The sequence below is a fragment of the Stenotrophomonas koreensis genome, from assembly GCF_001431525.1.
GTDB lineage: Bacteria > Pseudomonadota > Gammaproteobacteria > Xanthomonadales > Xanthomonadaceae > Stenotrophomonas > Stenotrophomonas koreensis.
Genome location: NZ_LDJH01000003.1, coordinates 1 through 57545, shown reverse-complemented (window position 1 = coordinate 57545; position 57545 = coordinate 1). Strand labels below are relative to the sequence as shown.

Below are 57545 nucleotides of genomic sequence, written 5' to 3'. Positions count from 1 at the left end.
CATCTGGGTACCCATCTGGCGGGTGATGCGTTCATCGTGATGGTTGGCAACCACATGGACGATTTCATGGGCCAGTACCGCGGCCAGCTGGTCCTGGTTGGTCGCCACCTTGAAGATCCCGGTGTTGACACCGACCTTCCCGCCCGGCAACGCAAAGGCATTGGCACTGTCGTCCTGGAACAGGGCCACTTCCCAGGCAATACCACGTTGCTGGGCCGGCAGCTGTGCCACCAGCGCATTGACCACGCAGCGCACATAGGCATTGGCTCTGGCGTCAGTGGAAAGCTTCTGCTTGGCCTTGGCCTCGGCAAAGGCCTGCGCCCCCATCTGGTTCAGCTGCGCCTGGGATACCGCACCGGTAGCCTGCCGCCGCCCGGTGGGCGAGGTGGTGGTGGCGCAGCCAGCCAGGACAACCGCCGTAGTTAGCAAAAGGGTCAAGCGTTTCATCGCAGATCATCCCAATTCGACCGACACAGTGTGACCCAGGCAGCGGACGCGCTGTCACCCATTCAGCGGCAGATTCAGCCCGAACTTAAGCCCAGCATCAGCATGATCAACGCCGCGCCATTGTTGACCGCATGGGCCAGGATCGGCGCCAGCAAGGTTCCGGTGCGCTGGTACAACCAGGCAAAGACAGCACCCATCCCACCATAGATCAGCCATAGCTGCAGCATGCCCGGCCAGCTGTTGGCGCTCAGTCCAGGAATTTCATGCACCACGGCAAACAGCAGGCTGCTCAGGACTATCCCCGGCAGCACCAGCCCGGCGGCCGCCAGGCGCCCGAACAGCACGCGCCGGAACAGCAGCTCCTCGTACAACGGTGCCAGCCCCACCGCAAAGACCACCAGCAACACCGGGTACTGCTCACGCGCCTGCTGCATCAGTGCGTTGTTGCTGGGTGCCGGCAAGGCGCTGAGCCTTGAAAACAGCCAGGAAACCACCAGGCTGCCCACAAACACGGCCGCCCCCGCCAGCACGCTGGTCACCCAGGTACGGCGGCGATGGATGGCCTGCAACGAAGCGGCCTTTTCTGCCGCCGTGGCGCGCCGGCGCCACAGGTACAGGACCGCTGCCGTCCCTCCGGTGGCGACGATGGCAATCAGCATCTGCGCCAGCACTCCGGGCGCTGCCTGGTTCTGTCCGGACGAAACGTTGAACAACGCCAGACAGATACCGGCAAACAGGCTCAGCACCAGCATCAAGCCGATCGCCAGCAGGGTATCGGCAGTGAAGCCCACCCAGGCGGCGGTGCTAGCGGAGGGAGACAGGAACGGCGGCGGTGGTGGTTGTTTCATTACAGGCAATCCATAAGCAACGGGGGCCTTGCAGCCCCCGTTCGATCAGATGTCCAGGTTGGCAACCTTCAGTGCATTGTCTTCAATGAAGTCACGCCGGGGTTCAACCACATCCCCCATCAAGGTGCTGAATATCTGGTCAGCCGCTACCGCATCTTCAATCCGGACCTGGAGCAGACGCCGCGTGTCAGGGTTGACCGTGGTATCCCACAGCTGCTCGGGATTCATTTCACCCAGGCCCTTGAAGCGCTGGATCTGGCGGCCCTTCTTGGCCTCATCCATCAACCAGGCCTGGACCTGCGAAAAACGCTCCACATCGACCGACTTCTGCCCGCGGGTCAGACGCGCGCCGGCACGGATCAAGCCATGCAACAGCTTCTGCGCTTCATGGATCGCCTTCAGCTCACCGTTTTCAAAGGCCGAAAGCGGCAGTTCCTGCTGCTGGACCTCGCCCATATGGCTGCGGTAGATCATGATCGCCGGACCACGCTCGCCCTGTGCCTCAATCAATTCCAGGCGGTAACGCGGCGCACCGAGCGGGCCGGTGTTGAGCGAATCGGCCAGCTGGTCCAGCCCCTGCCCTGCCCCACGCAGGTGCTCGACATCGATCGGCATGTAGTCAACCAGGGCCTGCAACAGGTGACGGTCATAGCGATGGCCGTTGCGCTCGATCGCAGCCTGGGCGTTGCTGTAGGTCAACAACAGCTTTTCCAGCGCCACGCCTTCGATTGCCGGCTCACCGGCAGCGGGAACCAGGCTGGCATTTTCCACCGCACTGGAAGCCAGGTAGGCATCCAGCGCCGGATCATCCTTCAGGTACAGCTCGGTCTTGCCCTGCTTGATCTTGTACAGCGGCGGCAGGCCGATGTAGACGTAACCGCGCTCGATCAGCTCCGGCATCTGCCGGTAGAAGAAGGTCAGCAGCAGGGTCCGGATGTGCGCGCCGTCGACGTCGGCGTCGGTCATGATGATGATCTTGTGGTAACGCAGCTTGTCCGGGTTGTACTCATCGCGGCCGATGCCGGTGCCCAGCGCGGTGATCAGGGTACCGACCTGGTCCGAAGCCAGCATGCGGTCAAAACGGGCGCGTTCCACGTTGAGGATCTTGCCGCGCAACGGCAGCACCGCCTGGTTCTTGCGGTTGCGGCCCTGCTTGGCCGAGCCACCTGCCGAGTCACCCTCGACGATGAACAGCTCCGACAGCGCCGGGTCCTTTTCCTGGCAGTCAGCCAGCTTGCCCGGCAGGCCGGCGATATCCAGAGCACCCTTGCGCCGGGTCAGGTCACGCGCCTTGCGCGCGGCCTCACGGGCACGCGCGGCATCGACGATCTTGCCGGCGATGGCCTTGGCTTCGGTCGGATTCTCCTGCAGGAACTCTTCCAGACGCGCGCCGAAGGCATTCTCCACCGCCGGGCGCACGTCCGAGCTGACCAGCTTTTCCTTGGTCTGGCTGGAGAAGCTGGGGTCAGGCACCTTTACCGACAGCACAGCGATCATGCCCTCGCGCATGTCATCGCCGGTCAGGCTGATCTTGGCCTGCTTGGCAATGCCGTTCTGCTCGATGTAGTTGCTCAGCACCCGGGTCAACGCGCCGCGGAAACCCGCCAGGTGGGTACCACCATCCTTCTGCGGGATGTTGTTGGTGAAGCAGTACATCGTCTCCTGGTAGGAGTCGGTCCACTGGATCGCCACATCCACGGTGATGCCGTTGTGCTCGCCGGTGACCGAAATGACATTCGGGTGCAGCGGGTTTTTCAATGCAGCCAGATGCTCCACGAACGAGCGGATACCCCCCTCGTAATGGAAGTCATCGCGACGACCCTCGCCACGTTCGTCAGCAAGGACGATTTTGACGCCGGAGTTCAGGAACGAAAGCTCGCGCAGGCGCCGCGCCAGGATCTCGTAATGAAAGTCGGTATTGCTGTTGAAAGCGGCCACCGACGGCCAGAAACGCAGGGTCGTCCCGCGCTTGTTGCTTGGCTCCAGCTTGTTCAACGGCGTGCGTGGCACACCGTGGCTGTATTCCTGCTGGTAGTGGAATCCGCCCTGGTAAATGTCCAGCAGCAGCTTTTCCGACAGCGCATTGACCACGCTGACACCGACACCGTGCAGACCACCGGAAACCTTGTAGCTGTTGTCATCGAACTTGCCACCGGCGTGCAGCACGGTCATGACCACTTCGGCAGCAGACACTTCGCGATCGAGCTTTTTGCTCATCTGCTCGTGTTTGCCGACCGGGATACCGCGACCGTTGTCGGAAACCGACACCGAGCCGTCGGCATGGATGTTCACCGTGACGTTGTCTGCATGGCCAGCCAGGGCTTCGTCGATCGAGTTGTCTACAACCTCGAACACCATGTGATGCAGACCGGTGCCGTCATGGACGTCGCCGATATACATGCCGGGACGCTTGCGGACCGCCTCCAAGCCTTCCAGTGCAGTGATGCTGTTGGCATCGTACGTGCCATTGCTCGTCGGGTTGGTGTTCTGTTCTTCGCTCATTGCGCTTGCCACAGGCTCCGCATGATGGGCCGGGGCACATCCAGTGCCCGGTCCAGGAAAGGGGGTTACCGGCCGATTATACCAGTGTGGCCCCCCTGCCCTCGCCTGTCGCTCCGGGCCCGGGTAGGACGCCCCCATCATGTTCCACGTGGAACACACTGACCGGACGGGCAACAAACGCCGGCGGCACTTCGGTGGCGGTCACCAGGACCTGCGCGGAGGTGGTCTGCAGGAAATCCAGGATCCGTCCCTGATGGTGACGGTCCAGCTCCGAGCCCAGGTCGTCCAGACAAAGCACCGGCCAGTAACCCCGTTCGAGTGAAAAATCTGCCGCCTGTGCCAGCAGACAGGTCAACGCAGTCAATTTGGCCTGCCCCCGTGACAGCGCTTCGCGCCCGGCCAGCCCGTCGTACAGCACGGCCCAATCGGCACGGTGCGGTCCAACGGAAGTAAACCCCTGGCTGCGGTCGCGTTCCTGTGCCAACAACAGCGCGTCAGCCAACGGCATCTCATGCCGGCGCCAGCCAGGCTGGAATTCCATGGCCTGTATCTGCAAGGACGGTGCCAACCGGGCGGCCAGGTCCACCACGTGTTCCTGCAACCGTGCGATGTAGTTCATCCGCGCCGCGGTCAAGGGTTCACCGGCCTGCGCCAACTCATGGTCCCAGGCTTCCAGCGCATGCCGGCTGGCGCCTTGCTTGAGCAATGCATTGCGTTGTTTCAACGCACGCGAATAGCGCCGCCACAACGGGGTGAATCCCGGCTGGACATGGAACAATCCCCAATCCAGAAAGCGGCGCCGAGGCTCCCCCCCGCCACTGATCAGGCCGTGGCTGCCCGGTTCAAAGGTCACTACCGCCAGGGCTGCACACAGCTGGCCCAACTGGGCGACATCCTCACCGTCCAGGCGCGCGCTCCAGTCATTGCCGGTATGACGCAGGCCACCTCGATGCTGGCTGCTTGGGTCAGCTGGCATCTGTTGCCACTGGACAAAAACTTCCAGGGCGCCCTGCCCTTGGCGGATGAGTCCATCACGTACCCGGCCACGAAAGCTGCGGCCGTAGGAAATCAGATGCAGGGCTTCCAGGTAGCTGGTCTTGCCAATGCCATTGTCGCCCACCAACAGGTTGATTCCGGCAGCCGGCGACCATTGCCCCTGCTGAAAACGGCGGAATTGTCCAAGGACGACACGCTCGACTTGCATCGCGAAAACAGCACTACGGCCAGGACAAGGGGGCCCACTCTACCACTGCAGCACAGTGAGGTTTTCCACCGCAGCAGCGCTCAAGGGCTGCGCAAAGCGTTTCAACGCACCGGAAAAGCCTGGAGCTGGTCAAAAAAACAGCAAAACCAAGCAAAAGCTCTGCATAAACAGGACATAAGCACAGGATTGGCTGTGGATAAAAGGCAAGCCAATCCCGCAAGGGAAAGTTATCCACAGCTTCATAGGGTACTTCAACGCCACTTCCCCACCGACCTTTCAGTTACATTTATCCATTTAAAATCAATGGATTACCTGTTTTTTTGAAGAAATCCACAGAGCCCATGCTCCACCTGGCTTTAGATTTATAGCTAAATTCAAGCCTGGCCAGCGGCACTGTCCCTCGGCATCAGAAGGCAAGCGGTTGGAATCGCGAAATCTGGCAATCCAGCCGCATCGGTGTCCTCCGGATTTTTCGTCTACGTGCAACAGCGTTCATTGAGAACAGCCATGGCTTGACCGTTTCAATAGCGTCAGCGGGTGAAAGCGCCGCAGATTCTTCAAATCTGTACGTCCACGCGGGCAATGGTCCTGCAGATTTCAAGAAATTGGCCATGTGCAACGCATTTCCCTGTGCCCTGCCATTTGCAGCGCCAGCCAGACTGGCAATCCAACAACACTTCACGTCTGCCGCCTGGCGCCTGGCGTGCCAATGTCCATGGATGCAAAAAGCACTGGTGCAGCAACCCTCTGGCCGCTGAAAACATCACGCAATTCGCTGCCAATACAGCTTTTCCAGCGAAAAGAAACCCGGCCTGAGCCGGGTTTCTTTCACTGTTCCACGTGGAACATGCGGTCACAAGCGCAGTGGCATCACAACATGGCGCGACTTTTCATTCGACGCTTCGCGGACCAGGGCAGAGGAGTTCGAGTCACGCAGTTGGATGACGACTTGCTCATCCCTCAAGGCCGAAAGCGCATCCAGCAGGTAATTGACGTTGAAGCCGATTGCCAGATCACTGACCTGGGTATCCACTTCCACCTCGTCCTGGGCTTCTTCCTGTTCTGGGTTGTGTGCGCTGATCTTGAGCTGGCCCGGCGACACTTCAACCCGGACACCACGGTATTTTTCATTGGAAAGAATCGCTGCACGTTGCAACGAAGCCTTCAACAACTCGCGATCCACCGTAACCAGACGGTCGGCACCAATCGGAATGACCGCCTCGTAATCCGGGAAACGGCCATCAATGAGCTTGGAAGTGAACATCGCATCATCGCGCTTCATGCGGATGTGGCTGCGGCCGATTTCCAGCTCGATTTCCCGGTCACCGCCTTCCAGAAGACGCTGCAGTTCGGTGACACCCTTGCGCGGAACAATGATCTGCCGCTTGTTGCCGGTGCCGGTTTCCAGCGGGGTCTCGCACAGGGCCAAGCGGTGGCCATCAGTGGCGACACAACGCAACAACGTATCGCGCACATCAAACAACAGCCCGTTGAGGTAGTAACGGACGTCCTGCTGCGCCATTGCAAACGACGTCCGCTCGATCAGCTCCTTCAAGGTCGCTTCACTGATCGCAATGCGATCGGTGGCTTCGACTTCATCCACCGAAGGGAAGTCATTGGAGGGCAGGGTGGCCAGGGTGAAGCGGCTGCGTCCGGCAGAAACGGTGACCTTGTCACCGGTCTGGGCAACGGTAATCACGCTGCCATCGGGCAGCGCCCGCACGATATCGAAAAGTTTGCGTGCCGGGATCGTGGTTTCACCATCGTTGGCATTGTCCACGCTGATGCGCGAAACCATTTCCACTTCCAGATCGGTACCGGTCAAGGAAAGTTGACCGTCTTTGACCTGGACCAGGAAATTGGCCAGCACCGGCAAGGTTTGACGTCGTTCAACCACGTTGACCACTTGTGCCAACGGCTTGAGGAAAGCTTCGCGCTGGAGAGAAAAACGCATGTGGTTCGGTGCCCCTATGCTTTAAAAGATGTGGAATAAATCAAAAGCTTGGTGGTGATGGTAGCGCTGGATAACCGTTGTTTTCCGCATAAACGATTGATTTAAAAGCAAAATTTATGTCAAAAAGGCTTTGGATCACTTACCTTGAAGCCGTGGGTGATCTTGTGGATAAGTTTTCTGCGATGAAACCTTGCGCTTTTATCCACAGATTCTCCCGCCCTTGCTACCGCACTGTGCACCAAGTTGTGCGGTGACGTCTGCCTGGCAAGGCGGCATCATTCACTGAGCTTGCGGATCAGCTTGTCCCAGTCTTCCCGCAGCTTGCCGTCGGTTTCCATCAACAGCTTGATCTGCCGGCAGGCGTGCAACACGGTGGTGTGGTCACGGCCGGCAAAGGCATCACCGATTTCCGGCAGGCTGTGCTCGGTCAATTCCTTGGTCAGCGCCATGGCGACCTGGCGTGGCCTGGCCAGCGAACGGGTGCGGCGCTTGGACAGCAAGTCCTTGATCTGCAAGCCGTAGTAATCGGCAACGGTTTTCTGGATGTTGGGGATGGAAATGGCCTGCTGCTGGGCCCGCAACAGGTCACGCAGGGTTTCCTGCGCAAACTCGGTGGTGATCGCCCGGCCGGTGAAGTTGGCGCGGGCGGTCAGCGTATTCAGGGCACCTTCCAGGTCACGCACGTTGGAGCGCATCTTCTTGGCGATCAGGAACGCGACGTCATCGGGTATCTCGGCACCGCGTTCGCGGGCCTTGGCCAGCACGATTGCCGCCCGGGTTTCAAAATCCGGCGGCTCGATGGCCACTGAAAGGCCCCAGGCCAGGCGGGATTTCAGGCGTGCTTCCAGCCCTTCGACTTCGCGCGGATAGCGGTCACAGGTCAGGATGATCTGTTGCTTGCCGTCAAACAGTGCGTTGAAGGTGTGGAAGAACTCTTCCTGGGTACGGTCCTTGCCGGCAAAGAACTGGATGTCATCGATCAGCAGCGCGTCCACCTGCTGGAACTGGCGCTTGAACTGATCCATGGTCTTTTCCTGCAATGCACGGATCATCGCACTGAAGAACTGTTCCGAGCGCAGGTATAGCACGCGGGCGTTCGGGTTGATCTGCCGCATGGCGTTGCCGGCGGCCAGCATCAGGTGGGTCTTGCCCAGGCCGGTACCGCCGTACAGCAGCAGGGGGTTGTGTGCCCGGTCGCCCGGCTTCTGTGCGGCCTGGAAGGCGGCGGCCAGACCGAGCTGGTTGCTGCGGCCTTCAACGAAGTTGGCAAAGGTGTAGTGCGAGTCCAGATTGCCATTGAAAGGCAACGGCGCCGGTGCCGGTGCGGCGGCAAACTGGCTTGGCGGCGGCGGCAGGGCTTCGACCGGCTTGGGCCGCGAACCGATTTCCAGGCCGACATCGGCGTGCCCGGCAAAGTAATGCACCAGCTCACGGATCCGTGGCAGGTAGCGTTCGCGGACCTGTTCAACGATGAAGGCATTCGGCGCATACAGCACCGTTGCGTCGTCGCGCACGTCAGCCTGCAGCGGTTTCAACCAGGTGTGGACATCCTCGGGCGGAAATTCCGCTTCGAGGCGCTCTAGACAACGGGACCAGACATCCATGGGGAATTCATCAAAAGCTCGGCGCGCACAGGCGCCAGGTAGCGCGCCGCACGTCCTGCCAAGTCAAGGGAAACGGGGCCCCAGACTACCACTGGACGCGGGCGGCGTGAATGCTCTGTCCACAGTTATTCACAAAGCCATCCACAAGGTGTGCACAGGCGGATGAATGGAAATGTCAAGTGTTCCTTGACAGATCAAGGCTTTGACCTGTAGATTTGCCGGTTCTATCCGTCCACTTCATACAGAGGCCCCCAATGGCCACCAAGCGTACTTTCCAGCCCAGCAACCTCAAGCGTAAGCGTGATCACGGCTTCCGCGCCCGTATGAAGACCGCCGACGGCCGCAAGATTCTGTCGCGTCGTCGTGCCAAGGGCCGCAAAGTCCTCAGCGCTTGATCGCGCCGCCGCCACTGGCGGCAGCAGCGAACACGACGATGAACGCTACTGACCCGTGCAAGCGATTTCCTCGCTCTGCGCGGGTTCGTTCGCGTTCGGAATACAGTGCGGTCTTCGACGGCGCCCGCAGGGTGTCCGATCCCTTGATGACTGTCCACTGGCTGCGTGGTGAAACACCCGCGCGGCTCGGTCTTGCCGTGTCCAAAAAAGTGGATACGCGGGCCGTGGGTCGTAATCGTATCAAGCGAGTCCTGCGAGACGCTACACGCCATCTGCTCTGGCAGATGGTGGGTGGCGATTTTGTCGTGGTCGCTCGTGCAGCCGCGAAGACGGCCAGCAACGATGAGATCCGTCAGGCATTTGAACGACTGCTCCGCCGTGCCGGCGCATTGCCGCCAGCCGGTGCCGAGGTCACAATCGCCTCGCCAGGGAAAAACGCTTCCCTTCCTATGAACACGCCGGCCTCTACGTCCGGCTGAGTCGAGCCTGCTTGCTGATGAACCAGACCCGTGTATTTCTGATTTTCGCCTGGATGGCGGTGGCCGTGCTGTTGTGGATGGCCTGGAACCGCGAGCAGGTCACGCCCGCTGCCACTCCGGCCACGGCGGCAGCGACGGTACCGTCAGTGGAGGGTGAGGCCTCGGTGCCCGGCGCATTGCCGACCTCGGCGGTACCGCAGGCCACGGTGGAAGGCATGCCGCAGGCGCAGGCCAGCGCGGTGGCATCGACCGCGGCGCCGCGAGTGCGGGTGGTGACCGATGTGCTGGACCTGGAGCTGGATGGCGGCACCATTGATCAGGCCCGCCTGCTGCAGTTCCCACAGAGCAAGGCAGAAGGTGCCGCTCCGGTGGAACTGTTCTCGACGCAGTCGACCCATCCGTACAGCGCGGTGACCGGCTGGGCGAGCGAAAAGGGTTCGGCGGTGCCGGAGGCGGCTGGTTTCCGTGTTGAAGGCGCTACCGATTTCACCCTGGCCGAGGGTGAGCAGTCGCTGGTGGTGCCGTTTGTCTGGACCAGCGCCGATGGCGTGAGCATTCGCCGTACCTACACCTTCACCCGGGGCAGCTATGCCATTGCCGTGCGTGACGAGGTTAGCAACGACAGCGCAGCGCCATGGCAGGGCTATGTCTACCGTCGCCTGCAGCGCGTGCCGCCGGTGATCTCCAAGGGCATGACCAACCCGGATTCGTTCTCGTTCAACGGCGCCACCTGGTATCACAACGCCTATGAGCGGCGTGCCTTTGATGGGGATTACCTTGACGATGGCCGCCTGAACCAGGTGGTGGAAGGCGGCTGGCTGGCGATGCTGCAGCATCACTTCTTCAGCGCCTGGATCCCGCAGCAGGACCAGACCTCGCTGTTCCTGCTCAACCAGAACGGCAACAGCTACAGCATCGAATCGCACGGTCCGGGCTTCAGCGTGGCGCCGGGGCAGAAGGTCAGCACCGAAGGCCGCCTGTGGGTGGGGCCGAAGCTGGTCGACCAGATTGCCGTGGAAGAGGTCAAGGGCCTGGACCGTGTCGTCGATTACAGCCGCTTCGACACCATGGCATTGATTGGCAAGGGCCTGTTCTGGGTGCTGAACAAGGTGCACAACGTGGTGCAGAACTGGGGTTGGGCGATTGTCGGCCTGGTGATCCTGCTGCGCCTGGTGATGTTCCCGCTGTCGGCCGCGCAGTTCCGTTCCGGCGCCAAGATGCGTGCAGTGCAGCCGCGCATCGCCCAGCTCAAGGAGCGCTATGGCGAAGACCGCCAGAAGTTCCAGATGGCGATGATGGACCTGTACAAGAAGGAAAAGATCAATCCGCTGGGTGGCTGCCTGCCGCTGCTGATCCAGATGCCGATCTTCTTCGCGCTGTACTGGGTGCTGGTGGAATCGGTGGAGCTGCGCCAGGCGCCGTGGTTTGCCTGGATCCAGGACCTGACCGCGCGTGACCCGTACTTCATCCTGCCGATCATCAACGTTGCGGTGATGTGGGCTACCCAGCGCCTGACGCCGATGAACGGCATGGACCCGATGCAGCAGAAGGTGATGATGTTCATGCCGCTGATCTTCGGTGTGATGATGGCCTTCATGCCGTCCGGCCTGGTGCTGTACTGGGTGGTCAACGGTGGCCTGGGTCTGCTGCAGCAGTGGCTGATGATCCGCAAGTACCCGGCACCGACCACGGCCGTGGCCAAGTAAGCCGCCAAACCACAAACCCGCCCGCTGGCGGGTTTGTTTTTTTCCACTGTCATCAGACGGGCGGATCGCTTGGCAGCACAGGCCTGCGCGGCGATCATCCCGGTTTTCTCCACCAGGTTATCCACAGATATGTCTAGTGCTTCGCAGACCATCGCTGCCATCGCCACGGCACCGGCCCCGGGCGGGGTCGGCATCGTGCGGGTATCCGGCCCGCAGGCGCTGGCCATTGCCCAGGGGCTGGGTATCACCGCGCTGCAACCCCGTCAGGCCCGCTATGCGCGCTTCCGGGATGCGGCCGGCGAGGTGATTGACGATGGCATTGCGCTGTACTTCCCGGGCCCGGCCAGCTTTACCGGCGAGGATGTGCTCGAGCTGCAGGGCCATGGCAGCCCGGTGCTGCTGGCGGCCCTGCGCAGCCGCTGCTGCGAGCTTGGCGCACGGCTGGCGCGGGCAGGGGAGTTCAGTGAACGCGCGTTCCTGAACGGCAAGCTGGATCTGGTCCAGGCCGAGGCAATTGCCGACCTGATTGCCGCCGGCGACCTGCGTGCGGCACGGGCGGCACGGCGTTCGCTGGACGGGGTGTTCTCCCGGCGCATCGATGCGGCCAGCGAGCAGCTGCTGCACCTGCGCATCCATGTCGAGGCGGCAATCGATTTTGCCGACGAGCCGCTCGATACCCTCGGCGGCAGCCAGGTACGTGCCGGTGTGGCCAGCGTGCGCGAACAGCTGCGCAGCCTGCGCCAGGCGGCCGAGCGCGGGCGCAAGCTGCGCGATGGCCTGCATGTGGTCCTGCTCGGTCCGCCCAATGCCGGCAAGAGCTCCCTGCTCAATGCCCTGGCCGGCAGCGAGCGGGCCATCGTCACCGACATCGCCGGCACCACCCGTGATGTGCTGCGTGAAACCATCCACATCGACGGCCTGGAGCTGACCCTGGTCGACACCGCAGGCCTGCGCGAAGGTGGTGATGTGATTGAACGCGAAGGCATGCGCCGGGCCGAGGCGGAGACCCGCCAGGCCGACCTGGCCCTGGTGGTGGTCGATGCCACCGATCCGCAGGCTGGGCTGGATGCGGTGGCCGGGGCGCTGGCGGGTGTGCCGCAACGTCTGCTCATCCACAACAAGGCCGATCTGCTTGCGGCCTGGCCGGCCCAGGACAGTGCCGACCAGATCTGGGTCTCGGCCCGCAGTGGACAAGGGCTGGAGCAGCTGCACGCCCGCCTGGCCGCGCTGGCAGGGCAGGGCGCGGGCGAGGCGATGGACGGCGAGTTCTCCGCCCGCCAACGCCACGTCGAAGCGATAGCCCAGGCCCAGCAGCACCTGGAAGATGCCGCCGCCGAACTGCAACACGACGTGCTGGAGCTGGCTGCCGAACAGCTGCGCCTGGCCCACGATGCGCTGGGCGAGATCACCGGTCGGATGACCGCCGACGACCTGCTCGGGAAGATTTTCTCCAGTTTCTGCATCGGCAAGTAGGCGTACGGCCGGCACGGCGTGAGTCGCTACAATCGCTGCACATGCAAGGTTGCCAGGGATGGAAACAGATGATGGCCACAACGATGGTCCGCCCGTGGCTGGGTATGGCCGGGCTGCTGCTTGGATTGTTGCTCGCGGCCTGTAGCGACAAGCCGCCACAGGTACCGCAGGCCACCGCCGAGGCGCCTGTCGTGGCCAGTGCCCAGGACCCGGCATTGCTGGCGGCACTGCAGCAGTTGCTGGACAAGCATCGCCGCATCATCGTGCTGCTGGCCGACGAGCAGGACCAGTCGGCCAGCGACCGCGCCACCTCCACCGCGGTTGGCCAGCAGTTGTTCCATCAGGCGCTGGAACAGCGCCGCTCCGTGGCCGACGGGTTTGCTGCATTGCTGGACAGCGGCCGGCCGGAGCGGATGTCGGTGCTGGCGGCCCTGCTGGATTACATCGAATCCGACCCCGGGCTGTATGACGCCGATCGGCTGGCCTTTGTCGAGGTGCTGCGCGACCTGCACCACCGCCTGGCGGCCGATTCCTCGTTGCCGGCGGTCAAGCTGCGCCAGCGCGTGGACGAGGACCTGGCCGCGCTGGCCGAGGTCGAACGGACCTACAACGCTGAACTCACGCACATTTTCAGCCGCTTCCAGCGCACCCGTGCGATCGCGCTGAAGCGGGAGAAATGGCAGGACTACCAGGCCTACCTGCTGACCCGGTACAGCCGCACGGCGATCCTGCGCGACTTCGGTGTGGTCGAGCCCTATCCGATGGCGATGGACGATGGCCAGCGCGAGCTGTTCGGCCGCTCCTTGCCCGAACGCACCGTGGTGCTGAGCTTTGATGACGGCCCGCACCGGGCCCACACCGAAGAAATCATCGCCATCCTCAAGCGCTACGACGTGCCGGCGGTGTTCTTCCAGGTCGGCCGCAACCTGGGCACGGTGGGCGAGGATGGCCAGGCAAGGCTGGGTCCGATGGCGGCCATCAGCCGCCAGCTCAGTGCCGAGGGCTACACCCTGGGCAACCACAGCTTCAGCCACGCCCAGCTCTCGCGCAGCCAGGGCAAGGACCTGCAGCACCAGGTGATGGCCGCCGATACCCTGCTGCGCCAGGTCGACCAGCGCCGTGCGCCGCTGTTCCGCTTCCCGTACGGCGCCCGCAATGCCGAAGGCATGCAGCTGCTGGCCGAAGCCGGGCTGAAATCGATCATGTGGAACATCGATTCGATGGACTGGGCCGACCCGGTGCCTGAATCGATCGTGCAGCGGGTGCTGGAGCAGGTGGAGCGTGAAAAGCGCGGCATCGTGCTGTTCCATGACATCCACGAGCGCACGGTCAAGGCGCTGCCGAAGATCCTGGACCGGCTGATTGCCGATGGTTACCAGTTCGCCGGCTGGAACGGCCGCGAGTTCAGTGTCAGCCGTGCCCGTGCCGCCGCCAGTGCCGAAGCCACCGTCACCACGGCCTATGCCAATTCCTGGGCAATCGTCATCGGCATCAACGACTATGCACACTGGCCAAAGCTCGAACATGCCCGGCATGACGCCCGTGCCGTTGCCAGCACCTTGACCGGCCAGTTCGGCTTCCCGGCCTCGCAGGTGATCGTGCTGGAAGATGGCCAGGCCACCCGCAACAACATCCTGGCCGCCTTCCACGACCGTCTGGCCGATGCCGGTACCGGCCGCGATGACCGGGTGTTCGTGTTCTTCGCCGGCCATGGCGCCACCCGACGGCTGGCCTCTGGGCGTGACCTGGGCTACATCATCCCGGTGGATTCGCGCCCCGCCGACTTTGCCCGCGATGCGATCGCGATGACCGATATCCAGAACATTGCCGAAAGCCTGCGCGCCAAGCATGTGATGTTCGTGATGGATGCCTGCTACAGCGGCCTGGGCCTGACCCGGGCCGGGCCGTCGCCGGCGGCCTTCCTGCGTGACAACGCCCGCCGCAGCGCGCGACAGATGCTCACTGCCGGTGGTGGTGACCAGCAGGTGGCCGATGGCGGACCCAATGGCCATTCGGTATTCACCTGGGTGCTGTTGCAGGCCCTGGCCGGCAAGGGCGACCTCAATGGCGATGGCCTGATCACCGGTACCGAGCTGGCGGCCTATGTCGCACCGGCGGTCGCAGCGGTTGCGCAGCAGACCCCGGCCTTTGGCAGCCTGCCAGGCTCCCAGGGCGGCGAGTTCGTCTTTGAACTGGCCGAAAATCCCGAATTCCTCACCGCTACCACCGATCAGCTCTCGGCCGAGGCGATTGCGCTCAATGGCCGGCTCGAGGCTTCGCAGGAGGGCAGGGTGGCCGGCAGCGCGGCCACCCCGGTGACGGTGGCCGACCTGGAGGGCGGGCGCAACACTCTGGTGCTTCCCGCGGCGGTGACGGTGAGCGACCGCCAGCGTGCGCAGCAGGCCAATGAGCGTGGTCTGCAGCTGTACCGCGAGAAGCGTTATGACGAAGCGGCCGAACAACTGACCGAAGCGCTGAAACTGCGCCCGGATTTCGCCCAGGCCGCCAACAACCTCGGCTTTGTCTATTACCGCCAGCAACGCTACGCCGAGGCGGTGCGCTGGCTGGAGAACACGCTGAAGATCGATCCGTCGCGGGCGGTGGCCTACCTCAACCTCGGCGATGCCTGCTTCCATGCCGGTGACCATGCCCGTGCCCGCCAGGCGTATGCCACCTACCTGGAGCTGCAGCCACAAGGCAGTGGTGCTGCCCATGCCCGCCGCCGCCTGCAACAGCTGTGAGCTCTGCCCGCTGCGGTGGCCGTGCCGGGCTGACGCCGGCAGCCCGCGGCGCTGCCGCAGTTTTCCTGTTCCCGCAGTGGCAAGTAAACTGCGCGCTGCATCATGGTTTCCCCAAGCGGTCATATCGCTCTGGGAAACTGATCCGGGTTTTAGCAGGGAATACCAACGTGGCAGGCAAGTGGTGTGCGGGGCAGGTGGGTCGTGGCATGGTGTTGGCTGGACTGTTGTGCCTGGGAGGTCCCTTGATGGCGCAAGCCTTGCCCGATGCACGGATCTACGCCCACCGTGGCGCCAGTGCGTTGCTGCCCGAGCACACCCTGCCGGCGTATGCCCAGGCCATTGCCGACGGCGCCCATTACATCGAGCTGGACCTGGTGCCCAGCGCCGATGGCGTGCTGGTGGTCAGGCATGAGAACGAACTGTCGGCCAGTACCGATGTGGCCGAGCACCGCCAGTTCCGCGACCGCCGCACGACCAAGGTGATCGACGGGGTATCGGTGCAAGGCTGGTTCACTGAGGACTTCACCTGGGAGGAGCTGCAGCAGCTGCGCGCGCGTGAGCGCCTGCCGGAGCTGCGTGGCACCGCCTTCGATGGCCAGTTCAAGCTGGCCCGCCTGGAAGAGGTGATCGCGCTGGTGGTCAGCCAGGTCGCGCGCAGCGGCCGTGGGGTCGGGCTGGCCCCGGAGCTCAAGCATCCGGCTTATTTCCGCAGCCTGGGGCTGGCGCTGGAGCCGCGGGTGCTGCAGGTGCTGGCCGCTGATCCTTACACCCGGGTGGCACCGATCGTGCTGCAGTCCTTCGAGGCGGACAGCCTGAAACAGCTGCGCCAGCAGGTGCCGCGCGGCGGCAACATCGCCCTGCTGCAGCTGGTGGACAGCGACCAGGGCCAGCTGCTGGGCCCGGCCGGGCTGGCCGGGATTGCCGCCTATGCCGATGTGCTCGGCCCGGAGCGCGGGCATGTGATCGCACGGACCGCCGACGGCCGCCTGGCCGCGCCGGGCGATCTGGTCAGCCGCGCCCATGCCCTAGGGCTGCAGGTGGTGCCGTGGACCTTCCGTCCGGAGCAGCCGTACCTGCCGGCCGGTCTGCCGATCAGCGGGGAGGGGCTGCGCCAGGAAGTGGCGGCGGTGGCCGAAATGCAGGCTTACCTGGCGACCGGCATCGATGGGTTGATGACCGATGACCCGGCCCTGGGCGTGCGCGCCCTGCAGGCCCCGGCGGCGCGCTGACACTCACGCGGGCGGGTGCGGTGGCGGGTCGTCGCGTTCCGGGCGGCGGAACGGCAGCACCACTCCGCGTGGTTCGGGCTGGCGCTGCCACAGTACCGGCACATCACCGGGCGCGCGCTGCTCCAGGCTTTCATCCAGTGCAGGGTCGGCCAGCGTCTGTTCTTCCTCGATCTCCCAGCTGTAGCGCTGGCGTGGCGGGCGCGGGTCGTGGTTGCGCAGCAGCAGCCCGGCCAGTAGTCCGGCCAGTGCCCCGCCAAGGTGCGATTGCCAGGAAATGCCGGCTTCGCCCGGCAGCACGGTGAGCAGCATCGAGCCGTAGAACAGCACGGCGATCATGCCGGTGGCGATTGCCGCTCGGTCGCGGCGCAGCAGCCCGAGGGTCAACAGCAACAGCATCAGTGCATGGGTCAGCCCGCTGGCACCCAGGTGATGGCTGCCCGGCGTGCCCAGCCACCAGGCACCGATACCGCCACCGATCCACAGCAGCGGCAGGGCGCGCAGGCTGGCGCGCGGGTACACACTGCCGGCCAGGGTGCCCAGGATCAGCAGGGCGGTGGCATTGGCCGCCAGGTGCTTGAGCGAGCCGTGCAGCAGCGGTGCGCCGAGTATTCCGAGCAGCCCGGGCAGGCTTTGCGGGGCCACTGCCCATGCCCGCCAGTCCAGCTGCTGCTGGGCGGCAAAACAGGCCAGCAGCAGCGCCACGAAGGCGAGGCTGGCATTGAAGGCGCGCCATAGCCGGCGGCGGTCGTGCAGGGCCTGTGCGGCCGGGTCGGCGTTGTCCATTGCCCCTGCATGGTGCCGCCGGCGGCTGCTTGCAAGGGCCGGAGCGGTGAAACGCTGTGGTGAGGCAAACGACAACGGGCCGGCAAGGCCGGCCCGTTGGTGGCTACGCGCAGGCGGTCAGCCTTCGCCCGATTTTTCCTTCGGCGGGATCTTCAGGCTCAGGATCATGGTGATCACCAGGATCGAGAACACCACGCCCAGCGAGACCGGGACCGGGATCTTGTAGAGGTCGATCAACAGCATCTTGATGCCGATGAAGCCCAGGATGATCGACAGGCCGTAGGGCAGCAGGTGGAAGCGGTCGGCCATGCCGGCCAGCATGAAGAACATCGCGCGCAGGCCGAGCACCGCAAACACGTTGGAGGTCAGCACGATGAACGGGTCGGTGGTGATGGCGAAGATCGCCGGGATCGAGTCCACGGCAAAGATCACGTCGGTCACCGCGATCAGCACCAGCACCACGAACATCGGGGTGAACCAGTTCACGCCGTCCTTTTCGACCATCAGGTTGTTGCCGTTGTACTCGGTGCTGATCTTCAAGTGCTTGCGCATGAACTTCAGCGCCGGATTGTCGTTCAGATCCGGTTCTTCGCCATGGGCCGACCACATCTTCCAGCCGGTGAACAGCAGGAAGGCGCCGAACACGTACAGGATCCAGTGGAACTCATTGACCAGCGCGGCACCGGCAAAAATCATGATCGTGCGCAGGAAGATCGCGCCGATGATGCCGATGATCAGTACCCGCTGACGCTGGATTTCCGGTACCGAGAAATAGCTCATGATCAGCAGGAAGACAAAGATGTTGTCCACCGCCAGCGCCTTTTCGATCAGGTAACCGGTCAGGAACTGCAGGCCCAGGGTATTGGCCGTGGCCAGGTCGATAGTCTCCTTCAGGTAGTACCAGAGGCCGGCATTGAAGGCCAGGGCCAGGCAGACCCAGCCGATCGACCACCACAGCGCTTCCTTGAATTTGACCTTGTGCGGGCCACCGTGGCGCATCAGCACCAGGTCGGCCAGCAGGGCGACAATGACCACGACGATGAAGCCGCCCCAGAGCCATGGATTACCGATTGTATGCATGGGAAAATTCCGTTCGAAAATAGGATCTTGGAGCCGCTCTGGCCAAGAACTGGACACGGAATCGAAGGAGACCGGGAACAGAGCTTCGCCACAACGGCGAAGGTCTCGCTCACAGTTTCGCCGCAGCGAAACTGCCGTTGCACCGGAGCCGGCTGGCTCGAATTGACGGCGACAACGTCTGGGAGCTACTCCCCTTCTGGGCGATGATTTTGCCACAGTTGCGTGCAAGATCAATGAACACCTGACGCACGGGCTGCGGTGGCAGGGGCGTGGCGCCGTTACAATGGCCCGATGAATACCGCCTACCCCATCGTACGCCTCAAGAACGCGTGGCGCTCCAGCCACCCGTGGATCTTCCAGAAACTGGTCGAGAAGCCGACCGTGCGCCCCAAGCCGGGCAGCATCGTCGACGTGGTCGGCGTGGACGGCGAATGGATCGGCCGCGGTTTCTACAATGGCCATTCGCGCATTGCGCTGCGCATTCTGGAAACCCGCCAGGACGTGGACGTGGACCAGGCCTGGTTCGCACGCAAGATTGCCCAGGCGGTCGAGCTGCGCCGCGACGTGCTCAAGCTTGATGCGGTATCCAATGCCTGGCGCGTGGTGCACAGCGAGGGTGACGGCATTTCCGGGCTGGTGGTGGACCGTTACGACGACCTGATCGTGGTCGAGTTCTTCTCCGCCGGTGCCTTCCGCCACCGCGAGTGGATCTATGACGCCCTGCGCGAACAGTTCCCGGGCTGCCGTTTCCACAGCTTTGCCGATGAGCACGTGCAGAAGCAGGAAAGCTTCGACTTCCACGGCAACACCACCACCGAACCGGCGGTCATCACCGAGTACGGGGTGAAGTTCCGCGCCGACCCGGCCGGCGCGCACAAGACCGGCTTCTTCGCCGACCAGCGCGAGAACCGCCAGTGGCTGAGCCAGCAGGTGGAAGGCAAGAGCGTGCTCGACCTGTGCTGCAACACCGGTGGTTTTGCGGTGTATGCCGCCGCCCGTGGCGCGGCCGAGGTGCTGGGCGTGGACATCGACCAGGACGTGATCCAGATCGCCAAGGGCAATGCCAGGCTCAACAACGTCAAGCCGAAGTTCGTCCAGGCCGACATCTTCCCGTGGCTGCGTGATGCGGCCAACCGTGGCGACCAGTTCGACGTGGTGATCCTGGACCCGGCCAAGATGACCCGCGATCGCGACCAGGTCATCACCGCGCTGAAGAAGTACCTGGACATGAACAAGCTGGCGCTGGGCGTGGTCAAGCCGGGCGGCCTGTTTGCGACCTTCTCCTGCACCGGCCTGGTGGCCGAGGAACAGTTCCTGGACATGCTGCGCCGCGCGGCCTATTTCTCCGGCCGCACGATCCAGATCCTGAAGGTGGCCGGCGCCGGTGCCGACCATCCGTTCATGGCCCACGTGCAGGAATCGCGTTACCTCAAGGCAGTGTTCTGCCGCGTGCTGGACTGAGAGCCGCTGCCGGGCGTGCGCGGCGTCAGTCCGCGCCGTGCACGCCCTGTTCGACCTCGGCAGCCAGTTCGGCCAGCAGGGCCAGCTCCTGTGCCGACAGGCTGCGCGGGGCATTGTCCATAAGGCACAGGCAGCCTACCACTTCGCCGTGGACGCTGCGCAGCGGCATCCCGGCGTAGAAGCGCAGCTGGTAGCGGTTGACCAGGTGCAACCCCTGCGCGCGCGGATCGGCGCTCAGATCGTTGATCACCAGCGGCCCGTCTGCCAGCGCCACATGTGTACACAGGCTGTCCTGGCGGGGCAGCGCGGTGCCGTCAGCCAGGGTCGGCAGCAAGGAGCCGGGGGCACGGACGGTGTCGGCATCGATCAGGCTGACCTGGGCATAACGGGTATCGAAGGCATTGGCTGCCTTGCGCGCGCTGGCATGGAACAGCGCGTGGTGGGCCGGGTCCAGCCAGCCCTCGTCATGCAGGGCACTGACCCTGGCCGCTTCCTGTCGCTGGCCGCTGGCGGCGCCCGCGGGGGCGGCCGCGTCGGCGAGGCTGGCCACCTGCAGCAGCAGTGCGCCCAGATCCTGCGCCACGCCGTCCAGGCCGCTGCGGCCAAGTTGCCATTGTTCCACGCTGGAAGCAGCGGCCAGCCACGGTGCGGCAACGACCCGCAGGGCCGGGTGACGGCGGCGCAGCCGGCGGGCGAGGTGGCGCAACTGGGCCGGTGGCTGTGGGTGGAACACCGACAGGCAGACGATATCCGCGGCGGCGAGGTCTTCGGCGGCGCGCCAGGTCATCGGGCTGGCCAGCGCATGGGCCCGCGCCGGCCAGCCGGCCAGGCGCAGCGCATGGGCGGCCATCGCGGCGGCAAAGCCATCGACCTCCCAGCGCACGCCGACACAGTGCACCGATGACGGGTGCTGGCGCGCTTCGGGAGCCGGGTATTGTTCTTCCAGCTCCTCCAGCAGCGCGTCCATACCCTGGGCCAGGCGCAACCGGTGCTGGGCGGTGGCGGTGCCGGCGTGCTGCTGGCTGGCCAGCTGCAGTATCGGCAGGCCGACCTGGTCATAAAAGGCGGTGACGGCTGCCGCGACCCGGGCCGCATCGGTGTGTTCCGGGCCGATGGCCGCGTCGATGTACTGGCTGGCCATGTCCGTCGCTTCCTCGACATCCCCGGCCAGCAGCCGTTGGTACAGCCGCTGCGGCAAGGCCAGCACCGGGGTGGTCCCGAGCAGCCCTTCGATGAAGCCCAACCCGGGCACATGCCGCCCGAGGACCAGCAGGCACACGGTCAGCGGGGTCGACAGGATCAGCCCGATCGGCCCCCACAGTGCGGTCCAGAAGATGGCCGCCACGATCACTGACAGGGTCGACAGCCCGGTGGAGGCGCCATACAGCCACGGCTCGAGCAGATAGTTGCTCAGCAGCTCCAGCACGGCGATCAAGGCCAGTGTCCACAGCACCATTTCCCAGCCCGGGCTCACCGCGAAGGCCAGGGTCAGCGGGAACAGCGCCGAAACCAGTGGCCCGACATACGGCACAAAGCGCATCACCGTGGCCAGCGCGCCCCACAGCACGGCACCGGGAACACCGATGAACCACAGCCCCACCGCCATCGGCACGCCATAGCTGGCATTGATGATCAGCTGCATGCGCAGGTAACGGCTGATGCGTGTGGTCGCCTCGTCCAGGGCATCGGTGGCACGGTGCAGGTTGCCGCCGCCCATCAGCCGCAGCATGCGGTCGCGCAGGCTGTCGCGGTCCAGCAGGATCAGGATCACGAACAGCGCCACGATCGCCGCGGTGGCCAGCGGCCCGCCGATGCGCGCCAGCCACTGGCTGGCGGTGACGATCGGCCCCGGCGGCGGCTGCACCACTTCCACCCGCTGGGTCGGCCGCGGCGTGTCCTCGGTCACCTGCTGGATCTGGTCCTGCACGGTATCCAGGGTGGACACCGCCCCGTCCCAGGCACTGGGTCCCCGCAGTTGCTGGTGCAGCTGGCCGATCTTGCCGCGGATGGTGTCCTGGTAGGTCGGCAGGTCGGTGCTCACCGCCCGCAACTGCACGGTGAGGTAGGCGCCGGCAGCGACCAGGCTGCCCAGTGCCGCCAGCCCGACCAGGGCCACCGCCAGGGCCCGCGGCAACCCCCAGCGCTTGAGCCGGCACACCGCCGGGTCGAGCAGGAAGCCAAGCAGGCCGGCCAGGGCCAGCGGGATCAGCAGGTCGCGGCCCAGGTGCAGGGCGGCGATCACCAGCGCGGCAATGCCCAGACCGACCAATACCCGCAGGGCCGGCACCAGCTCCAGCAGGGGCGCCCACAGCAGCGCGGACTCTGCCGGTGGCAGCGACGGGGACGCGGGCGCAGGCGTGGCAGCGGTGTGGGGCGGGTGGTCGTCGGTCACGGCAGTCAACAGCGGCAAATGCCCCTATGCTGGTTCACGCCGGTGCGCAGTGGCTGTGAAGGCAGACCACTGGGCCAGGCCACAGGGCATACTCACGATGGCCCTGCCGGGCCGGTCCACGTGCCCGGCCCCTACCGCAATCTCCGGAGAACCCATGATCCGCCGTCGCCTGCCGTTGCTGCTCAGCCTTGCCCTTGCCCTGCCCTCGGCCTACGCCGCGCAATTCACGGCAGCCGAACTGGAGGCGGCGCGCGCGCTGCAGGCACGCATCCTGACCCTGGACGGTCACCTGGATACCCCGGCCAACTTCGAGCGCCCGGACTTCGACATCCGCCACGACCACAGCGGCAACGCGCTGTCGCAGGTGGACCTGCCGCGCATGGATGCCGGCCTGCTCGATGGCGGCTTCTTCACCATCTACACCGGCCAGAGCGACCGCAGCCCGGCCAGCCTGATCGCCGACCGTGATGCCGGCCTGCGCCGGCTGTTGGCCATCCACACCACCGTGGCCGCCCACCACGACCGCCTGGCCATCGCGCGGACTCCCGCCGAGGTGGCGGCGATCAAGGCCGCCGGCAAGCGGGTGGTGCTGATCTCGATGGAAAATGCCAGCCCGCTGCAGCATGACCCCAGCTTGCTGTCGTTCTACCACCAGGCCGGCCTGCGCCTGCTTTCGATCACCCATACCGGCAACAACGGCTTCGGCGACGCCGGCACCGCCGAGCCGGAATGGAATGGCCTGAGTCCGGCCGGCCGCGCGCTGGTGGAACAGGCCACCGCGCTGGGCATCATGATCGACCAGTCGCACGCCTCCGACGCGGTGTTCGATGACCTGATCGAAATGTTGCCGGTACCGCTGGTGCTCTCGCACAGCTCGGCCAAGGCGCTGTACGACCACCCGCGCAACATCGATGACGCGCGCCTGCGCCAGCTCGCCGCCAAGGGCGGGGTGATCCATGTCAACGCCTACGGCGGCTACCTGGTCGATACCGGTGCCAGTGCCGAGCGCAAGGCGGCAGAAAATGCGCTGGAGCAGCGTCTGGGCGGCTGGCGCGGAATGACCATGGCCTCGGGGGTCGAACTGGCCCGTGGCTATGCGGCGATCGATGCCGAACACCCGGTGCGCAAGGCAACCGAGGATGACTTCTTTGCCCACCTGGAGCACATCCTGAAGGTGGTCGGCCCGGAGCATGTGGCCATCGGCATGGACTGGGACGGTGGCGGTGGCGTGGAAGGCCACCCCGATGTCAGCCAGCTGCCGCGGATCACCGCCTGGCTGCTGCGCCAGGGCTACAGCGAGCAGCAGATCGCCGGCATCTGGGGCGGCAATGTGTTGCGGGTGATGGCACAGGTGCAGGATTACGCCAAGGCACAGGCCGGCAAGTAAGCCGGCAGTGGTGCGATGCATGACGGGCAGGCCGCAGGGCCTGCCCGTTGTCGTTTCCGGCAAGGCCGCCGCAGGGGCGTGCCGTCAGCCGCCCTGGCTGCCCAGGGCCAGGCGCAGTGCAAAGCCCAGCAGCACAACGCCGGCGCCGCGCTTTAGCCACAGGCCTGCCGCCGGGCGGGCCGCCAGCCGGCGTGCACCGTGGTGGCCGACGGCGATCAGGCCGGCGCTGAAGACCAGGCTGATGCCGATGATCAGGGCATCCATGGCCAGGAAAGTCAGGGCACCCCGCTGTCGATGCGGGTCGATGAACAGCGGAAAGAAAGCCACATAGAACCCGATCGACTTCGGATTGAGCAGGGTCACGGCCACGCCGTTGGCAAAATCACCGCCGCGCGGGCTGGGGGCTGGCGCGCCGCTGCCGGCGCTTGAACGCAGCAGGCCCAGGCCGATCCAGGCCAGATAGGCCACCCCGGCCCATTGCAGGGCCGCAAACAGCACCGGATGGGCCGCCAGGGCCGCAGCTACCCCCAGGGCGGCAGCCAGGATGAACAGCTGTTCGCCAACCACCAGGCCGGCCCAGGTCGCCCAGCCCGCGCGTGCACCACCGCGCGCGCTGGCGGTGAGCAGCGACAGCATGCCCGGCCCGGGGATCAGGACGAAGACGGTGACGGCGGCGGCGTACAGCCACACGTCGGTAATGCCCAGAACACTCATGGCCGGCTCAGTGCACCTGCGCCGGATCGTTGCCCGCAGTGGTGTTGGTATCGGTGGCATCGCCACGTTGTGCGGCCAGGGCATTCAGGCGCATGCGGGTGGCCTGGATCAGCGAGGAAAGCGTGGCAAAGCGCGGCACACCGTAATGGTCGGCGGTGATGTCCACATTGCCCTTGCGCCAGAAGCCCTCCGGTGCGGCCACCAGCAGCTTGCCCTCGCGGGCGTGCAGGCCGAACTCGAGCAGGGTGATCGGGCTCTGGCTGCCCGGGGCGAAATACATCAGCACCACGTCGGACTGTTCCAGCGCTTCCAGTTCCCAGCGCACCTGGCGCACGAATTCCGGCTCGTCAGTGCTGGACTGCCAGGCCGGGTTCCAGTCAGCGCGGCGTGGGTTGAGGATGATCACGTCCATGTCTGCCAAGGCCGCGCTGACCTCGGCCTGCCAGTCGGTGGCACGTCCGTTGTCGATGCTGCCGGCCAGGAACACGCGGGGCCGGGCATCATCGGCCGGCAGCGGGGCAGGCGAGGCAATGGTGACCGACGGCGCCGCGCTGGCCCAGGCAGACAGCAGCAACAGGGCAACGGACAGGCAGTGGCGAAGGGGCATGGCGGGGCAGGTGGTGAATGAGTGCGAGGACGCCATGATCGCAGATCACCGGCCGGCACTGACTGACGCAAGCGGTGAGACGAGGCTGGCTACACTGGCGGCATGCAGACCGAATTTCTTGTGATTGCCGCCTTGCTGGTGGCTGTACTGGTGGCACAACTGGTGTTGTTGCTGCGCCCTTCCCACACTGCCGGGCTCGAGCACAGCCTGCGCGAGGAACTGCGCCTGGGGCGCAGTGAGCTGCGCGAACAGCTCAATGAGCAGGCCGCCGGCAGTGACCATCAACTGGATCAGCTGCGCCGCGGCAGTGAAGAACAGGCCCGGCTGGCGCGCGAGGAGGCCAGCCGCAGCCAGCAGGCCAGTGCGGTGATGCTCGGGCAACGGCTGCAGGAAGTGCGTAGCCAGCTGGAACTGGCCGGGCAGGCCCAGGAGACCCGCCTGCGCCTGTTCGGCGAGCAGCTGGCGGGTCTGACCCAGGCGCTGGCCGAGCAGCAGAGCAGCAACCGCCAGGCCATGCTCGATGACAGCCGCCGTGCCCGCGAGGAGCACAGCCAGGCACAGCAGCGCTTTGCCGAGGCGCTGAACCAGCGCCTGGCCGAGCTGACCGTGCGCAATGCCCAGGGCATCGAACAGATGCGTACCACCCTGGAGCAGCAGCTGCGCGCGCTGCAGAGCGACAACGCCCAGCGGCTGGAGCAGATGCGCCAGACCGTGGATGAAAAGCTGCATGCCACGCTGGAAACCCGGCTGACCGAGAGCTTTGGCAATGTCGCGGCGATGCTTTCGCAGGTGCACCAGGGCCTGGGCGACATGAACAAGCTGGCCAGTGATGTCGGCGGGCTGCAGCGGGTGCTGACCAATGTCAAAAGCCGCGGCATTTTTGGCGAGGTACAGCTGGCGGCGCTGCTGGAGCAGGTGTTCACCCCGGACCAGTACGCGGCCAATGTCGCCACCGTGCCCGGCAGCAGCGAACGGGTCGAGTTCGCGGTGCGTTTCCCCGGCTCCAGCGCCGACGGCGTGGTCTGGCTGCCGATCGATGCCAAGTTCCCGCGCGAGGACTACGAGCGCCTGCTCGATGCCCAGGAGCGTGCCGACAGCGATGCCGCACGCGCGGCCGGTGATGCGCTGGAACGGCGGGTCCGCGAGGAGGCCCGGCGGATTGCCGACAAGTATGTCGCCGCTCCGCACACCACTGAATTTGCGGTGCTGTTCCTGCCCACCGAAGGCCTGTATGCCGAGGTACTGCGCCGCCCCGGCCTGTTCGAGGCGGTGCAGCGGCAATGGCGCATCACGCTGGCCGGTCCGACCACCCTGCTGGCGTTGCTGACCAGCCTGCAGGTCGGTTTCCGGACCGTGGCCATCGAGCAGCGCTCGGCCGAGGTCTGGCGCGTCCTGGCAGCGGCCAAGAGCGAGTTCGGCAAATTTGGCGATGTGCTGGACAACGTCAAGAACAAACTGGAACAGGCCAGTCGCCAGATCGACCAGACCGGCGTGCGTACGCGTGCCATCGAGCGTCGCCTGCGCGAGGTGGAGACCCTGCCCAGCGACCAGCAGGCCTTGCTGGCGGATCCCCCGGCCCGGGCGGAGGGGGAAGCCTGATCGCACGCTGGTGCATGCCTCCAGCCGATACCACCTGCTGCGCTGGTTTGCATCGATTGAACCTTGCGCGGTCTATCCTAGGGCCTCCACATTCACCCCCAAGAGCCGGTTATGAGCCAGTCGATCCAAGACATCCCCCTGACCACCATTGATGGCGCCGCCAGCTCGCTGGCCGATTACCGCGGACGTGTGCTGCTGGTGGTCAACACCGCCTCCAAGTGCGGGCTGACCCCGCAGTACGAAGGGCTGGAAAAGCTCTACCGTGAGAAGAAGGATGCCGGCCTGGAAGTGCTGGGCTTCCCGGCCAACAACTTCAACGGCCAGGAACCGGGCAGCGAGGAAGAGATCAAAAGCTTCTGCGCGCTCAACTTCGATGTCAGCTTCCCGATGTTTGCCAAGATCAGCGTTGCCGGTGCCGACATCCACCCGCTGTACCAGGCGTTGACCGCCGCCCAGCCGGCCGCGATTGGCGAAGGCCCGATGCGTGAAAGGCTGGAAGGCTTCGGCATTGCCACCAACCCGGCACCGGCGGTGCTGTGGAACTTCGAGAAGTTCCTGGTCGGCAAGGACGGCGCCGTGCTTGCCCGCTTCGCGCCGGATGTGGCCGCCGATGATGCGCGCCTGCGCGAGGCGATCGACGCCGCACTGGCGGGCTGAAAACCGGTTGCAACCCATGCTTGATATCGAACGGGCGGAAAAGTTCATTGCTGTGCTGGACCAGGCAAGCGCATTTCCCCTGTTCGATGCTTCCCGCCGGCTGGTTCTGAGCCACGACATGGCGGTCGTGGCGCTGGAATTTGCAGCATCGGTACGGATGCTGGCGCATGCCTGATTGCCTGCATGCACAGGGGGATTCTTACCGGGAGAGCGGGAATCCAGAAAGAGCTGATTGGTCTGAGTGCCGGGTTCGCAAGTGTGCTGCCGAAGTTGCGATGATCAGCGCAGGAATGAAAAAGCCCGGAAATTCCGGGCTTTTTCATTCCCAGCGGCAGGCGCTGGCGCTCAGTTGTTCCAGTCCGGCATCGGCATCGCATCCACCGGCACGGTGGGGTACTCGTTGTCGCCGCCGCGGCGGTCCTGCTGGATCTGGTAGTTGCGTCGCTGCAGCCAGGCATCGCGGGTCATCGCGTATTCGTCCAGGGCACTGTCACGCAGCCCGTCAATGGCCATCAGCTGGGCACGGGTATCGACCAGCTGCAGGCCCTGCAGGCCGATGCGCGCGGTGTCCAGCTCGACCTGGCGGATCGGCGACAGCGGCATGTCACCGCCCATGCCGACCACATCCCGCACGGTGCGCGGGCCAAACAACGGCAGCTCGACATAGCGCGAGTCCTGCCAACCCCAGACGCCCAGGGTCTGGCCGAAGTCCTCGCTGCGCTTGGGTACCTGGTCGGCGCTGGCCGGATCGAACAGGCCGCCGACACCGACGGTGGTGTTGATCAGGAAACGTCCCAAGGTATCCCAGGCGTCATCACCGCGACCCTGCAGGGCCTGGTTGACCATCGTCACCGGCGCGCGCAGGTTGCTGAAGAAGTTGCGCACACCGGTGCGTGCGAACTGCGGCACGACCTTGACATAGGTGGTGGCCAGCGGACGGGCCACGGTGCGGTCCACCGCATTGTTGAAGCGATGCATGCGGCGGTTGTACGGCTCCCACGGATCTGCGTTGCGGGTGGTTTGTGCCTGGGCATCGGCCGGGGTGCCGTACAGGGCGGCAAAGTCGTCTTCAATGACGCTGGTGCCGGCCTGTTCGCTGCTGGCCTTCTGTGCCTTGTCGGCCGGCTCGGCTTGCTGGGCGTACGCCGGCAAGGCCAGCGCGATGGCTGAGGTCAACAGCAGGGTCTGCAAGGGGCGGGCAAGTGTCATGTCAAACCACGGGAGAATGAGGGGGTGAAAAGCCCAGTTGCGGGCTCAGTCGGTAGGCGGCGATCAACTCATCCAGTCCGGCAGGATGGCCGAGCAGTTCCAGCCCGGGGCCAGCGAGGTGGCTCAGCAGTGCCAGCCCGGCCGAATCCAGCCGGGTGGTTGCCTGCAGGTCGATGCGCGCCACGCTGCCGGCATGGGCGGCCAGTTGCGGCCACAGCTGGCTGGCCGCGGCACGGTCGAGCTCTCCGCCCAGCACCAGGGTGTCGTTGACGAAGCGTGCCTCAGCGGCCATTGCTGCCGGCCTGCAGGGTGCCGCTGCGCAGCTCGCGGGCCACCTGCTCGATGCCCTTCTGGCGCAGCGGGGCATCGAACTGGTTCTTGAAGGTCTGCACATAGGAGATGCCTTCGATCATCACGTCGAAGATCTTCCAGCGGCCATCGACCTGGCGCATCAGGTAATCGACCGGGGTGGATTCGGCACCGTTGCGCAGCAGCTCGGTGGAGACCTTGACCCCGCGGTTGCCCGGCAACGGGCTTTCGCCCTTCAGGCGGAAACGCGGGCGGCCTTCGATTTCCAGCAGGGCATCGCCGTAGCGGCCCATCAGGTTGTCGGCCATCGCATCGGCAAACAGCTGGATCTGGGCATCGCTGGCGCCACGCGAATGCACGCCGAGCACCAGCCGCGCGGCGTAGGTGCGGTCAAAGCTGCGGTTGAGTTCACCGTCGATGTACTGGCGCAGCGCCGGGCGGTTGCTGCGGAACTCGGCCTTGCGGGTCTGCAGGGTCTGGATGATCCGGCTGCTGGCAGCCATCACCTCGGTACCGGCGCTGGTGGCCTGCGCCGCACTGGCCGCTGGACGGTTCTGTGCCTGCAGCGCCGGGGTGGCAGCCAGCAGGGCAGCAGTGAGTGCAGCGCAGAGAATGGACATCTTCATCGGGTCTTTCCTGGTCAGTACGCCGGTGCACCGGCATCGGTGGAATCATTGGTGTCGGCCGCCGCTTCGGCGTTGTTGCCGGCACCACTGAACATGTACTTGCCCACCAGCTGGATCAGGTCCACCGAGGATTGGGTGAACACGATCTCATCGCCATCGGCCAGCACCTCCGGGTCGCCGCCGGGTTGCAGGCTGACATAGCTTTCGCCCAGCAGGCCGGCGGTGAGGATGCTGGCCGAGGTATCGGCCGGCAGGTCGACAAACTTGCCCTCCAGCTTCAGGCGGACAATCGAGTCGTATTTAACCGGGTCCAGCTGAATGTCGGCCACTTGGCCGACCACCACGCCGCCGATCTTTACCGGGGCCTGCGGGCGCAACTGGCCGATCTGGGAAAAACGGGCGGTCAATTCATAGCCGCCACCGGCAAAGCCGAAGCGCTGGTTGGTGGAGGCCACGGCCAGCACCAGCAGCGAGGCCAGTGCCAGCAGCAGGAAGGCGCCCACAGAAAATTCGAGTCGGGGTCCACGGATAGCCATTTTTCTCACTCCAGATCCAGCAGGTGCTTCGTTGGTTTGACCGAAGCGGATTGTTCATTGGACAGACCCGGCAGGTGGGCCCGGTGGGGCGCCCTGCGGGGCACTCGCATTACTGAAACAGCAGCGCGGACAGCACGAAGTTGAACATCAGCACCAGCAACGAGGCATTGACCACCGCGCGGGTGGTGGCCACCGAGGTGCCTTCGATCGTCGGTTCGGCGTGGAAACCAACATAGGACGCGACCAGCGCGGCGGTGCCACCGAAGATTGCCGACTTGAGCAGGGCCACGCCGAAGTCTTCCCAGAAATCCACGCTGTTGCGCAGGCCCGACCAGAACGTGCCGTTGTCCTGGCCCAGGATCTGCACCGCCTCGAACCAGCCGCCGGTGATCGCCAGTGAACAGAAGATCCCGGTCAGCAACGGCACGGTGAGCACAGCGGCCCAGAAGCGCGGGGCCACTGCCTTGGCAATCGGGTCGATCGCCATCAGCTCCAGTGCCTTGATCTGGTCGGTGGCACGCATCAGGCCGAGCTCGGCGGCGATCGAGCTGCCGGCGCGGCCGATGAACAGCAGCGCGGTCAGCACCGGTGCCAGCTCGCGGTACAGCGACAGCCCGAGCAGGGTGGACAGCGCATCAGCCGCGCCGAAGGTGGTCAGTGTGCGGTAGCCCTGCAGGGTCAGCACCAGGCCGACGAAGGCGCCACCAACGGCGATGATCGGCAGCGAGCGCGCGCCGATCTTGTAGACCTCGCGTACCAGCTCGGCCAGGAAGTCGGGCGTGGGCAGCGAGCCGCGCAGCACGGTCAGGGTGAACAGGCCGGCCCGGCCAAGCGAGCGGATCGAAGCAGACAGGGCCATCAGGCGCTCCTTGCGCGTGGCGCGGCATCGAACGGGATCGGCCCGTCCGGCTGGCCATCCAGGAACTGGCGCAGCAGCGGGTCGGTGCTGGCATGCAGCTGCGCCGGGGTGCCGGCAAACACCACGCCGGCGTTGGCCAGCACGATCACCTGGTCACAGATGGCCAGGGTTTCGTGCACGTGGTGGCTGACGATGATGCTGGTCAGGCCGAGCGAGTGGTTCAGCCGCGCGATCAGTTCCATGATCACGCCGGTGGCGATCGGGTCCAGCCCGGTCAACGGCTCGTCGTAGAGCATCAGCGGCGGATCCAGCGCCAGTGCCCGCGCCAGCGCGACCCGGCGCGCCATGCCGCCGGACAGCTCGCGCGGCCAGGCATCGGCGGCGGCCAGCAGGCCGACGGCGTTGAGCTTCATCCGCACCAGCTGCTGGCGCAGCGGCGGCGGCAGGTCGGTATGGGTACGCAGCGGCAGTTCGACGTTCTCGGCCACGCTCAGATCGGTGAGCAGGCCGTTGCCCTGCAGCAGCACGCCCATGCGCTTGCGCAGCTCCAGCAGGGCACGCTGCCGCTGCGGGATGGCCTGGCCGAACAGCTGCACGCTGCCGGCCACCGGGCGCAGCTCGCCGGTCAGCGCGGCCAGCAGGGTGGACTTGCCGCAGCCGGAAGGACCGAGCACGGCGGTGATGCTGCCGGGGGCCACGCTGAGGGAAACATCACGCAGGATTGCCCGTCCGCCACGCTCGATGCGCACGCCTGACAACTGCACGATGGGAACGACTTCAGATGCCATGGTTGCCTCTGTGAGCACCGGACGCGACAGCTTCCGGGCTCCTGCCTGAATGAATACGTACTGATCCAAGCCGCATTGTCGCACTGTCCCCGTTCTGGAAGACCGCCAGCGGCGTCGCAGTTGCTGAGACGCTCTGTGCCGATGCTGTGGACGCCGACAACGCAGGAGAGGCCGGGATGATCACCATTGAACTGAGCGATGAGCAGCGCGAACTGTTGTGGGGCTTTACCCGCCCGCATACCGCGGCCCATCTGGCGGCGGGGCTGGAGCCGCCCTGCGTGCGCCTGGAAATCGAGCTTGGTGGCCCGTATGGCTGTGAGGCCAGTGCGGTGATCGGCAGTGCACGCCGCGGCCTGGGCGAGGTGGTGGTCCAGGTGCATGACACGGCGGCGCATTGAGCACGGCGGCGGCGCGGCCTGCCCGGGCCTGTTTCTTCGCGTGCGCCGGCAGCGCCGGGCGCACCACTCGCCAGCCCGTGCCGGCTGGCTGACAATGCCGCACGCGCCGGTGTCCGGATCCGGCGGCCACAAGGAACAGGCCCATGCTTGCCACCGACAGCGATTTCCGACTCTACGATTCCAATGCGCTGGACCTGCTGGCGCAGCTGCTGGCGGCGGAGCTGGCGCGCCCGGCAGCGGGGCAGTCGCCGCTGGAGCCGGAGCTGATCCTGATCCCGCAGGTGGCGATGCGGCGCTGGCTGCAGGCTACCCTGGCCGAGCAGTACGGGATCGCCGCCAACCTGGAATTCCTGACCCCCGGCGAGTTTGTCGCCCGCGCGCTGAAGGCCAATGTGCCCGGCGAGAAGGACGACCTGGATGCGGCCTCGCTGCAGTGGCAGCTGCATGCCGCGCTCGGCGATGCGGCGCTGATGGCGCAGCCGCCGATGCAGGCGCTGGCGGCCTACCTGGGCGATGGTGATGCGCTCAAGCGCTGGTCGCTGGCCGGTGAGCTGGGCTCGGTGTTTGAAAAATACCAGGCCTGGCGGCGTGACCTGCTGCTGCACTGGGAGCAGGGTGGCGATGGCGGCGATGCCCAGGCCGTGCTGTGGCGGCAGATCGCCGCTGGCCGCAACCACCGTGCCCGCCGCATCCAGGCCTACCTGGACGGTTTCGAGGGTGATGGCCAGCCGCTGCCGCAGGGGCTGCCGGTGCGCTTGTTTGCCTTCGCCATCCTCGGCATCTCGCCGGACGTGCTGCGGGTGCTGGCGACCCAGGCACGGGTGGGAACGCTGCACTTCTACCTGCCCACGCCCACCCGCGGTTACTGGGGCGACCTGCAGAGCGTGCGTGCGCGCCTGCGCCAGGGCGATATCGATCCGCTGATGGGGCTGGAAGGCGAAAGCCCCCTGCTCGCCTCCTGGGGCGCGGCCGGGCGCGACTTCATGGCCCTGCTCGGCAACTACGAAGTGGTGCACCCGTCGCTGGAAATCGATGCCTATGCCGACCCGCTGGAAAGTGGCAAGCCGCCGCTGGCTGGCGGTGGCCTCGGCGATACCCTGCTGCGCCGGCTGCAGGGCGACCTGTTCCATCGCCGCCCCCCGCCGCGCGAGCCGCAGGAGCGCCTGCCCGCCCTGCGGCTGGACGATCCCTCGCTGCAGCTGCATGCCTGCCATACCCGGCTGCGCGAGCTGCAGGTGCTGCATGACCAGCTGCGCGGCCTGCTCGAGGACCCGCGCTTCGATCCGCCGCTGCAGCCACGCGAGATCGCGGTGCTGTCGCCGGACATCGACCCCTATGTGCCCTATCTGGAAGCGGTGTTCGGTGGCCGTGGCAGTCAGGCCGGTGGCCTGCCCTGGGCGCTGGCCGATACCAGCCCGCTGGCCGGCGAGCCGCTGGCCGAGGTGTTCCTGCGCCTGCTGGCGCTGCCGGTCAGCCGTTTTGGCCTGGGCGAGGTGCTGGACCTGCTGGCCAGTGCGCCGCTGGCCGAGGTCAGTGGGCTGGACGCTGCTGACCTGGAGCGCGTGCGCGGCTGGCTGGACGAGGCCGGCGCGCGCTGGGGCCTGGATGCCGGTCACCGTGTGTGCCACCAGGCGCCGGCCGATGCCGCCTACACCTGGCAGTTCGCGCTGGACCGCCTGCTGCTGGGCCATGCCATCGGCGAGGACACCGATGTGGCCGGGGTGGCCAGCCTGCCGCTGCTGGAAGGCAGTGCGCTGGACGTGCTCGATGCGGTGCTGCGCCTGCTCACCGTGCTCGCGCACTACCAGCAGGCACTGGACCAGGAGCTGACCCCGGCGCAGTGGAGCGACCGCCTGCTGGCCCTGCTCGCCGCGGTGTTGCCGTCCACGCCGGCAGCACCGGCCGGGCAGCGTGCGCTGGACCGCCTGCGCAAGCTGATCGGCCAGTTCCGCGAACAGGCCCAGAAGGCCGGCTATGCCGATACTCTGCCGGCGGCGGTGGTCCGGGCCCACTTCAGCAACCAGCTGTCACAGGCCGATACCCGTGCACCGCTGCTGACCGGCGGCATCAGCTTCGGCCGCATGGTGCCGCTGCGCTTGCTGCCGTTCCGGGTGATCTGCGTGCTGGGCCTGAACGATGGCGATTTTCCGCGCCGCGATCCGGCCGCCGGCCTGAGCAAGCTGGTGGCCGACCTGCACAACGGCCAGCGTCGCTACGGTGACCGCTCGGTGCGCGAGGATGACCGGTTCCTGTTCCTGCAGTTGCTGGCCTCGGCCCAGGAGGTGTTTTACCTGAGCTGGATCGGCAGTGATGCCCGTGATGGCAGCGTGCGCGAACCGTCGGTGCTGGTGGATGAGCTGCTCGAAGCGGCCGCGGCCTGGCATGCCGATCCGGAGCAGGCAGGCAATGGCCTGGTCGTGCACCACACCCTGCAGCCGTTTGCAGCCGATGCCTTCGGCCAAGCCGGCGAGCCACGCCGTTTCAGCTTCCGGCAGCAGTGGCATGCTGCCGCCGCGCAACTGGGGCAGCCACGCAAGCGGCTGCCGTCGTGGGTCGATGCGCCGCTGCAGGCGGTACAGAAGCCGGAGGCCATCAGCCTGCCCGAACTGCGCCGCTTCTTTACCCAGCCGGCGCAGAGTTTCCTGGCGCAGCGGCTGGGCATCCGTCTGCCCGAGCCGGCGCAGGCGATGGAGGACATCGAGCCGCTGGACCTGGCCGGCCCCGGGCTGGAACGCCACCAGTTGCAGCAGCTGTTGCTGCAGGCCGCGCTGGATGACGACAGCGAGCAGCTCTACGAGCGCCTGCTGGCGCGGGGCAAGGTGCCCTCCGGTGCCTTCGGCCGTGCACAGCTCCAGGCCCAGGTACGTGATGTGCTGCCTTATGCCCAGCTCTGGCGTAACGGTGTGGACGAGGGCCTGCTCGAAACGGTGGAGTGCCAGGTGCAGATCGATGGCATCAGCGTGCATGGCCGGGTGGCCGACGTGCTGCCTGACCGCTTGCCGCGGCTGCGTATCGGCAAGCTCAATGCCGGCACCGTGGTGCGCAATGGTCTGGACTGGCTGCTGCTGTGCGCTGCCGGCCAGCCGCGTCAGCTGTGGCAGCTTTATCTGGACGATGAGGGCGATCTCGGGCCGCACCTGCGTCCGGCACTGGGCCAGCAACAGGCCAGGCAGGCGCTGGCCCGGCTGGTGGATTTCTACCTGGCCGGGATGCAGCAGCCGCTGGCTTACGCCCCGCGTACGGCGCTGGCGATCTTCCTGGCCGATGAGGAAAAGCGTGCCGAGAAGGCCTGGCAGAGCTGGAATGGCAGTGATTACAGCTACGCCGAGGCTGGCGAGGACAGCCACCAGCTGGTTTACCGCGGACGTGACCCACTGGCGGATGGACAACGCTGGAAGGCGTTTGAGCACACCGCGCTGAGTGTGATGTCGCTGCTGACCCTGGGGGATGTGCCAAGCCGGGAAGACGAGGAGAACGCCTGATGGAAAACCGCAACGTGCAGGCGCAGCCGAGCAACCGCGATCCGCTGGCTGTACCGCTGGATGGCGTGCAGCTGATCGAGGCCAGTGCCGGTACCGGCAAGACCTACACCCTGGCGACGCTGTTCACCCGGCTGGTGGTGGAACGCAACCTGCGCATTGGCCAGGTGCTGGCGGTGACCTTCACCGATGCGGCCACCCAGGAACTGCGCAAGCGCATCCGCGCGCGCCTGGCGCTGGCAGCGGCCCAGGTGAAGCACTGCCAGGAGCCGGATGCGGCGCCGGAAATCGCGCTGACCCGCACCATCCTGGCCGATCACCTGGCCCGCAGCGGCGAGGCGGCAGCGGCACTGGAAAAGCGCCTGCGCCTGGCCGCCGAGGAAACCGATCTGGCTGCAGTGTTCACCATCCATGGTTTCTGTGCCCGGGTGCTGAGCGAGTACGCGCTGGACAGCGGCCACCGCCTGGATGGCCCGGAGCTGGTCACCAACCTCAAGCCGCTGCATGCCGAGGTGGCCGCTGACCTGTGGCGGGTGCTGGCCCAGGATGCCGACCAGGTCGCGGTGCTGACCACGTTGTGGAAGAACCACGCACAACTGGCCGCCGACCTGCCGGCCCTGCTCGGCGAGGAGCCGCTGTTCCCGCAGCCGCTGCAGACCGGGCCGGAGGAAATCACCCTGGCCCAGGCGCAGCAGCGCCTGCACGACGCCGGCCCGCAGCTGCGGCAGGCCATTGCCAGCCATGGCGAGGATTTCCGCCAGGCCCTGCTGGCGGCGGTGGAGAACAAGTGGCTCAATGGCAACAGCTACAAGGCCGGCTGGATCCATGAGCTGTTCGAGCAGTTCCGCCACTGGGATGGCGAGGGCCCGCTGCACGAGAAGGCCGCCAACCTGCTGCCGGAAACGCTGCTCGGGCGCACCTCCAAGGCCGGCGCCGGCAAGACCCCGGCATCGCCCCTGCAGGCACCGCTGGCGCACTGGATGCAGGCCCGGCAATCGCTGGACAACGTGCTGCGTGCGCAGTCCATCCACCTGCTGCACAGCCTGCGCCAACAGGCCCGGCAACGTGTGCAACACCTCAAGTCGCAGCGTCGCCTGCAGACCTATGACGACCTGATCGAAGGCGTGGCGCGCGCGCTGGAAGGCCCACGTGGGGATGCGCTGGTGGCGCAGCTGCGCCAGCAGTACGCCATTGCCCTGGTCGATGAGTTCCAGGACACCGATCCGCGCCAGTGGGCGATCTTCCGCCGCGTCTTCGGCCACAGCGAACACGTACAGGCAGCGGGAAAAGCGCCGGCGCTGTTCCTGATCGGTGATCCCAAGCAGGCCATCTACGGTTTCCGTGGCGGTGACGTGCACACCTATCTGCAGGCCAAGACCCAGGCCAATGTGGCGCTGATGCTGGACCACAACTTCCGCTCGCGGCCCTGCGTACTGGCGGCCATCGATGCGCTGTACACCCAGGCCGGCAAGCACGGTTTCAGCCAGGAAGGCATCACCTTCGAGACCGTGCATGCCGGTCGCGCCGATGCCGATGCGGATTTCACCATCGATGGAGTGCCGGCCCCCGGGCTGGTGTTGCAACGGGTGGAATCGGATGGCGACAAACCGCTCAGTGCGGACCAGTCGCGCCAGCTGGCCACCGAACTGTGCGCCGATGCGATCGCGACCGTGCTCTGGCAGGGGCGGCAGGGCCAGGCCCTGATCAAGCAGCAGCCGGTCCAGGCCGGTGACATCGCCGTGCTGGTACGCAGCCACCGCGAGGCCACGCTGATCCAGCAAGCCCTGCAGCAGCGCGGGGTGGCGGCGGTGGCCGCCGGCAAGCAGAGCCTGTTTGCCAGCGAACAGGCCGGCGAGTTGCGGCTGTTGCTGCTGGCCTTGCTGCAGCCGGCCGACGAGGGCCGCATGCGCGCGCTGCTGGCCACGGTGCTGCTCGGCGCCAGTGCCGGTGAGATTGCCGCGCTGGAGGTCAATGGCGATCTCCAGCGTGAGCACCAGAACCGGCTGCAGTTGTGGCGCGAACGCCTGCAGCGCGGCGGCCCCTATGCGCTGATTGCCGACCTGTGTGCCGAACGGGCGCAGCGCCTGTTGGCCATCGACGATGGCGAGCGGCGCATGACCAACTACCTGCAGCTGGGCGAACTGCTGCAGGAAGCCGCGCGCAAGGTGCTGGGCCTGGCCGGCCTGCTGGACTGGCTGGAACAGGCCATCGCCCTGGCCGACAGCAATGACGAGGCCCAGCTGCTGCGGCTGGAATCGGACGCGCGCCGGGTGCAGATCCTGACCCTGCACAAGAGCAAGGGCCTGGAATACCCGCTGGTGTTCCTGCCGTTTGTCGGCATTGGCAGCAGCAGCGGCAGCCGTGACCGGCACACCGTGGTGCAGGTGGACAGGCAGCGCCAGCGGCACTGGAAACTGGACAAGGAGGATCCGGCCTGGAAGCAGGTGATGGCCCTGCGCAAGGCCGAGGACCATGCCGAAACCGCGCGCCTGCTGTATGTCGGCCTGACCCGCGCGGTGCACCAGCTGTGGCTGGCCCATGGCAACCTGGCCGGTGCATCGTCCACCACGCTGCACGCCATGCTCGATGGCCTGGGCGGGCATGAAGCGATCCAGCTCCTGCCCTGGCAGGCCGAACGTGAGCCGGTGCCAGCGTTGCCGGTGCAGGCGCAGCAGGCAGTGGCGCCGGTGCGCACGATCACCCGCCCGTTGGCGGTGGACTGGTGGGTCTACAGCTTCACCCAGCTGGCGCATGCCGAACGCGGCAATGATCCTTCCAGCGCGGCGACCGAGGCGCCCGCCGCGGCCGAGGACGAACCGGCCGACAGCCCGGCCCCGGAGCTGGGCAGCGAGCCGCCCGTCGAGCGGGTGGCCTTTGACCGCCGTTTTTCCGGCAGCCGTTTCGGCAATGCCCTGCACCTGGCACTGGAAAACAGCGACTTTGCCGCCTGGCAGGGCTGGCGCGGCGGCCAGCCGGCCCCGGCCGGCAGCGAGGAGCCGTTGCTCAAGGCGCTCCGCGGGGAAGGCTACCCGGACCAGGACCTGGCCGATGGCCTGGCCGTGCTGGCCGAACTGGTCGGCCAGACCCTGACCCAGCCACTGCCCGAGGGCGTGCGCCTGTGCGAACTGCCGGCTAGCCAGCGGCGGGCGGAAATCGAGTTCCACTTCGCCCTGCAACCCACCCACAGCCAGCAACTGCTGGCCCTGCTGCATGCCCACGGCGTGGCCGCTGCACGCCACGGCTTTGGCCTGCGCCGCCAGCTGGAAGGCCTGATGACCGGCAAGATCGACCTGACCTATACCCACAACGGCCAGTGGTTCGTGCTGGACTACAAGTCCAACCGCCTGCAGCGCTATGACGCCGCCGCGCTGGAGGCGGCGATGGCCAGCAGCGAGTACGACCTGCAGGCGCTGCTGTATACCGTGGCCCTGCACCGCTGGCTGCGCTTCCGCCTGGGCAGTGCTTACGACTACGAACGTGACTTTGGTGGCATCCGCTACCTGTTCGCGCGCGGCCTGGATGCGGCTGATCCGCAGTGTCCCGGCCTGCATGCCCGCTGCTTCCCGGCCGAACTGGTGCACGGGCTGGATGTGCTGTTTGCCGGTGGACAGCAGGCGCATGCGCGGCTGCTGGGAGGTGTGGCATGAACCTGTGGCAAGCGCTGCAGCAACACCCGGCGTTGCGGACGGTGGACCTGGCCCTGGGCCACAGCCTGCAGCGGCTGGACCCGGCCATTGATCCGCTGGTGCTGGCCGCCGCGGTACTGGCGGCCCATGCCGTCACCCAGGGCCATGCCGGCCTGCGGCTGGACCAGGCCGCCCGCCTGTTGCCTGAAGCGGCCTCGGCGGAGGAGGGCGCGGCCGCCGTGCCACTGCCCTGGCCGGCGCTGGCGCAGTGGACGCAGGCCTTGCAGGCCTCCCCCTGGGTGTACCGGGAGGGTGCCCTGTTGCAGGCCGCACCGGCCCCGGCGGTGCTGGTGCTGGAGGCCGGCCTGGTCTATCTGCGCCGTTACCGCGAATTCGAGCGCCGCCTGGCCGTGGGCCTGCAGCGCATCGGCAGCCAGCCGGTGGAAACTGGCCAGCTGGCGGCCATCGCCCCGGTGTTTGCCAGCCTGTTCCCGCAGGCAGCCGGCGATCATCAGGCCCAGGCCGCAGCGATGGCCCTGCGTCATCCACTGATGCTGGTCACCGGTGGCCCGGGCACCGGCAAGACCACCACGATTGCGCGGCTGCTGGTGCTGTTGGCCGCCCAGGCCCGTGCCGCCGGCCAGCCGGCCCCGCGCATCGGCCTGGCCGCACCGACCGGGCGTGCGGCCGAACGCATGGCCGAAAGCCTGCGCCTGGCGGCGCAGAAGATGCTGGCCGCCGGGGTGGATCCGGCACTGCTGGCCGCGCTGCCGGCCCATGCCTCGACCGTGCACCGGCTGCTCGGGGTGATCCCGGATTCGCCCGAATTCCGCCACCACGCCGACAACCCGCTGGCGCTGGAGGTGCTGGTGGTGGACGAGGCCTCGATGATGGGCCTGTCCCTGATGACCCGGCTGGTGGAAGCGGTGGCCAGCGGCACGCGGCTGGTCCTGCTCGGCGATCCGGACCAGCTGCCCTCGGTGGAGGCTGGCGACGTGCTGGCGGCGCTGCTGCGTGCCAGTGGCGATGGCAGCCGCATCGAGCCTGACGATGCCACCGCGTTGCAGCCGTTGCTCGGCACGCTGCCAGCAGTGCCGCGGCAGGCACCGGCCAGCGGTTTTGCCGGCCGTCGCGTGCAGCTGCAGCGCGGCTGGCGCCAGAGCCAGGCGCTGGATCTGGCGCCGCTGGCCGCGGCCTGCCGCCAGGGCGACGCGGCCGCGGCGCTGGCGCTGCTGCGTGGCGGTGCGCTGGCCGGGGTGCACTGGCACCAGGACCAGGGCGACACCCTGGCCATCGGCCGCAAGGCGCTGCTGGCCCATGCCCACCGCCTGCGCGATGCGGCCGACCCGGCCCAGGCGCTGGCGCTGGCCAATGAACTGCGCGTGCTCACCGCCGTGCGCGAAGGCCCGCAGGGCGCGGCCACCCTGAATACCCGCATCGAGGCCTTGCTGCGCGGTGGCCGTGACGGTTCGCCGTGGTTCCAGGGCCGGTTGCTGCTGATCACCGAGAACAGCTACCGCCACCGCCTGTTCAACGGCGATGTCGGGGTGTGCTTTGCCGATGCACACGGCAAGTTGCTGGCCTGGTTCCCCGGTGAGGCCGAGGGCGCCCCGCGTGCCTTCCATCCGGCGGCGCTGCCGGCCCATGACAGCGCCTTTGCGATGACCGTGCACAAGGCCCAGGGCTCCGAATACGGCCAGGTCTGGCTGCAGCTGCCGCTGCGCGAGAACCGCGTGCTCAGCCGCGAGCTGGTCTACACCGGCCTGACCCGTGCCCGCGACAGCCTGCACCTGGCCGGCAGCGCCCAGGTGCTGGAGTTGGCCCTGGCCCGCCAGGCCGCGCGCTGGAGCGGGCTGGAGGCGCGGCTGCAGGCCGGGTGAAAACGCCCGCCATTGCCGGCCCGTGCGTGGCCTGCGCAACCGGCTGCCGGACGGTCTGGCCTTGCCCAGCGGAGGTTTGCCCAAGCCCTTGATGGGCAAAGGCTTGCCTGCCCGGAACATGCCTTGCCGGCCCCCGGCTGGTAGCATGTGGACCCCGTATTACAGGCGCAGTGCACCATGGCCGATTCCGACAAGTCCCCCGTCACCCAGGCGCAGGCCGAAGAGGCCGTCCGCACCTTGTTGCTGTGGGCTGGCGAAGATCCCACCCGCGAGGGTCTGCTCGATACCCCGCGTCGGGTAGCCAAGGCCTATGGCGACTGGTTCAGCGGTTATGACATCGATCCGCGCGAGTACCTGCAGCGTACCTTCGAAGAAGTTGCCGGCTACGACGAGATGATCGTGCTGCGTGACATCGAGTACGAAAGCCATTGCGAGCACCACATGGCGCCGATCATCGGCAAGGTCCATGTCGGCTACATCCCCAATGGCAAGGTGGTGGGCATTTCCAAGCTGGCGCGGGTGGTGGAGGCCTATGCCCGCCGCTTCCAGGTGCAGGAAAAGATGACCGCGCAGATCGCCACCTGCATCCAGGACGTGCTGCAGCCGCTGGGCGTGGCGGTGGTGGTGGAAGGCGCCCACGAGTGCATGACCACCCGTGGCGTGCACAAGCGCGGCGTCAGCATGGTGACCTCGCGCATGCTCGGCAGCTTCCACGACGATGCCCGCACCCGTGCCGAGTTCCTGCAGTTCGTGCAGTCCGGCAGCGGCCGCCGCTGAGCCAGCGTCAGGCCATCCATCACAGGCCCGGGGACCGACCGAACCGATGAAGTACCGCGACCGAATCGCCACTTACCAGCGCCTGCGCGAGCAGCCGCTATGGAAGTTGCTGGCTGCCGACCGCGCGCCGGTGCTGGTGGGTCTGCTGCAGGGCCTGTTGATGGAGAACGACCGCCGCCTCGGCGCGGCGGTGCTGCACGAGCGGCTGCAGAACCAGCTCGATGCGCTCAATGCCGAGCAGCTGGAGATGGAGCTTCCGCGCACCGCCCAGGCCTATGTCGCCTACTGGCTGGCGCAGGGCTGGCTGGAGCGGCGCCTGCCCGAAGGCGCCAGCGAGGAAGAATACGAACTTTCGCGCCAGGCCCTGCAGGCCATCCGTTTCATCGCCGGGATCGGCCAGAGTGCGGCCGTGGCCACCGAAAGCCGGCTGTCGCTGGTGATGCAGCAGGTGGCGCAGCTGGCCCAGCAGACCGAGGTCAACCCGGAAGCGCGGCTGGCCGTACTGCAGGCCGAACGGGCGCGCATCGATGCCGAGATTGCCGAGGTCAGCTCCGGCAAGGTGGCCGCGCTGGACGGCAAGCGTGCGCTGGAGCGCACCCGCGACCTGATCCGCCTGGCCGATGAACTGGCCGAGGATTTCCGTCGCGTCCGCGATGACTTCGAGCAGCTCAACCGCCGTTTCCGCGAGAGCATCATCGACGCCGAGGGCGCCCGTGGCGATGTGCTGGACAAGCTGTTCAACGGCATCGACGTGATTGGCGAATCCGAGGCCGGGCGGACCTTCCAGGCGTTCTGGGACCTGCTCAACGACCCGCTGCGCAGTGGCCAGCTCGACGAGGCGCTGGAGCAGGTGCTCAGCCGCAACTACACCCGCAAGCTCGGCCGTGGCGAGCGCAACTTCCTGCGCAACTTCACCGCGACCCTGCTCGACCGCGGTGGCCAGGTCCACGATGTGATGCAGAACTTCGCGCGCAGCCTGCGCGGTTTCGTGCAGAGCCGTGGCTTCCTGGAACAGCGCCGCCTGAACCAGCTGCTCAAGCAGGCGCAGAGCCAGGCCCTGGGCCTGCGCGATGGCCTGCGTCCGACCGCCGCCACCGGCTATGTGCTGCCGCTGTCGGCCAGCCGCCTGCGCTCGATCGGGCAGTGGAAGCTGCATGACCCGTCAACCCACCAGGTGGATTCGACGATCTGGTGGTCCGATGGCGCCGAGATTTCGCTGGACAGCGTTGGCGACCTGGTCGCGCAGTCGGAAATCGACATCCGTTCGCTCAAGGATGACCTGTATTTCCTGCTCGGCCAGAGCCCGCGCCTGAGCCTGAGCCAGGTGCTGGAGCAGCGCCCGGCACGCCAGGGCCTGGGCAGCGTGATTGGCTATCTTTCCATCGCCACCCGCTACGGCGTGGTTGCCGCCGAACAACATGAAACCGTGCAGTGGACCGGCGGCGATGGCCAGGTGCGCCGCGCGCGGGTGCCGCAGGTCTGGTTTGTAAAGGAAAAACGCGATGAACTGGTCTGATTCGACCCTGCATGACCACGATGCCAGCCCGGACCCGGTGCCCGACAGCAAGGCCGCCGTGCCGGCCAATGGCCCGTTGTTCCTCGGCGACAGCGGCGAGCTGGGCTATGACGCCCGCCGCGCGGCCTGCCAGCTGCTGGCCGGGCCCAGTGTCGATGCCCAGCGCCAGCCGGCGCAGTGGGCGGCGCTGCTGCGCAACGAGGCGGCGATCCGTTCGCTGCTGTGCGACCTGTTCCTGGAGCTGGTGATGGACCGCGACGCCGGCTTTGCCTTCGTGCGCCAGGCCGACACCGGCGAGCTGGAGGCTCCCAGCCTGCTACGCACCGCGCCGCTGACCTTCATCGAATCGGTGCTGCTGCTGTTTTTGCGCCAGCAGCTGGCCGATGCCGACACCCGTGGCGAGCGTGCGGTGGTGGAGGAGCTGCAGATGGTCGAGGCGATGAGCGTCTACCAGAAGAACGTCTCCACCGACCAGGCCGGTTTTGCCAAGCGGGTGGCCGCGGCGATCGGCAAGATGCGCGAAAACCAGTTGCTCTCGCGCCTGCGCGGCAGCGAGGACCGTTACGAAGTGTCACCGGCGCTCAAGCACCTGTTCTCGGCCGAGGATGTGGCCGTGCTCGGCGAGACCTACCGCCAGCTGCGTGAAGGCGGTACCCCGGTCGATGACCTGCTCGGCGAGTGAATGCAGCGCGCCTGCTCCTGCCTGATTACCCCGGCCGGCGTCACTGACGCCTGTGCCCAAGGACACCGTTGATGGACAACACCACCCACACCCTGCTGCCCGCCGCTGCGCTGTTCCATGACCCGCTCACCGATGCGCGCGCCAACCAGTTCCGGATGCGCCGGCTGCAGGTCTACAACTGGGGCACGTTCTCCGGCCTGACCGATGTGCCGATTGCCGAGCGCGGCTTCCTGTTCGTCGGCCGTTCCGGCTCGGGCAAGTCGACCCTGCTGGACGCGATGAGCGCGCTGCTGACCCCGCCGAGCATCGTCGATTTCAACGCCGCCGCGCGCGAAGCCGAGCGTTCCGGACGTGACCGCAACCTGGTCTCCTACGTGCGCGGTGCCTGGGCCGACCAGCAGGACAGCGCTTCGGGCGAGATCGCCACCCAGTACCTGCGCAAGGGCGCGACCTGGACCGCGCTGGTGCTGTCCTACGAAAGTGCCCGTGGCGATGTGGTTTCCATCGTCCGCCTGTTCTGGATCAACGGCACCGGCACTGCCGCGGCCGACGTGCGCAAGCACTACATGGTGGTGCCGCGCCGGTTTGACATCGCCACCGAGATGGACGGCTTCGACCTGGACCTGCGCAAGCTGCGCCTGCGGCTGGGCGAGGACGTGGCCCACTTCGACAGTTTCTCCGGCTATGCCGAGCGTTTCCGCCATTTGCTGGGCATCGGCAATGACATGGCGCTGCGGCTGCTGCACAAGACCCAGTCGGCCAAGAACCTGGGCGATCTGAACGGTTTCCTGCGCGGGTTCATGCTCGATGAGCCACGCACCTTCGAGGCCGCCGACCGCCTGGTCGAGGACTTTGCCGAGCTCGACGGCGCCCACCATGCGGTGGTGACTGCCCGCCGCCAGGTCGAGACCCTGAGCCCGGCGCGCGAACTGCATGCCTCGCTGCAGGAGCTGCGCCGCAGTGTCGCCGACCTGCGCGCGCTGCAGGACAGCGTGGATGGTTTCCGCGAGGAAAAGCGCCTGGCGCTGATCAATGAGCGGCTCAAGGATGTCGAGGTCCAGGACCGCGGCCTGCAGGGCGAGGAAGGCACCCGCCGCCAGGCGGTGGATAACCACGAGCAGAAGCTGGTCGAGCTGGAACGCCAGCAGCGCGAGCAGGGCGGCGAGCGGGTCGATGAGCTCGAGCGCGAGCGCGCCCGGATCGAGCGTGAGGTCGAGGACCGCCTGCGCCGGCGCAAGCAGCTGGAAGGTGCCTGCCGGCATCTGGACATCAGCCTGGCCGAGGACGCGACCCGCTTTGCCGAGCAGGTCGAGGCGGCGCGCCAGCTGCTGGCCGGGGGCGGGCAGGGCGCCGGCTCGGTGGATGAAGCCATCGCCGAGCGGATGAGCGAACGCCGTGCCGATGAAAAGCGTTTCAACGAGTTGCGCGCCGAGCTGGATTCGCTCAAGGCCGCGCCCAGTTCGATCCCGGCACCGCTGCAGAACCTGCGTGCGCGGCTGGCCGAGGACACCGGCATCGCCGAGACGTTGCTGCCGTTTGTCGGCGAACTGCTGCAGGTGCACGATGACCAGCTGGCCTGGCGCGGCGCGATCGAACGCGTGCTGCACGGTTTTGCACAGTCGCTGCTGGTGGATGAAAAGCACCACGCCCAGGTCGCCGACTGGGTCAACCGCACCCACCTGGGCACCAAGCTGGTCTATTTCCGGGTGCGCGACAACGAGCTGCTGCATGCCCAGCAGCCCGATGCGCGCTCGCTGATCAACAAGCTCAAGATCCGCGACCACGCCTACGCCGACTGGGTTTACAACGAACTGCTGCGCCGCTTCGACTACACCTGCGTCGACAGCGCCGCCCAGCTGCGCCACCAGGACCGCGGCCTGACCCGCGAGGGCCAGATCAAGCATCCGGGCGACCGTTACGAAAAGGATGACCGCCACGCGGTCAACGACCGCCGGCTGTGGATGCTGGGCCATGACAACCGCGACAAGCGCCGGATCTACGAGCGCGAGGCCCAGGAGCTGGCCGCGCGCATCGCCGCCTGCGATGCCGATGTCGATGCGCTGCGCCGCCAGCGCCAGAGTGCCCAGCAACAGCAGCTGGCCGCGCACACCCTGGCCGAGCGCGAATGGGACGAGATCGATGTCAGTGGCCGTCTGCAGCGCATCGATGACATCAACGAGCAGCTGGTGGCCCTGCGCGAGGGCGACAGCGCGCTGGCGAAGATCGCCGAACAGATCAACATTGCCCGCGGCCTGCGCGACCAGGCCCGCCGCACCTATGAAGACGTGCGCCTGGAGCGCGCCCAGCTGGGCCGCGAACGCGTGCGCCTGGAACAGCAGCGCGAGCAGTGCCAGCTCAAGCTGGAGCAGGAAGGCGTGGATGAAAGCCAGCGGCCGCTGCTGGATGAGCGCCTGGCGGTGTTGCCGGGCCTGAACCTGGACAGTGTGGAAAGCCATTTCCGGGTGATCGAGCGCGCGCTGGCCGACGAGCTGGCCAACAGCCAGGGCCGCGATGCCAGGCTGGCCGGGCAGGTGCTGGACTGCTTCCGCCGCTTCGTCCAGCAGTGGCCCGAAGACAGCGCCGACTTCACCGTGTCGCTGGCCAGTGCCGAGGATTTCCTGGCCCGTCTGGACCGGCTGGAGAGCGATGGCCTGCCGCGCCACGAAGGCCGCTTCTTCGAGCTGCTGCAGACCCAGAGCAAGAACAACCTGCTGGCCCTGCAGCGCCACACCGCCGAGGCGCACAAGGCGATCAAGCAGCGCATGGACGAGGTCAACGCCTCGCTGGAGCAGGTGCCGTTCAACCGCGGCACCATCCTGACCATCGAAGTGCATGACCGCAAACTGCCCGAGGTGGCCGATTTCCAGCTGCAGCTGCGCGCGGTGCTGAGCCACCAGCAGACCGAGGACCGCTCGCTGGCCGAGTCGCAGTTCACCATCCTGCGTGACCTGGTGCGCCGCCTCGGCGCCCAGGAACCGGAGCTGCGCCGCTGGCGCGAGCAGGTGCTGGACGTGCGCCAGCATGTGGAGTTCATCGGTGTCGAACTCGATGCCGCCACCCGCGAGCAGGTGGAAATCTACCGCTCCGGCGCCGGCAAGTCCGGTGGCCAGCGCCAGAAGCTGGCCACCACCTGCCTGGCCGCGGCGCTGCGCTACCAGCTCGGCGGCGAGGATGGCGAACTGCCGCGCTATGCGGCGGTGGTGCTGGACGAGGCCTTCGACAAGGCCGACAACGAGTTCACCGCGCTGGCGATGAACATCTTCGAGAACTTCGGCTTCCAGATGGTGGTGGCCACCCCGCTGAAGTCGGTGATGACGCTGGAGCCGTTCATTGGTGGTGCCTGCTTTGTCGAGATCTCCGGCCGCCACGATTCGGGCGTGCTGCTGATCGAATATGACGAGGAACACGCCCGCCTGAAGCTGCCCGAGCGCGCCGGTGGCAGCAGTGCCCTGCGTGCGCTGCGCAGCCCGGCAGCGGCAGCGGTGCAAGCGGAGGTGGAGACGTTGCCGGTGATTGACTTGCCGGCAACGGCGGCTGCGGAGATCCAGGCCGATGCCGTGGCGGAAGTGGTTCCGGCCACCGGGCCGGCCAGTGCTACGGACACGTCCAGCGCACCGGTTGGCAAGGCCGCCCGCAAGCCAGCCAGAAAGTCAGTCAGCAAGACCGCCAGCAAAACCAGCAGCAAGGCGACCGGCAAGGTGGCTGAAAAGGCTGCCAGCAAATCGGCCGGCAAATCGGCAAGCAAGGCAAGCAAAAAGACCGCCCAGAAGGCCGCGACCCGGACGGACAGCTAGCAGCCGTCCATCGCCCCAGTGACCACGCCGGGGCGGTACTGAGTACGCCGCTGTATGCGGGCCCCACCGTCGCTGACGGCAGTGGGGCCTTGCCCATTGCGCGGCGATGTCGGTCGACGCTGCACCGGCGCTGGCCGGGCCCGGTTGTCAGCGCTGGCCAGGCCGCAGGCGGTTGCCGCATGCCTGCCGCTGAGCGACGGCGTGGCGGCGCCAACCTGGCACCGCTCTGGATTTTCCGCTGCGCGAAAAGGCCGGCCAGCGGCAGCTGGCTTGTGGCCTGCCCGGCACCGCTCAGCGGGCGCTGAAACCCCCATCGACCAGGTGGTAGCTGCCGTTGATGAAGCTGGCCTGCTCCGAGAGCAGGAAGCAGGTCAGCGCGGCCACCTCCTCCGGTTTGCCGAGGCGGCCGGCCGGATGCAGGCCGACCAGGGCCGCATATTCGTCCGGTTTGATCGAGGAAAGCAGCGGAGTTTCAATGAAACCCGGGCCGACCGCGTTGATGCGGATGCCCTGGCTGGCGTATTCCAGCGCAGCGCTCTTGGTCATGCCCACCAGCGCATGTTTGGCCGCCACATAGGCGGCCGATCCGACCCAGCCGTTGCTGCCCAGGATCGAGGCCATGTTGACGATGGCGCCACTGCCCTGGGCCTGCATCGCGTTGAGCTGGTATTTCATGCAGTAGAAGACTCCGTGCAGGTTCACCGCCAGCACGCGGTGCCACTCATCCAGCGGATATTCGCCGGTTTCCAGGCTGGCGCCACCGATACCGGCATTGTTCACCGCCATGTCCAGGCGGCCGTGGTGCTGGATGATCTGCTGGATGCAGGCGGCGACCGCGTCCGGGTCGGTGACATCCAGCATCACCGCCTGGACGTTGCCGCCCAGCGACAGGGCCACCGCTTGCGCGCCGGGCAGGTTCACATCGGCAGCGATGACCTGGTGGCCTTCTTCGGCCAATTGACGACAGATTGCCGCACCGATACCGGAGGAGGCGCCGGTGACCAGGGCGACGCGGGGGGAGGCAGGACAGGCAGGCATGGCTACAGAAAGACAACGTGGGGGAGGCCAGCATCGCCGCCCTGCACGCAGCAGCGTTGATCTGGATCAAGCGTGTCGCCGGCGACCCTTTCAATGGCTTATGGCGGGATGGAAAATCCTTTTTTTTCAATGGTTTGAAGCTTTGTTGCGACTGGATTTCACAGCCGTCCAATAGGGATAATCAATCACCCTGTGGCGCTGCCGGGCCGGCCCGGGCTCAGGACTGCGCCGGGCCCTGGACCCTTTCCAGCAGCTGCGCCATCGGCATCGGGGCACCGAAATAGTAGCCCTGGGCCAGAGCGACGCCCTGCCGGCGGAAGTTTTCCGCCTGTTCGGCCGTTTCGATGCCCTCGGCCAGCGCGCTTACCCCCAGCGACTTGCTCAGGGTGACGATGTGCTCGGCGATCGGTCCGATGATCGAATCGGTGCCTGCCGCACTGACGAAGCTTTTGTCGATCTTCAGGATGTCGAACGGGTAGGTGGCCAGGTACGACAGCGAGCAGTAGCCGGTGCCGAAATCATCGATGGCCACGCTGATGCCATTGGCGCGCAGTTGCCGGATCACCGGCAGGGCGCGTTCGGCCTCGGCCAGGCTGCTTTCGGTCAGCTCTGCGATCAGCTGCGAAGGTTGCAGCCGCAGGCGCTGGCGCAGCTCGACCAGGCGCTGGACGATGGCAAAGGTGTTCAGCTCGTGTGCCGAGACATTCACGCTGATATGGAAGTCCGGCACGCGCTGCAGCAGCGCCGGCAGCTCGCGGGCAATGATCTGGCAGGCGCAGTCGCTGATCCTGTCGCTGAGCTGCAGCTGCTCGGCCAGCGGGATGAACACATCCGGCCCCAGCGTGCTGCCGTCCTGCTGGCGCCAGCGCATCAGCGCCTCGGCGCCGATGCACTGCCCGCTCTGCAGGTCCACCACCGGCTGGTACAGCAGGAACATCTGGCCGCTGTGCAGTGCGCGCTCCAGTACCCGCCGCGAGGAGCTCTGCCGTGGGTAGACCAGCAGGGTGAGGATCGCACCGGCCAGGCCGATCAGCAGCGCCTGTGACCACAGGTAATGGCTGCCGTTGGCGATCTGTGCCTGCAGGCTGGCAGCGCTGCGGCTGGCCAGGATGACGGTCTGGCCGCTGGTGGAGAGCCGGCGCACCAGCAGGTCACCACTTTGCCGATCCTGCAGGCGTTGTTCGCGGCTGCCCGGCGGCATCCGCTGCAGCCATGGTGCCGGAATCTGGCCAACGGTCAGCGAGGTCGGGAATGGTGGGCTGTTCTCGTAGACGGCCACGCGGACATCCCCGCCGAAGAACCGTGAGAACTGTTCATCCGGGTCGAGCATCACTCCCAGCTGCTGGCGCTCCAGCAAGGTATAGGGGCCGCCCTGCGGGGCCTGCTGCAGCTGCAGGCGGTACCACAGGCGGGTTCCGTCACTGCGTTGGCTGTGATGGGCCGGCAGCAGCGTGTTGTCGCCCAGCGAGGGCAGGCTGGCACAGGTGAGGCGGTTGTCTTCTATACGGAAGGCCGCTTCGGCACTGGGGGTGCGCAGCTGGAAGGCCTGCAGTCTGTCCTGTAGCTCTTTCGGGCAACCCGGGGGGCTGGCTGGCAGGTCCAGCTCGCTGGCCAGTGCCGACAGCGCCTGATGTACCGTTGCCGTCATCCGGGTGGCGGCGGCCGTCGCGTCGGACAGGTGGGCAAACTGCTCGTCAATGACCCGGGTCCGGACCTGGTTGAGCAGCAGGGGATAGACGAGCAGGCCGATCAGCAGCCCGGCCAGGCCAGCAACGGTCAGCGGTACGCGACGTTTGAACGCTAGCTGGGGCATCGCAGTGGGCTCAGGCCAAGGACTGCAGCGTATCCCAACCCATGCGTACGATCAGTACACAGACCAGACCCAGGAACAGACGGCGGATCAACCCGCTGCCTCCGCGCATGGCCAGCCAGCTGCCGGTCACCGCACCGGCGACATTGGCCACCGCCATGGGCGCCGCGATCGCCAGCAGCACCTGGCCGGCGGGCACGAACCAGCACAGCGCGGCGACATTGGTGGCCAGGTTGACGATCTTGGCGCTGGCCGAAGCGCCGAGGAAATCCAGGCCGAAGAAACGGATGAACAGGAAAATCAGGAAGCTGCCGGTGCCGGGGCCGAAGAAGCCGTCGTAGAAGCCGATCGCCCCGCCCAGCGCGACGGCGATGGCCAGTTGCCGGCGGCCAACCACGGTGGGCCGCTGCAGCGCACCGAAGTCCTTCTTGAGCAGGGTGTAGGCCAGGATGGCGATCAACAGCAGCAGGACCAGCGGGCGTACCGCCTCGCGAGGCAGCAGGCTGACCGCGCTGGCGCCGCCGAACGAGCAGGCGAACGCGGCCGTTGCCGCCAGCAGTACTGGCCGCCACGGGATGGTGATGCGCCGTGCATAGCGCCAGGCCGCGGTTGCGGTGCCGAACATCGAGGTGAACTTGTTGCTGCCCAGCAGCAGGGCCGGGTGCTGCTGGGGCAGGGCGGTAAACAGGCCGGGCAGCTGGATCAGGCCGCCGCCGCCCACCGCGGCATCGATGCCGCCGGCCAGGAAGGCAATCACCAGCAACCAAGGCAATTCAGGCGGCAGCAGTTCCAGCACGGCAGCGGTCAGGGCAATGAGGGTGGTGCAGCATACGCATGCAGGCGCGCTTGTGCCGCCCTTGGATCAATGCCTACAGGCGGCGGTCATCGCTGATGCGGCCATCGGTCAGGGTGATCTGGCGGTCGCATTGCCGGGCCAGCTGCGCATCATGGGTGACCAGCAGCACCGCACAGCCAAATTCCCGGTTGAAGCGGCGGAACAGCTTGAACACCTCCGCCGCGCTCTGGCTGTCCAGGTTGCCGGTAGGCTCGTCGGCCAGCAGCAGGGACGGGCGGGTGATCAGGGCGCGGGCGACGGCCACCCGTTGTTGCTGGCCGCCGGAGAGCTGGTCGGGCCGGCGCTCGCTGAGCTTGCCCAGCCCCACCGCTTCGAGCAGGCCACGGGCCTGGTCGACGTCCTCGGCGCTGGGCTTGCCGCGGGCGACCATCCGCGGCATCAGCACGTTCTCCAGCGCGCTGAAGGCCGGGATCAGGTGGTGGAACTGGAACACAAAGCCGATATCGCGGCCGCGCAGCGCGGTGCGGCCGGCATCGTCCATCGTCGAGGTGGCCTGGCCGAGCAGCAGCAGCTCGCCGGAGGTCGGGGTATCGAGCAGGCCGAGCAGGTTGAGCAGGGTGCTCTTGCCCGAGCCGGACTGGCCGATCAGCGCGGCAAAGTCGCCCCGCTGCAGCTCCAGGTCAATCCCGTGCAGCACTTCGATCTCGGTCGGCTTGCCGAGGTTGTAGGACTTGCGCAGGTCCTGCAGCTGCAGCACCTGGCCATCGGCACGCGGCTCAGCCATGGGCGATCGCCTGGACCGGATCCATCGCCGCGGCCCGGCGTGCCGGCAGCATCGCCGCCAGCATCCCGGTCAGCGTTGCCAGCAGGGTGGCCATCAACAGCAGCGTGGCCGACACCGGGGCCTCGAACAGGCCCGGACCAAACCGGTTGAAGGCCCACAACATCGCATAGCCGGCCGAGCAGCCCACCACCGAGCCGGCCAGGCCGTACAGCGCGCCCTGGATCAGGAACACCCGTCGCATCTGCTGGCGGGTGGTGCCCATTGCGCGCAGGATGCCGATCTGCCCGGTGCGCTGGACCACGCTGACCGAGAGCACGCTGGCGATGCCGAAGGCCACCGAGACGGCGACAAAGAAGCTGATCATGTTGGTGGACTGGCTCTGGGCGTTGAGCGCGTTGGTGAGCTGGGCATTGCTGACCATCCAGCTTTCGCTGCGCTGGCCGCTGAGCCGGCCCAGGCGTTCGGCGATGCCATCGGCGGCGAACAGGTCATCCACCCGCAGGTCGATCGTGGTCACACCGCCGGGCAGGCCGAGCAGGGCCTGGGCCTGGTGCAGGTCCATGTACACGTAGCGGGCATCGAGCTCGCCGACCCCGAGCTCGAAAATGCCGGCGATGGTGACCAGGGTTTCGTTATCGCGGCCGGTATCCAGGCGCAGGGTGTCGCCACGGCTGGCACCGAGGTCGCGCGCCAGCTCACTGCCGATCACCACCTCGCCGGCCGCCACCCGCCATTGGCCATCACGCATGTTTTTGTCCACCGGCACGATGCGCAGGTAGCGCTCCGGGTCCATCCCGATCAGGGCCACCGATTCCAGCGCATCGCCCCGGCGGACGAAGGCCGGGCCGGAAATCAACGGCGAGACGGCGGTGATGTCGGCCTCCCGGTCCAGGCTGTCGCGCAGCTGCTGCCAGTTGTTGATCGAGCGCAACGGCTGCGGCCGTGGGGTTTCCAGCAACAGGGTGGCGGTGCCCGCCGTTGCCGGCAGGATGTGGTTGCGCTGCAACGGGGCCTGCAGCTTGATGTGCGCCTGGCTGCCCAGGGTGCGCTCGATCAGGTTGGCCTGCAGCCCGCCAATCAGCGCCGACAGGAACACGATCACCGCCACGCCGATGGCGATGCCGCCCAGGATCAGCAGCGACTGGCTGCGCCCTTCGCGCAGGAAGCGGGTCGCCAGGGTCCACTCAATCCACATGGTTCAGTCCGTAGCGGCCGGCAGGTCGCCATCGGCCGCGGCAATGAGGCTGGCGCGAACCCGTTGCCCGGCCTGCAGGCTGTCGCTGGCATCGACCACCACCACCTGCCCCGCCTGCAGGCCGCTGACCACCTCGCTGGCGGTGGTGCCGCGCAGGCCCAGGGTGACGGCCACCGGTTGCAGCCTGCCGTCCTCGATGACCCAGACCTGACGCTGGTTGTCACCGCGGGCAGTGCGGATGGCGGTATTGGGCACCACCAGTGCGGCTTCCTTGCGTGCGGTCAGGATGTTGACCGAGACCGTCAGGTCCTGGCGCAGGAACGCCGGCACCGGGTCGACCAGCAGCCGCACCTCCACCGAGCCGCGGCTGCTGTCCACCGACGGGGCGATATAGGTCACGCTGGCCGGAAAAGGATGTTGCGGCCAGGCATCGGCAACGGCCTGTGCCGGTTGCCCCAACGCCAGTACCTGCAGGTTCTTTTCATCCACCGGCACGCGCAGCTCGGTAGGGCCATCACTGGCGATTTCCAGCAATACGCTGCCCGGCTGCACCACATCGCCGGGTTCGACCGAACGGGTCAGCACGGTGCCGGCGACCCGGGCGCGCACCTGGGCCTTGTCCAGCATCGCCTGGGCGGCGGCGACGGCGGCGTATGCCTCGGCCAGTTCCGCACCGCCCGGATCCAGTGCCTGCAGTGCGCTGCGTGCCTGTTCGGCGGCGGCGCGGGCACTGACCAAGGCCTGGCGTGCCTGCTCGGCATCCTCGCGCGAGACCAGCTGGCGCTGTGCCAGTGCGCTGCGCCGTCCGGCCTCACGCTCGGCCTGGGCCAGGTTGGCCTCGGCCTGGCGCAGCTGCGCCTGTGCCTGGGGACGCCGCGCCTGCTGCAGTGCCGCCAGCCGGGCGCGTGCCTGCTCCAGGTTGGCGGCCAGCTCATCGGCCTGGATGACGACCAGCACGTCACCGGCGTTGACCCGGTCACCTTCGGCAACCAGACGCTGGCGTACCACCCCGGCCACCTCGCTGCCGACGCTGACCCGCGAAACATTCGCCACCCGGCCGGTGGCCACCAGCCGCTGCTCCAGCGGCTGGGTCTGCACCGTGGTGGCTGCCAATCGCGGGCCGCTGCACTGGCTGAGCAATACCGCCACCACGCACAGGCCAAGGATCAACAGACCGGCGGTTCTGGCATGCCGGCCAAGGCGCTGGGAAATAGTCATGGCGCAAGCATAACGGACAGGTGGCGTGCTTTTGCCAGCCCTGCCGTGTGCCGGCAGCAGCTGCAATGTGGCTGCCGCTGGTCGACAATACGTGGATGAAAAAGCCGATTTCCACGCCCTGTCCCTGTGGACGCGGCGTCAGCTATGAGCAGTGTTGTGGGCCGCTGCACCAGGGCCAGCCCGCGGTCGATGCCGAAGCATTGATGCGCTCACGCTACAGCGCCTATGTCCTGGGCAATGTCGCCTACCTGCGCAGCAGCTGGCACCCGGATACGCGCCCGGCCGATCTTTCGCTGCAGGAGCCGGCCGGTCAACGCACGCAGTGGTTGGGCCTGAGCATCCAGCAGCACCGGGTGACTGGGCAGGACACTGCCGAGGTGGTATTCGTGGCGCGTTATCGCATCGGCGGTGGCAGCGCCGTCCGGATGCAGGAGCACTCGCGTTTTGTCCGCATCGGTGAGCACTGGTACTACCTGGATGCGCTGTAGCCAGGCTTCCCGCCTGCCGGCACTGGGTATGATCAAACCCGGCAGCAGGCAAGGGTGCAACATGATCGACAGGATGTGGAAACCGGTACGTGGCGTGGTGCTGGCACTGGGCTTGACCCTGCCGGTCCTGGCGGGCGCGCAAACGCCGGCCGCCGGCCAGGGTGATCCGACGTTTGAACGCTGCCTGCAGGCCATCGCGCTGAGCGCGCGTGAGCAGGGGATTGGCGCCGAGCAGCTGGCTCCGCTGCTGGCCGGGCTGAGCCCGGATCGCAGCGTGCTGGCTCTGCTGGACCGGCAACCGGAGTTCACCACACCGGTCTGGGATTATCTGGCCGCGTTGGTCGATACCCAGCGCATTGACGATGGCCGGCAGCGCCTGGCCGAACATGCCGGGCTGCTGCAGTCCGTGGAAGCGGCTTATGGCGTGTCCGCCGCAACGGTGGTTGCGGTGTGGGGCGTGGAAAGTGATTACGGCCGCGTGTTTGGCCAGCGTCCGTTGCTGCAGTCGCTGGCAACCCTGGCTTGCGAAGGCCGGCGGCAGGCTTTCTTCCGCAGCGAGCTGCTGGCCCTGCTGCGCCTGTTGGCCGCCGGTGATCTCTCCGCCGAGGGCCTGACCGGCTCCTGGGCCGGGGCGTTTGGCCATACCCAGTTCATGCCCAGCACCTATGCCCGGATAGCGGTGGATGGCGATGGCGACGGCCGCCGCGATCTGGTTGCCTCCATCCCCGATGCCTTGGCCTCCACTGCCAACTACCTCAAGCGTTCCGGCTGGCGCAGCGGCCAGCCCTGGGGGGTGGAGATCCGCTTGCCGGCCGGCTTTGATCAGCGCCTGGCCGGGCGGAGCAAGCGCCAGCCGTTGTCACAATGGCGCGCGCTGGGGCTGCGTCTGCACGACGGTGGGCCATTGCAGGTGGCCGGTATTGCCGATACGGACCGTGCGGCGGTGATCCTGCCGGCCGGGCGCACGGGTCCGGCGCTGCTGGTGTTCCGCAACTACGATGCGATCTATTCCTACAACGCCGCCGAGAGCTACGCCCTGGCCATCGCCACCCTGGCCGACCAGTTGCAGGGCCTGTCCGGTTTCAGCACGCCCTGGCCAACCGATGACCCGGGGCTGGACCGCGCCCAGCGGCGCGCGCTGCAACAGCTGCTGCTTGCGCGCGGCCATGCCATTGGCCAGGCCGACGGCATGATCGGCAGTGCGACCCGGCGTGCTATCCAGCTTGAACAGCAGCGGCTGGGCTGGAGCACGACTGATGGCCGTGCCGGCCGGAAAATCCTGGCGGCCCTGCAGGCCGAAGCCGGCGGGGGCAACTGAGCCGATGCGGATGGAGCAGACACAATGGCGAGGCATTGCGGTCTGGGAGCTGCAAAGCGCCGACGCCCTGGCACGCATCAGTTGCTTTGGCGGCCAGTTGCTGAGCTGGCAGCCGGCCGGGGCGTCGGAAGTTTTCTGGTGCAGCCCGCAGCTGCAGCCGCCGCGTCCCCTGCGGGGTGGAGTGCCATTGTGCTGGCCGTGGTTTGGCAAGCATCCGCATGACCCGCAGGCGCCGGCGCATGGTCTGGCCCGCACCGCGGCCTGGCAACTGGACCGGGTGCAGTTGCTTGAGGATGGCCGGATGCATCTGCGCCTGTCACCGCTTGCCTCCCTGCATCCGGGCCTGGCGGTCGAACAGCAGCTCTGGATAGGCCGACATCTTGAGCAGGCAATCACTTCGCATAATGTCGGAAGTCAGGTCGAGCCGCTCAGCCAGGCACTGCACAGCTATTTCCAGGTTGCCGATATCACGGCAGTTCGCCTGCTCGGTGTCGATGGCCATCGCTACAGTGATGCCCTGGCCGATGGGCGCCTGGAGCTGCAGCAGGGAGACTGGCAGTTCGACCACCAGCAGCATGGCGGGCGCTGCGACCGCATCTATCTGGATGTAGCCGGGCCGGTGATCCTGGCTGACTGCGTGCAAGGGCGGCGGCTGCAGTTGCAGGCACAGGGTGGGCGGGCATTGGTGCTGTGGACGCCGGGCCCGGAACTGGGCCAGCAGATCAGTGATGTCGGTAGTGGCTGGCAGCACTATGTATGCATCGAGGTGGCCAATGCCGGCACCGATACCCGTCAGTTGCTGCCAGGGCAAAGCCATACGCTGCAGCAGAGCATCCACCTGCTGGATTGAATTGCCGCCTGCTCACTGTCGTTCCCGGGGGAGGAGATGGTGGCAGGCGGTAGCGCGCTGTCCTGCCGCCCCCGGTGGTGGATGCCATCCAGCGCTGAACGACGCTGCGAGTGTGCGCAAGTTGGCGCCAGTGTCATAAATCTGAAAAACCCTTGACCTTGGGCAGATTTGGTCTAATATTCACTCCACGCCGCGCAGGCAGCCACTGGCGCCAGCAACGCGGTCAACAAGCCTAAAAACTTGTTGACAGCAAAAAAAAATCCGCCATAATGGGCGGCTCGCTACGGCGAAAGTCACCGCGAAACGG

At 66.6% G+C, this 57545-nt stretch carries 45 protein-coding genes and 1 pseudogene (1 of these 46 running past the window's edge); 23 read left to right on the top strand and 23 right to left on the bottom strand.

What is annotated here, in order from left to right:
* From ABB25_RS01405 to recF, 4 genes are all read right to left on the bottom strand, one after another.
* Positions 1-447, bottom strand: the 5' portion of a protein-coding gene (locus ABB25_RS01405) for a M48 family metallopeptidase (protein ID WP_057662658.1). It extends 360 nt beyond the left edge of the window; 447 of the gene's 807 nt are visible here — the first part of the coding sequence; its start codon is at positions 445-447; its stop codon lies beyond the left edge, outside the window.
* A gap of 74 nt (positions 448-521) precedes the next feature.
* On the bottom strand, positions 522-1295 hold the full coding sequence (locus tag ABB25_RS01400) for a CPBP family intramembrane glutamic endopeptidase (protein WP_057662655.1): 774 nt from the start codon (positions 1293-1295) through the stop codon (positions 522-524).
* A gap of 45 nt (positions 1296-1340) precedes the next feature.
* On the bottom strand, positions 1341-3797 hold the full coding sequence (gyrB, locus tag ABB25_RS01395; RefSeq protein WP_057662648.1) for a DNA topoisomerase (ATP-hydrolyzing) subunit B: 2457 nt from the start codon (positions 3795-3797) through the stop codon (positions 1341-1343).
* A gap of 76 nt (positions 3798-3873) precedes the next feature.
* Entirely contained in the window at positions 3874-5001 is a 1128-nt protein-coding gene (recF, locus tag ABB25_RS01390; protein WP_057662645.1) for a DNA replication/repair protein RecF, read from the bottom strand.
* On the opposite strand from recF, the gene ABB25_RS14480 reads away from it, so the two are divergent.
* Entirely contained in the window at positions 4972-5325 is a 354-nt protein-coding gene (locus ABB25_RS14480) for a hypothetical protein (protein WP_152980901.1), read from the top strand. The genes recF and ABB25_RS14480 overlap by 30 nt on opposite strands.
* A gap of 529 nt (positions 5326-5854) precedes the next feature.
* Here the strand turns inward: ABB25_RS14480 and dnaN are convergent.
* Positions 5855-6955, bottom strand: coding sequence for a DNA polymerase III subunit beta (dnaN, locus tag ABB25_RS01385; RefSeq protein ID WP_057662642.1), 1101 nt, complete (start codon positions 6953-6955; stop codon positions 5855-5857).
* 275 nt (positions 6956-7230) lie between these two features.
* Positions 7231-8559: a chromosomal replication initiator protein DnaA gene (gene dnaA / locus ABB25_RS01380; RefSeq protein WP_057662639.1), complete on the bottom strand. Its 1329-nt coding sequence runs from the start codon at positions 8557-8559 to the stop codon at positions 7231-7233.
* 254 nt (positions 8560-8813) lie between these two features.
* Between dnaA and rpmH the strand changes: the two genes are divergently transcribed.
* The 6 genes from rpmH to ABB25_RS01355 all read left to right on the top strand — a co-directional run bounded on the left by rpmH (position 8814) and on the right by ABB25_RS01355 (position 16582).
* Positions 8814-8954 carry a 50S ribosomal protein L34 gene (gene rpmH, locus ABB25_RS01375; RefSeq protein ID WP_006404565.1) on the top strand — a complete coding sequence of 47 codons (141 nt, stop codon included), beginning with the start codon at positions 8814-8816 and terminating at the stop codon, positions 8952-8954.
* A gap of 38 nt (positions 8955-8992) precedes the next feature.
* The gene (gene rnpA, locus ABB25_RS14140) at positions 8993-9433 is read left to right on the top strand and encodes a ribonuclease P protein component (RefSeq protein ID WP_083488046.1); all 441 of its coding nucleotides are present in this window, start codon (positions 8993-8995) and stop codon (positions 9431-9433) included.
* A 17-nt stretch (positions 9434-9450) separates the two neighbouring features.
* Positions 9451-11139 (top strand): membrane protein insertase YidC, encoded by a 1689-nt coding sequence (gene yidC / locus ABB25_RS01370; protein WP_057662636.1) that lies wholly within the window; start codon positions 9451-9453, stop codon positions 11137-11139.
* A gap of 129 nt (positions 11140-11268) precedes the next feature.
* Positions 11269-12612 carry a tRNA uridine-5-carboxymethylaminomethyl(34) synthesis GTPase MnmE gene (mnmE, locus tag ABB25_RS01365; protein WP_057662633.1) on the top strand — a complete coding sequence of 448 codons (1344 nt, stop codon included), beginning with the start codon at positions 11269-11271 and terminating at the stop codon, positions 12610-12612.
* 83 nt (positions 12613-12695) lie between these two features.
* Positions 12696-15353 carry a polysaccharide deacetylase family protein gene (locus ABB25_RS01360; RefSeq protein WP_425477285.1) on the top strand — a complete coding sequence of 886 codons (2658 nt, stop codon included), beginning with the start codon at positions 12696-12698 and terminating at the stop codon, positions 15351-15353.
* Positions 15354-15598: 245 nt separating this feature from the next.
* Positions 15599-16582 carry a glycerophosphodiester phosphodiesterase family protein gene (locus ABB25_RS01355; RefSeq protein ID WP_244477725.1) on the top strand — a complete coding sequence of 328 codons (984 nt, stop codon included), beginning with the start codon at positions 15599-15601 and terminating at the stop codon, positions 16580-16582.
* 3 nt (positions 16583-16585) lie between these two features.
* On the opposite strand, the gene ABB25_RS01350 is transcribed toward ABB25_RS01355, so the two are convergent.
* Together ABB25_RS01350 and ABB25_RS01345 are read right to left on the bottom strand one after the other, a co-directional pair.
* Entirely contained in the window at positions 16586-17365 is a 780-nt protein-coding gene (locus ABB25_RS01350; protein WP_057662625.1) for a rhomboid family intramembrane serine protease, read from the bottom strand.
* A 117-nt stretch (positions 17366-17482) separates the two neighbouring features.
* Positions 17483-18445 carry a TerC family protein gene (locus ABB25_RS01345; protein ID WP_057662623.1) on the bottom strand — a complete coding sequence of 321 codons (963 nt, stop codon included), beginning with the start codon at positions 18443-18445 and terminating at the stop codon, positions 17483-17485.
* A 291-nt stretch (positions 18446-18736) separates the two neighbouring features.
* Between ABB25_RS01345 and ABB25_RS01340 the strand changes: the two genes are divergently transcribed.
* Positions 18737-19906 (top strand): class I SAM-dependent rRNA methyltransferase, encoded by a 1170-nt coding sequence (locus ABB25_RS01340; RefSeq protein WP_057662620.1) that lies wholly within the window; start codon positions 18737-18739, stop codon positions 19904-19906.
* Between the two features lie 25 nt (positions 19907-19931).
* On the opposite strand, the gene ABB25_RS01335 is transcribed toward ABB25_RS01340, so the two are convergent.
* The gene (locus tag ABB25_RS01335; RefSeq protein WP_244477729.1) at positions 19932-22298 is read right to left on the bottom strand and encodes an AI-2E family transporter; all 2367 of its coding nucleotides are present in this window, start codon (positions 22296-22298) and stop codon (positions 19932-19934) included.
* A 154-nt stretch (positions 22299-22452) separates the two neighbouring features.
* Between ABB25_RS01335 and ABB25_RS01330 the strand changes: the two genes are divergently transcribed.
* The gene (locus ABB25_RS01330) at positions 22453-23685 is read left to right on the top strand and encodes a dipeptidase (protein ID WP_057662618.1); all 1233 of its coding nucleotides are present in this window, start codon (positions 22453-22455) and stop codon (positions 23683-23685) included.
* An 84-nt stretch (positions 23686-23769) separates the two neighbouring features.
* Here the strand turns inward: ABB25_RS01330 and ABB25_RS01325 are convergent, their stop codons facing one another.
* A complete protein-coding gene (locus ABB25_RS01325) occupies positions 23770-24399 on the bottom strand; it encodes a LysE family transporter (RefSeq protein WP_057662616.1) in 630 nt (209 codons plus the stop codon).
* A gap of 7 nt (positions 24400-24406) precedes the next feature.
* Positions 24407-25006 carry a nucleoside 2-deoxyribosyltransferase domain-containing protein gene (locus ABB25_RS01320; protein ID WP_057662613.1) on the bottom strand — a complete coding sequence of 200 codons (600 nt, stop codon included), beginning with the start codon at positions 25004-25006 and terminating at the stop codon, positions 24407-24409.
* A 102-nt stretch (positions 25007-25108) separates the two neighbouring features.
* Here ABB25_RS01320 and ABB25_RS01315 point away from each other — a divergent pair, with 102 nt between their 5' ends.
* The 3 genes from ABB25_RS01315 to ABB25_RS14720 all read left to right on the top strand — a co-directional run bounded on the left by ABB25_RS01315 (position 25109) and on the right by ABB25_RS14720 (position 27437).
* Positions 25109-26605: a DNA recombination protein RmuC gene (locus tag ABB25_RS01315; protein WP_211259274.1), complete on the top strand. Its 1497-nt coding sequence runs from the start codon at positions 25109-25111 to the stop codon at positions 26603-26605.
* A 111-nt stretch (positions 26606-26716) separates the two neighbouring features.
* Positions 26717-27262: a glutathione peroxidase gene (locus tag ABB25_RS01310; RefSeq protein WP_057662610.1), complete on the top strand. Its 546-nt coding sequence runs from the start codon at positions 26717-26719 to the stop codon at positions 27260-27262.
* Between the two features lie 16 nt (positions 27263-27278).
* Positions 27279-27437 (top strand): hypothetical protein, encoded by a 159-nt coding sequence (locus ABB25_RS14720; RefSeq protein ID WP_160319391.1) that lies wholly within the window; start codon positions 27279-27281, stop codon positions 27435-27437.
* A gap of 170 nt (positions 27438-27607) precedes the next feature.
* Here ABB25_RS14720 and ABB25_RS01305 read toward each other — a convergent pair whose 3' ends face one another.
* The 6 genes from ABB25_RS01305 to ABB25_RS01280 all read right to left on the bottom strand — a co-directional run bounded on the left by ABB25_RS01305 (position 27608) and on the right by ABB25_RS01280 (position 31589).
* Positions 27608-28471 carry an MlaA family lipoprotein gene (locus ABB25_RS01305; protein ID WP_057662607.1) on the bottom strand — a complete coding sequence of 288 codons (864 nt, stop codon included), beginning with the start codon at positions 28469-28471 and terminating at the stop codon, positions 27608-27610.
* Position 28472: 1 nt separating this feature from the next.
* Positions 28473-28763, bottom strand: a complete 291-nt coding sequence (locus ABB25_RS01300) for an STAS domain-containing protein (RefSeq protein WP_057662604.1) — start codon at positions 28761-28763, stop codon at positions 28473-28475.
* Positions 28753-29406 carry an MlaC/ttg2D family ABC transporter substrate-binding protein gene (locus ABB25_RS01295; protein ID WP_057662601.1) on the bottom strand — a complete coding sequence of 218 codons (654 nt, stop codon included), beginning with the start codon at positions 29404-29406 and terminating at the stop codon, positions 28753-28755. Before ABB25_RS01295 ends, ABB25_RS01300 begins: the two co-directional genes overlap by 11 nt.
* Positions 29407-29420: 14 nt before the next feature.
* Entirely contained in the window at positions 29421-29942 is a 522-nt protein-coding gene (gene mlaD / locus ABB25_RS01290) for an outer membrane lipid asymmetry maintenance protein MlaD (RefSeq protein ID WP_057662598.1), read from the bottom strand.
* A gap of 109 nt (positions 29943-30051) precedes the next feature.
* Complete coding sequence (locus ABB25_RS01285; protein ID WP_057662595.1) at positions 30052-30801, bottom strand: MlaE family lipid ABC transporter permease subunit; 750 nt, start codon at positions 30799-30801, stop codon at positions 30052-30054.
* Complete coding sequence (locus ABB25_RS01280; RefSeq protein WP_057662592.1) at positions 30801-31589, bottom strand: ABC transporter ATP-binding protein; 789 nt, start codon at positions 31587-31589, stop codon at positions 30801-30803. Before ABB25_RS01280 ends, ABB25_RS01285 begins: the two co-directional genes overlap by 1 nt.
* A 176-nt stretch (positions 31590-31765) precedes the next feature.
* Here ABB25_RS01280 and ABB25_RS14475 point away from each other — a divergent pair, with 176 nt between their 5' ends.
* The 8 genes and pseudogenes from ABB25_RS14475 to ABB25_RS01240 form a co-directional block, all read left to right on the top strand.
* Positions 31766-31987: a hypothetical protein gene (locus ABB25_RS14475; protein ID WP_057662589.1), complete on the top strand. Its 222-nt coding sequence runs from the start codon at positions 31766-31768 to the stop codon at positions 31985-31987.
* A 143-nt stretch (positions 31988-32130) separates the two neighbouring features.
* Positions 32131-35469: an exodeoxyribonuclease V subunit gamma gene (gene recC, locus ABB25_RS01270; RefSeq protein ID WP_057662587.1), complete on the top strand. Its 3339-nt coding sequence runs from the start codon at positions 32131-32133 to the stop codon at positions 35467-35469.
* Positions 35469-39113 (top strand): exodeoxyribonuclease V subunit beta, encoded by a 3645-nt coding sequence (gene recB / locus ABB25_RS01265; protein WP_057662585.1) that lies wholly within the window; start codon positions 35469-35471, stop codon positions 39111-39113. The genes recC and recB overlap by 1 nt, the downstream gene beginning before the upstream one ends.
* Complete coding sequence (recD, locus tag ABB25_RS01260; RefSeq protein WP_057662582.1) at positions 39110-40972, top strand: exodeoxyribonuclease V subunit alpha; 1863 nt, start codon at positions 39110-39112, stop codon at positions 40970-40972. Before recB ends, recD begins: the two co-directional genes overlap by 4 nt.
* 177 nt (positions 40973-41149) lie before the next feature.
* A complete protein-coding gene (folE, locus tag ABB25_RS01255) occupies positions 41150-41749 on the top strand; it encodes a GTP cyclohydrolase I FolE (RefSeq protein ID WP_057662581.1) in 600 nt (199 codons plus the stop codon).
* 46 nt (positions 41750-41795) lie between these two features.
* Complete coding sequence (locus ABB25_RS01250) at positions 41796-43265, top strand: DUF3375 domain-containing protein (protein WP_057662578.1); 1470 nt, start codon at positions 41796-41798, stop codon at positions 43263-43265.
* The gene (locus ABB25_RS01245; RefSeq protein WP_057662575.1) at positions 43252-43947 is read left to right on the top strand and encodes a DUF4194 domain-containing protein; all 696 of its coding nucleotides are present in this window, start codon (positions 43252-43254) and stop codon (positions 43945-43947) included. The genes ABB25_RS01250 and ABB25_RS01245 overlap by 14 nt, the downstream gene beginning before the upstream one ends.
* 71 nt (positions 43948-44018) lie before the next feature.
* Positions 44019-47388, top strand: a pseudogene (locus ABB25_RS01240) (ATP-binding protein); the annotation flags it as partial.
* A gap of 644 nt (positions 47389-48032) precedes the next feature.
* On the opposite strand, the gene ABB25_RS01235 reads toward ABB25_RS01240, so the two are convergent.
* The 6 genes from ABB25_RS01235 to ABB25_RS01210 form a co-directional block, all read right to left on the bottom strand.
* Positions 48033-48779 carry an SDR family NAD(P)-dependent oxidoreductase gene (locus ABB25_RS01235; protein WP_057662574.1) on the bottom strand — a complete coding sequence of 249 codons (747 nt, stop codon included), beginning with the start codon at positions 48777-48779 and terminating at the stop codon, positions 48033-48035.
* A gap of 217 nt (positions 48780-48996) precedes the next feature.
* Positions 48997-50592: an EAL domain-containing protein gene (locus ABB25_RS01230; RefSeq protein WP_057662570.1), complete on the bottom strand. Its 1596-nt coding sequence runs from the start codon at positions 50590-50592 to the stop codon at positions 48997-48999.
* 10 nt (positions 50593-50602) lie between these two features.
* Entirely contained in the window at positions 50603-51385 is a 783-nt protein-coding gene (locus ABB25_RS01225; protein WP_057662567.1) for a sulfite exporter TauE/SafE family protein, read from the bottom strand.
* A gap of 73 nt (positions 51386-51458) precedes the next feature.
* Positions 51459-52169, bottom strand: coding sequence for an ABC transporter ATP-binding protein (locus ABB25_RS01220; RefSeq protein WP_057662564.1), 711 nt, complete (start codon positions 52167-52169; stop codon positions 51459-51461).
* Positions 52162-53364: an ABC transporter permease gene (locus tag ABB25_RS01215; RefSeq protein ID WP_057662560.1), complete on the bottom strand. Its 1203-nt coding sequence runs from the start codon at positions 53362-53364 to the stop codon at positions 52162-52164. The genes ABB25_RS01220 and ABB25_RS01215 overlap by 8 nt, the downstream gene beginning before the upstream one ends.
* A gap of 3 nt (positions 53365-53367) precedes the next feature.
* Positions 53368-54582 carry an efflux RND transporter periplasmic adaptor subunit gene (locus ABB25_RS01210; RefSeq protein ID WP_057662557.1) on the bottom strand — a complete coding sequence of 405 codons (1215 nt, stop codon included), beginning with the start codon at positions 54580-54582 and terminating at the stop codon, positions 53368-53370.
* 95 nt (positions 54583-54677) lie between these two features.
* On the opposite strand from ABB25_RS01210, the gene ABB25_RS01205 reads away from it, so the two are divergent.
* The 3 genes from ABB25_RS01205 (at position 54678) to ABB25_RS01195 (ending at position 57238) form a co-directional block, all read left to right on the top strand.
* Positions 54678-55070, top strand: coding sequence for a YchJ family metal-binding protein (locus ABB25_RS01205; protein WP_057662742.1), 393 nt, complete (start codon positions 54678-54680; stop codon positions 55068-55070).
* 61 nt (positions 55071-55131) lie between these two features.
* The gene (locus ABB25_RS01200) at positions 55132-56388 is read left to right on the top strand and encodes a lytic murein transglycosylase (RefSeq protein ID WP_244477724.1); all 1257 of its coding nucleotides are present in this window, start codon (positions 55132-55134) and stop codon (positions 56386-56388) included.
* Positions 56389-56398: 10 nt separating this feature from the next.
* Positions 56399-57238, top strand: a complete 840-nt coding sequence (locus ABB25_RS01195; protein ID WP_160319390.1) for a D-hexose-6-phosphate mutarotase — start codon at positions 56399-56401, stop codon at positions 57236-57238.
* Positions 57239-57545: the final 307 nt, after the last annotated feature.

Excerpts from the sequence above, each read along its gene's own strand:
- ABB25_RS01400 (WP_057662655.1), bottom strand. The coding sequence starts at position 1,295 with ATGAAACAACCACCACCGCCGCCGTTCCTGTCTCCCTCCGCTAGCACC.
- gyrB (WP_057662648.1), bottom strand. The coding sequence starts at position 3,797 with ATGAGCGAAGAACAGAACACCAACCCGACGAGCAATGGCACGTACGAT.
- recF (WP_057662645.1), bottom strand. The coding sequence starts at position 5,001 with ATGCAAGTCGAGCGTGTCGTCCTTGGACAATTCCGCCGTTTTCAGCAG.
- dnaN (WP_057662642.1), bottom strand. The coding sequence starts at position 6,955 with ATGCGTTTTTCTCTCCAGCGCGAAGCTTTCCTCAAGCCGTTGGCACAA.
- dnaA (WP_057662639.1), bottom strand. The coding sequence starts at position 8,559 with ATGGATGTCTGGTCCCGTTGTCTAGAGCGCCTCGAAGCGGAATTTCCG.
- rpmH (WP_006404565.1), top strand. The coding sequence starts at position 8,814 with ATGGCCACCAAGCGTACTTTCCAGCCCAGCAACCTCAAGCGTAAGCGT.
- rnpA (WP_083488046.1), top strand. The coding sequence starts at position 8,993 with ATGAACGCTACTGACCCGTGCAAGCGATTTCCTCGCTCTGCGCGGGTT.
- yidC (WP_057662636.1), top strand. The coding sequence starts at position 9,451 with ATGAACCAGACCCGTGTATTTCTGATTTTCGCCTGGATGGCGGTGGCC.
- mnmE (WP_057662633.1), top strand. The coding sequence starts at position 11,269 with ATGTCTAGTGCTTCGCAGACCATCGCTGCCATCGCCACGGCACCGGCC.
- ABB25_RS01360 (WP_425477285.1), top strand. The coding sequence starts at position 12,696 with ATGGTCCGCCCGTGGCTGGGTATGGCCGGGCTGCTGCTTGGATTGTTG.
- ABB25_RS01355 (WP_244477725.1), top strand. The coding sequence starts at position 15,599 with ATGGCGCAAGCCTTGCCCGATGCACGGATCTACGCCCACCGTGGCGCC.
- ABB25_RS01350 (WP_057662625.1), bottom strand. The coding sequence starts at position 17,365 with ATGGACAACGCCGACCCGGCCGCACAGGCCCTGCACGACCGCCGCCGG.
- ABB25_RS01345 (WP_057662623.1), bottom strand. The coding sequence starts at position 18,445 with ATGCATACAATCGGTAATCCATGGCTCTGGGGCGGCTTCATCGTCGTG.
- ABB25_RS01340 (WP_057662620.1), top strand. The coding sequence starts at position 18,737 with ATGAATACCGCCTACCCCATCGTACGCCTCAAGAACGCGTGGCGCTCC.
- ABB25_RS01330 (WP_057662618.1), top strand. The coding sequence starts at position 22,453 with ATGATCCGCCGTCGCCTGCCGTTGCTGCTCAGCCTTGCCCTTGCCCTG.
- ABB25_RS01325 (WP_057662616.1), bottom strand. The coding sequence starts at position 24,399 with ATGAGTGTTCTGGGCATTACCGACGTGTGGCTGTACGCCGCCGCCGTC.
- ABB25_RS01320 (WP_057662613.1), bottom strand. The coding sequence starts at position 25,006 with ATGCCCCTTCGCCACTGCCTGTCCGTTGCCCTGTTGCTGCTGTCTGCC.
- ABB25_RS01315 (WP_211259274.1), top strand. The coding sequence starts at position 25,109 with ATGCAGACCGAATTTCTTGTGATTGCCGCCTTGCTGGTGGCTGTACTG.
- ABB25_RS01310 (WP_057662610.1), top strand. The coding sequence starts at position 26,717 with ATGAGCCAGTCGATCCAAGACATCCCCCTGACCACCATTGATGGCGCC.
- ABB25_RS14720 (WP_160319391.1), top strand. The coding sequence starts at position 27,279 with ATGCTTGATATCGAACGGGCGGAAAAGTTCATTGCTGTGCTGGACCAG.
- ABB25_RS01305 (WP_057662607.1), bottom strand. The coding sequence starts at position 28,471 with ATGACACTTGCCCGCCCCTTGCAGACCCTGCTGTTGACCTCAGCCATC.
- ABB25_RS01300 (WP_057662604.1), bottom strand. The coding sequence starts at position 28,763 with ATGGCCGCTGAGGCACGCTTCGTCAACGACACCCTGGTGCTGGGCGGA.
- ABB25_RS01295 (WP_057662601.1), bottom strand. The coding sequence starts at position 29,406 with ATGAAGATGTCCATTCTCTGCGCTGCACTCACTGCTGCCCTGCTGGCT.
- mlaD (WP_057662598.1), bottom strand. The coding sequence starts at position 29,942 with ATGGCTATCCGTGGACCCCGACTCGAATTTTCTGTGGGCGCCTTCCTG.
- ABB25_RS01285 (WP_057662595.1), bottom strand. The coding sequence starts at position 30,801 with ATGGCCCTGTCTGCTTCGATCCGCTCGCTTGGCCGGGCCGGCCTGTTC.
- ABB25_RS01280 (WP_057662592.1), bottom strand. The coding sequence starts at position 31,589 with ATGGCATCTGAAGTCGTTCCCATCGTGCAGTTGTCAGGCGTGCGCATC.
- ABB25_RS14475 (WP_057662589.1), top strand. The coding sequence starts at position 31,766 with ATGATCACCATTGAACTGAGCGATGAGCAGCGCGAACTGTTGTGGGGC.
- recC (WP_057662587.1), top strand. The coding sequence starts at position 32,131 with ATGCTTGCCACCGACAGCGATTTCCGACTCTACGATTCCAATGCGCTG.
- recB (WP_057662585.1), top strand. The coding sequence starts at position 35,469 with ATGGAAAACCGCAACGTGCAGGCGCAGCCGAGCAACCGCGATCCGCTG.
- recD (WP_057662582.1), top strand. The coding sequence starts at position 39,110 with ATGAACCTGTGGCAAGCGCTGCAGCAACACCCGGCGTTGCGGACGGTG.
- folE (WP_057662581.1), top strand. The coding sequence starts at position 41,150 with ATGGCCGATTCCGACAAGTCCCCCGTCACCCAGGCGCAGGCCGAAGAG.
- ABB25_RS01250 (WP_057662578.1), top strand. The coding sequence starts at position 41,796 with ATGAAGTACCGCGACCGAATCGCCACTTACCAGCGCCTGCGCGAGCAG.
- ABB25_RS01245 (WP_057662575.1), top strand. The coding sequence starts at position 43,252 with ATGAACTGGTCTGATTCGACCCTGCATGACCACGATGCCAGCCCGGAC.
- ABB25_RS01235 (WP_057662574.1), bottom strand. The coding sequence starts at position 48,779 with ATGCCTGCCTGTCCTGCCTCCCCCCGCGTCGCCCTGGTCACCGGCGCC.
- ABB25_RS01230 (WP_057662570.1), bottom strand. The coding sequence starts at position 50,592 with ATGCCCCAGCTAGCGTTCAAACGTCGCGTACCGCTGACCGTTGCTGGC.
- ABB25_RS01220 (WP_057662564.1), bottom strand. The coding sequence starts at position 52,169 with ATGGCTGAGCCGCGTGCCGATGGCCAGGTGCTGCAGCTGCAGGACCTG.
- ABB25_RS01215 (WP_057662560.1), bottom strand. The coding sequence starts at position 53,364 with ATGTGGATTGAGTGGACCCTGGCGACCCGCTTCCTGCGCGAAGGGCGC.
- ABB25_RS01210 (WP_057662557.1), bottom strand. The coding sequence starts at position 54,582 with ATGACTATTTCCCAGCGCCTTGGCCGGCATGCCAGAACCGCCGGTCTG.
- ABB25_RS01205 (WP_057662742.1), top strand. The coding sequence starts at position 54,678 with ATGAAAAAGCCGATTTCCACGCCCTGTCCCTGTGGACGCGGCGTCAGC.
- ABB25_RS01200 (WP_244477724.1), top strand. The coding sequence starts at position 55,132 with ATGATCGACAGGATGTGGAAACCGGTACGTGGCGTGGTGCTGGCACTG.
- ABB25_RS01195 (WP_160319390.1), top strand. The coding sequence starts at position 56,399 with ATGGAGCAGACACAATGGCGAGGCATTGCGGTCTGGGAGCTGCAAAGC.